Raw genomic sequence first — 55,481 nt, forward strand, 5'->3', positions numbered from 1 at the left:
TTCTGCGCAAATTCGTAGCTGGCAAAGCTCAGCTGCTGGGACGGTTGCGGGCGGTGCTTCATGGCGTTCTATGCATGCAGGATTCGGGCCTAATTGATCAGCGTTTCCCTAGATTGCGCCCCTCCCTCAGGCCTTTACTCTCGCCTAGAGCCGTGCCTGCCGAGCACAGCTTGGTGTCGTGCTCGGTTTTCCCATCGTTCGGTTCTGTCTAGTCGAGCGACTCGTTCGGCTTGCCCAGCCACCGCAGCTTTGCGTGCTCCACATCGACGCGGCGACAACTGAACAGGCGTCGGCCAAAGCGCTCGACCGTCAGGGTGGCGCGCACCTCGATTTCGTGCCCCCAGTAAACACGGTCTTCATCCTGGTCGACCGTTACGAGGCCCTCGAAGTCCAAGCTCAGGTCGTCGCCGTCGTACTCGTCTAGTGCGTCCCACCACGGCAGTTCGACATCTGTGCGCGGGAAGGTACCATTAGTCATCGCCACTTGGGAGTTGACCAAATCTTCATCGACGATCACCCGCTCGAAGTGGTCCTGGACATCCATCAGCCAGGCTTCGTGATCATCGTAGAGTTCAGCATCCGGAAAGCGCGCCTGCAGAGCAGTAGTCAGCGCCTGCGCAAACGCGCCGCCGTCGTGTCCGAGCTCAGATGCTCGTGCCCGCAACCGCTCCGGGTCTAAGACGATGTCGGCCGCTTTCGGTAGCCCGGCGTCGTCTCCGGACGCCTGGTAGGATGCGAGATTGTTGTGACCGAGCGCCGCAGCGACAAGCTGCTGGGCGTGGCCAGTGGAGAGTGAGATGCCCTGAGCCGATACCGCTTGACGAACAGCAAAGGCAATGGCGGATAGGTGTGCCATGACGTGTACTCCGAGTATTGCGCGGGGTCTCGAGCGATTCCGACCCTGCGCATGCGAAGCCGCACGATTGGTCACTGGGATTGCAAGGGGAACAGAGGCCTTGTTTGAGCCGCTCGAAGCTCTGGCGGGCGCCGTAATAGCAGTGTAGCAGGCTTGGCGGCAGGTGTGTGAACGCCCCCAGCAGCGCGACCCTGGGGGATTTTCGCCGCCTCTCACGACGTGAGGTGCCCGTCGGATTTCGCATTTCAACCGGCCGCGCCCGATGCGGCGAACTCGGGGTGATTCCGCAGCAGCTTGGACCGGCCTCGAGGCTTGGATTCGGAGTTACCCGGAGCAACGGTCTGCTTCCTGACAGAAGCCTGTGGTGGCCCGCTCCGGGCCGGATGCCGAACCTCGATGCAGCACAGAAGTACGCGCGCGTGTCCCTCAAAAGCCTACGACAGCGTCAGCGCGGCCCCGAACCGACATCGCCGCCAAATTCACCTTGGCGCGTTTGGATTTGATACGTTACGGCAACGTCGCTAGACTCTCTCCGGTTAAGGCGCTGTATCCCAAAGTGCGAGAGTCCCGCTTTTAAATGTGTGACATATGAGACGACTTGTTCAGATTATCGTCACTGCTGCGTTTGTCTTTTCAACCGCGGCATACCCTGGCGCTTTGACAATTCGCGTGGAACGACCGGATTGGCTCAGAGTGCTAATGAATAATAGTTCCTGGTACGTAGTGCTCGATGGTGAAATTGATGCAGACGATCCTGCACGAGTTGCTGCGGCATTGAGCAAGACGGGTGCGGACGGCGCGGATGTCTATATCAACTCGCCGGGCGGTAATCTGTTGGCGGGGATGGATATAGGTCGGATAATTCGCGAAGCGGGTGCAAATACGCACATCGGTGGTCTCATGCAGGTGCCGTCGATTTCAATTCCTAGCATGCCAAGATGGAAAAGCGTGCCCGGTGTGTGTTATAGCGCCTGCGCTCTTGCGTTTCTCGGAGGTGTCTATCGATACGCCAGCAGTGATTCTGAATATGGTGTCCACCGATTTTCGCGCCGTTCCGGATCAAATCAAAACGATTTGGATGCCGCGCAGATCATGTCGGCCGCAATCGGTACCTTCATTCGTGACATGGAAGTTGATCCTGGCCTGTTTGATCTCATGGTTCAAGAAGGAAAGGACAAGATTCGGATTCTCAGCAAAGTGGAGTTGACGGGACTTAACGTGGTTAATAACGGCCGAAAAAAACCGGTATGGTCAATCGAAGTCATGGAGGGAGCTCAATATCTGCGTGGCGTGCAAGACACCGTTTATGGTCAGGGAAAAGCCATTTTTCTCTGCTATGCCAATCGAATTCTTTTTCAGTCGCACTATCAGGCCGGCGCGGAAATGGCCAGTAGCATCGCCAGTGGCGGATGGTTTCACTCGCTGCTTGCCGATGGTAAGACTCTTCCCTTGCCTGAGCCTGCACGGATTAGCGCTACCGGAAACGAAATTTATACTGTGTTCTCTCTAACGTCTGAGCAGTCATTAGCGATCGCTTCTAGTTCATCCGTGGGGCACGCCATGCAACGCGCACGCGACGCTCCCGTATTTGTCGGCTATAAAATCGACATCCCAGATTCATCGTCCGGAAAGGTTCACACGTTCATCCGGAATTGCCTGCGACGTTAGCCGGCCTGAGTGACCGCTTCAAAGAATGCACCTCCGAACACTGACCCCGAGCTAGGTCTGCTGTACCTTGAAACCGACCGTTGGCGGCTGGTTTTTTTAGGCACGGATGACCGGAAGTGGCCGTTCCCGCGCATAGACGACCAGCCGGACTTCCTGACAGCAAACGGCAGGATCAGACACATCATGGACATTGGCCACCAGATGCCGACGTGACGGTCGGAACACCTTCACAAGCCGAAGTCCTCTCGAAAACGATCGATCTGGTGCATCCGCTCGTGCAGGAGCGTCACGATGCCGATGTCGCCGTTCGAGAGCCTGCGCCAATAGACGAGGTGCCGCTCATACCGAAAAAAGTAACCCTCGATGCCGAACTCGGCCGGGATGGGCCTCGATGGCGTCTCGCGGGTCTCGATACCCTCGAACGCCTCGAACAAGCCGGTGATGTAGCGGTCGGCCTGTTGCTCACCCCAGCGATCCCGCGTGTAGCGATAGATGTCGTCGAGCCGATAGGAAGCCGCTTCTTGAACGCGGACACGGGCCTTGGCCATGCCCTCAGGTCCGGTTGCGCGCGATCACGTCGGCTGCCGTCAACGGCTTGTACGATGATTCTGGGGCCGCATACGCATGGGCCAACTCGGCCTTGAGCCTGTCAAAGGCTTCCTTCTCCGCGCGTTCCTTGTCGCGGCGGATCAGGTCCCGGATGTACTCGCTGACGTTCTCGTAGGCGCCATGCTCACCCACGTTCGCGGCGACGAACTCGCTGAGGGTTCCGCTGAGGCGGACCGTCATGGTCGTGGTCGTCGCTCGGGTCATGGCACAGTCCTTTCGCAGTTGGCTGCATTCAATATAAACAAAAATGAATACAGCAGCAAACCACCCCAGGGCCAGACGATCACGTTGAGCGGGCCGGTCTCGTCCTCCAGCGTGACGAAGATCGTGCCCTTGGCGGTCTGCGGCCGCTGGCGCACGGTGACCAGGCCGCAGGCCGACGCGCGCCGGCCATGGGGCAGGCCCTGCAACTGCCCGGGGGGCTGAAGGCGGTGGACACCGCGCCGCAGCAAAGTGATAACGCAACTGCTCGTGACCGTTGGCACACCGGCATCGCCTCAGCAAAGGCGTGCGCGCAGTCTGCTCTCTCCATGAGGAAACCCTGGTGGAACACCTTGTGGGGGGTTCAGAGGTCTTAACAGATGGCGTGTATGATTGCTTGGGACGGGGGCCATTTAGCGGCGTCCTACTGGAGTAAGCGATGAACCATCTACTGAACATCCTTGCTGGTGTCGGGCAGGTGATCAATGCTCTCGGCTCAGCACCTCAGTACCGCTATCCGCAAGTCGGAGACCGGCGCATGGACGCAAAAAACATAGCAGGCGGTTTTGTCACCGTCGGGCGCGATCTGAAGAAGAAGGCCGACAAGGAATTGACTCGGCACAGCCATGGCAAGATCGACCACAGCGCAGCTTCGCAATAAGGAACAGCACATCACGCTATCCGAGCAGGAAACGGACTCACCGATCCTGCCGATAGCCCAGATCGAGCGTCTGAAGGAGGTGCATCCTGAGCGCGTTGACTGGGTATTCGAAGAAACCTCCAAGGAAGGCAATTTCCGTCGGTCCGAGGTGAAGCGCGTAAACACCATGGTGTTCGTCGAGCGCATCCTGGGCATGATTGCAGGACTTGTCATCGGCACCGGTGCGCTTTACGCCTGCTATAGCTTGGCCATGGCCGGTCACGATGCTGTCGCCGGCATTGTCGGAGGCACTACGGTTGTCGGTCTTGTCTCTGCTTTCGTCATTGGAGTCAAGCGCAGGAGCTCCACCAAGTAGGCACCACAGCTCACCATCAGCCGCAGCCCGCTCAGCGCGGGCTTTTTTGCGCCCTTTTGCCTGCCCTTCCCGCCGTGCTCAATGAAAATCCCGGCTGTGCAAGCCGATCTGGGCCAGCCGCCCCAGCAGCGGTGTGAGGTCGCTCAGGCGCTCGGCCAGCAGGTGGCGCACGCCGCTGGCGTCGCTCTGCCACAGCCCGCGCACGGCCAGCAGGCGCGCATGCAAGAGCACCTCGCGCTGGCGCTCCTGCACCCGGGGCCAGACGATCACGTTGAGCGGGCCGGTCTCGTCCTCCAGCGTGACGAAGACCGTGCCCTTGGCGGTCTGCGGCCGCTGGCGCACGGTGACCAGGCCGCAGGCCGAGGCACGCCGGCCATGGGGCAGGTCCTGCAGCTGCCCGGCGCTGAGCAGCCCCATGCGCGACAGGCGCGGGCGCAGCAGGGCCAGCGGGTGGCGGCGCAGCGTCAGCTGCATGGCGGCGTAGTCGAACAGGATCTCCTCGCCCTCGGGCGCGGCCTGCAGGGCCAGCGGCGCCTCCTGCACCGGCGCCTCGCGCAGCAGGGCCGGCGCGCGCCGCAGCGCGGCGGCGTCCCAGACCTGCTGGCGCCGGTGACCCGATAGCGAGTGCAGCGCATCGGCCGCGGCCAGGGCCTTGAGCGCCTGGCTGCCGAGGCCGGCGCGCAGCGCCAGGTCTTCGGTGTCCGCGAACGCGGCCTGGGCCCGCGCCTGCGCGATCCGCCTTGCGTCGGCCTCGGCCAGGCCGCCGACCAGGCGCAGGCCCAGGCGCACGGCGGGCCGCGCCGCACTGCGCACCTCACTGACGGCCGCCCCTTCCGCCAGCGTGCAGTCCCAGTCGCTGTGCGAAACGTCGGCCGGCAGCACCGTGACGCCATGGCGCCGCGCGTCCTGGATCAGCTGCGCGGGCGGGTAGAAACCCATGGGCTGCGAGTCGAGCAGGGCCGCGAGGAAGCACTCGGGCTCGTGGCACTTGAGCCAGCTGCTGGCATAGGCCAGCAGGGCGAAGCTGTAGGCATGGCTTTCGGGAAAGCCGTATTCGCCGAAGCCCAGGATCTGCTGGAAGATGGCCTCGGCGAACTCGCGGCGGTAGCCGTTCTTGAGCATGCCGTCGATCAGGGGGCCGCGGAACTTGTCCACCCCGCCCTTGCGCTTCCAGGCCGCCATGGCGCGGCGCAGGGCGTCGGCCTCCGAGGCCGTGAAGCCGGCCGCGAGCATGGAGATCTGCATCACCTGCTCCTGGAAGATGGGCACGCCCAGGGTGCGCGCCAGCGCCGGCTCGAGGGCGGGCTTTTCGTAGACGATGGGCCGGCCTTGGCGCACGCGCTCGCGCGCCTTGAGGTAGGGGTGGACCATGCCGCCCTGGATGGGTCCGGGCCGCACGATGGCGACCTCGACCACCAGGTCGTAGAAGCGGCGCGGCCTGAGGCGCGGCAGCATGGACATCTGGGCCCGGCTCTCGATCTGGAACACGCCCACGGTGTCGGCGCGGCAGATCATCTCGTAGGTCCGAGGGTCGCCCTGCGGAATGTCGTGCAGGCCCCAGGCGCCGCCGCGCAGGGCGTTGCGCAGGTCCAGGCAGCGCCGCAGGGCGCTGAGCATGCCCAGGGCCAGCACGTCGACCTTCATCAGGCCCAGCGCCTCGAGGTCGTCCTTGTCCCACTGGATGACCGAACGCTCCTTCATGCTCGCGTTCTCCACCGGCACCAGGCGGGTGAGCCGGGTCTGGGTCAGCACGAAGCCGCCCACATGCTGGCTCAGGTGGCGCGGAAAGCCGATCAGCTCGCACGCCAGTTCCAGCCACAGCCGGGCCCGGTGATCCTCGAGCGCCACGCCGGCCTGCTGGGCCAGCGCGTGCAGGCGGTGTGCGCCCAGGTCCTCGTCGAACCAGGCATGGTCCTTGGCGAAGGCATCGACCAGCGCCTCGGCCACGCCCAGCGCCTTGCCCACGTCGCGGATCGCGCTGCGCGTGCGGTAGCCGATGACCACGGCGGCGATGGCGGCGCGCTCGCGGCCGTACTTGCCGTAGATGTACTGGATGACCTCCTCGCGCCGCTCGTGCTCGAAGTCGACGTCGATGTCGGGCGGCTCGTTCCTGCGCTCCTTGCTGATGAAGCGCTCGAGCAGCGGCTCGGAGTCCATGGGGTCCATGGCGGTGATGCCCAGGCAATAGCAGACCACCGAGTTGGCCGCCGAGCCGCGGCCCTGGCAGAGGATGCGCCGGCTGCGCGCGAAGCGCACGATGTCGTGCACCGTGAGGAAGAACATCTCGTAGCGGCATTCGGCGATCAGCGCCAGCTCTTTCTCGAGCAGCGCCTGCACCTTGTCGGGCACGCCTTCGGGGTAGCGCTCGCGCGCCCCGGCCAGCGTCAGCTGGCGCAGGCCCTGGGCGGGCGTGAGGCCCGGTGGCACGGTCTCGAGCGGGTAGTCGTAGCGGATCTGCGAGAGATCGAACTCGCAGCGCCGCACCACCTCCAGCGTGCGGGCCAGCAGCTCGGGCGGGTAGGCCTGGGCCAGGCGCCGGCGCGAGCGCAGATGCCGCTCGGCGCTGGCCTGCAGCGCCTGGCCGCAGTCCTGGACCGGCCGGCCCAGGCGCACGGCCGTGATCACATCCTGCAGCGGCTTGCGCGAGCGCTGATGCATGTGCACGCCGCCGGCCGCGACCAGGGACACGCCGGCCAGCCGGCCCGCCTGGCGCAGCGCGGCCAGCCACAGCTCGTCGCCCTGGCGGTGCAGCAGCTCGACGGCGAGCCAGAGCGAATCGCCCCAGAGGGCCCTGGCCCAGCGCAGCCGCCGCAGCAGCGCCTGCAGCTCAGGCACCTCGCCGTCCGCGTGCCGGGGGACCAAGAGGACCTCGCAGCCCGCGAGCAGGCTGAAATCGCTGTGCTCCCAGCCCACGCGGTACTCGCCCTTGGGCGCCGTCCTGCGCGCGGCAGTGATGAACTCGCACAGACCGCCCCAGCCCCGCAGGTCGCGCGCGATCACGACCAGGCAGGCCTCGCCGAGGTCGAACATGCTGCCGTACAGCAGCCGAAAAGGCCGCGGCAGATCCTTGAGCGCCGACCAGGCCCGCACCGCGCCGGCCACCGAGCATTCGTCGGTCAGGGCCAGGGCGGTGTAGCCGAGCTCGCAGGCGCGCGCCACCAGCTCCCGCGGATGCGAGGCGCCGCGCTGGAAGCTGAAGTTGCTCAGGCAGTACAGCTCGGCATAGCGGGGCAGCGCGTCCTCAGCCATAGAGCCCCTGCAGGTACCAGCGGACCTGTGGGACCTCCCGTGCCTGGGCCAGCGGCCGCTCGCGGTAGATCCAGACCAGGCCGGCGGCTTCGCTGCGGGCCAGGAAATAGTCGCGCAGCGCCGGCCCGCCCTCCTCCCACCAGGCGGTTTCCACGCGGTGGGGGCGCGCGAGCCGCAGCAGGGGATGGCCGCCGTGCTGCGGCACGCCGTCGCGCAGCGCCAGCGGCAGGGGCCGGGGCAGCAGCCAGGGCGGGTAGAGCGCGTCGGCGGCCAGCGGCACGGGCGTGCCGCCCGGCTTGGGGCCTGGCTGCTGCGCCGGCACCCAGCACTGCATGCGCTCGGGCCGGTGGTCGGACCGGGCCAGCGGCAGCACCACCTGGTGCGCGCCCAGCCGCGCGCTGAGCCGCTCCACCAGCTGGTGCAGGGGCTCGCCCTGGAAGCGGTCCTCGGGCAGCAGGCTGGCGCTGGCGCCGGCCCAGGGCGCGGTCTCGAGCGAGCGCAGGCGCAGCTGGTTGGCCGGGGCCGAGAGGGTGGCGCGCGCCAGGTGCTCGCCCAGCAGGCGGCGCAGGTGCGCAAGGTCCTGCGTGGGCCGGGCCGTGCGCAGGGCCAGCCGCTCGTGCGGGGGCAGGTCCGCACCGTCCAGGCGCCTCAGGTCCAGCGTCCATTCGAGCTCGAGCGCGAGCACGCCGCGCTGGCGTGCCTGCAGCCAGGCCTGCAGCTGCGCCAGCAGGCGCTGGGCGGCCCACATCAGCTCGGGCGCGCTGGCCGCCAGCGCGGGCAGCTCGAGCCCGGCGTCGAAATGCTCGGGCAGGGTGAGCCAGGCATGGGTCTCGGGCCGCTCGCCGTAGGCGGCGTCGAGCGCCTCGAGCAGCGCGGCGCCGAAGCGCCTGGCCACGCCGCCGCGCGGCAAGGCGCGCAGCTGCCCCCAGCGGCGGCAGCCGGCGCGGGCCAGCGTGTCCAGGTGCGGCAGGGCCGCGCTCAGCGTGTCCAGCGGCAGCAGGTCGGGCTGGGGCGGCGCGACCTCGCCGCGGCGCAGCAGCCGCAGCCGGGCCAGGGCCAGCCGCGAAGTGGCGCCCTGCGCATGCTCGGGGCGGGCCTCGAAGGGATGGGCCTCGAGCAGTTCGCGCAGCAGCCGCCGGCGGCCGCCCCACAGCCGCTCGGAGGCCGAGACCTCGAGCAGCAGGGCCTCGTCCAGCCAGGCCACGCGCGGCGTGAAGCGCAGGGCCCACCAGCCCCAGGCGCTGCGCTCAGGCTCGGGCGGCGACAGGGCGACCCAGTCCATGGCCGGCCTCCTCCCCCGCGGCTTCGCGCAGGCGCCAGGCGGCCAGCAGCGCCGCCACGCGCGGCGCCTGGGCCGGCAGCCGCACCGGCGCCTCGAGCGGCGGACCGCGCCGCTTGAGGATGTGCACCTCGAGGCTGTCCCAGCCCTCGAGCCACAGGCGCAGCGGCGCCGGCGAGGCCTCGTGCCGCGCCTGGGCGCCGCGCAGCACGAACAGCAGCCGGCCCTGCTGCTGCGCGGCCAGCTGCAGGCGCCGCAGCTCGGCGCTGCGGGCCTGGGGCAGCCAGGCCAGCACAGCCGACACCTCGGCGCAGCGCAGGGCCTGCTCGGCCGCCCAGAGCCGGGCCGCGGGCGGCTCGCTGCGCACCCAGAGCAGGCGCTCGCCCGGCAGGCCCTGGGCGCGCAGGCTGGGGCCGAAGGGCTCGCAGGGCGGGCCGACCAGCACCGCCGGGCCGGCCTGCTCGCGCAGCTGCCGCGCCAGCCCCGGCAGCAGCAGCTGCCAGACAGGGGCCTGGGGCTGCGGCTGCAGCAGCTCGACCATGGCGCCCAGCGGCCAGCCGCCGCCGGGCAGCTGGGCGTCGAGCGCGGCATGGCCGCTGGGCAGGACGGCGCCCCCGGCCCCGGCCAGCGCCTCGCCGCGCCAGACATGGGGCAGCACCACGGGGGGCTGCGCCTGGCGCAAGCGCGGGGACATGGCGGGCATGGGGCACTCCGAACAACTGTTTATTTATCCAGTCATTCTAGAGCTTTCCCTCCTTTTGGAAAGCCCGGCGCCGAGACTTTTCAGCCGGCGCCGCGCTCCAGCGTCAGGCTGTAGCTGAAGCGGTCGGCGCGGTAGGCGCTTTTCTCCAGGTGCACGGCATCGCCCGCGCGGCTGTAGACCGTGCGCTCCATGAGCACCAGAGCGGCCCCGGGCGCCACGCCCAGGCGCGCGTGGCGCTCGGCGTCGGCATTGGTCGCGCCCAGGGTCACGTCGGCCTTGCCGACGGCCACGCCGAGGTCATGCTCGTAGATGTCGAGCACGTCGCGGTGCGCGAGATCGGCCTTGGAGAGGCGGTCGCCGTAGGCGCGCGGCATCCAGGAGCGGCTCAGCACCAGGGGCTCGCGGTTCAGGTAGCGCAGGGTCTGCAGCTCGGTCACCAGTTCGCCCGGCGCGAGCTGGAAGGCGCGCGCGACCTCTTGCGGTGCAGGCACATGGCCGAGCGAGAGGATCTGCGTGTGGATGGTGCGCCCCGCACCACCGAGGGACTCGGCCAGGCCACGCAGCCGGGTCAGGTCCAGGGCCACGGCGGGCTGGGCGACGAAGCTGCCCTTGCCGTGCGCCTTGACCAGCAGGCCCTCCTTCTGCAGGTCGTTCAACGCCTGACGCACCGTGATGCGGCTGACGCCATGGGCCTGGGTCAGCTCGCTCTCCGAGGGCAGGCGCTCGCCGGGCCGCAACCGCCCCTCCAGGATCTGGGCCTTGAGCCGCTCGCGCAGCACGGCGTAGAGCGGCAAGACCCCCGGCGCCTCGGCGGGCGGCGTTTCGGACGGTTTCCTCGTTTTTGGCATGAAACTCGCTTGTTTGATTTAACTTGTTATAACAAGTAGACTGTACCGTGACGACGAAAGTCGCGCGGTGTTTGTTACCTCACCCATCGCCAAGGAGCGAAGCATGTTCAAACCCTTTTCGCTGATCCTCTCCCTGCTGGCCGCAGTCGCCCTCTCGGGGGCCGGCGCCAGTATCGCGCAAGGCGCCTACCCCAGCGGCCCGGTCACGGTGATCGTGCCCTTCGCCCCCGGCGGCAGCGTGGACGTGGCGGCACGCATCGTCACCCAGCGGCTGGCCGAGCGCCTCAAGCAACCGGTGGTGGTGGAGAACGTGCCGGGCGCGGCCGGCACCATAGGCACGCAGCGCGCGATCCGCGCCAAGCCCGATGGCCAGACCCTGCTGTTCGCCGTGGCCAGCCCGATCACCGTGGCGCCGCAGGTCACGCCCGGCACGGTCAAGTACGACGCGCTCAAGGAACTCGTGCCGATCGCGCCGGTCGGCGTCGCCCCCTTCGTGCTGATCGGCAGCCCGGCGCTCGCGGCCAACACCACCAGCGAGCTGGTCAAGCTGGCGCGCAGCCAGCCCGGCAAGCTCAACTACGGCACCGACGGCGTGGGCACCTCCATGCACGTGAGCATGGAGCTGGTCAAGCAGAGCGCCGGCATCGACGTGACCCACGTGCCCTACAAGGCCGGTCCCCAGGTGCTGACCGAGCTGGCCGGCAAGCAGATCGACCTGGCCGTGCTGCCGGTCTCGCTGGCCCAGGCCTTCGTCAAGGACGGGCGCGTCAAGGCCTACGGCGTGACCTCCAAGGCCCGCTGGCCCTCGCTGCCCGGCGTGCCCAGCCTGTCCGAGTCGGCCGAGTTCAAGGACATGGACATCGAGTCCTGGTTCGGCCTGCTGGCACCCGCGTCGCTGGACCCGGCCATCCGCGACCGCCTGGCGCGCGAGATCGCCGCGATCACGGCCGAGCCCGAGGTCATCAAGAAGATGGACGACGCCGGCCTCAAGCCGTTGCAGATGGGCCCGGCCCAGTTCGCCGCCTACCTGGCGCGCGAGAAACAGGTGTTCGGCCGCGTGATCGCGTCGGCCGGCATCAAGGTCGAGTGAAGCGCCGGCCCGGGGTCCGCAGACCATGAGCAGCCTGGCAATCCTGCTGGTGGCGCTGGCGGGCCTGGCCCTGGGCGCGACCAGCATAGGCGGCATCGTGGTCGTGCCGGCGCTGACCGTGGCCGACCAGGTCCCGGTGCCCGAAGCCATCGCGGCGGCCAACCTGGGCTTTCTGCTGCCGGCCGTCGCCGCCTTCGTCGCCTGCCGCACCAGCCCGGACATGGCGCGGCTGCGCCTGGCCCCGCTGGGCCTGGGCGCGATCGCCGGCGCCGGCCTGGGCGCGCTCACGCTGGACGCCCTGCCGACCACCGCCGTGCGCCTGGTGGTGGCGGCGCTGGCCGTGCTGTCGGGCCTGCTGGCGCTGCTGCGGCCCCATGCCGCCGCCAGCGCCGAGGCGGCCCGGCGGCTCGAGCGGCCCGCGGTCCAACTCGCGCTGGGCCTGGCCGTGGGCTGCGGCTCGGCCTGGTCGGGCACGGGCGGGCCGGTGCTGCTGACCCCGCTGCTGCTGGTGCTGCACGCGCCCACGGCGAGCGCGATCGCCATGGCGCAGTACATCCAGCTGCCGATCGCGGGCGCGGCCACGGCCGCCAACCTGGCCTCGGGCCAGCTGCATTGGCGCCTGGGCCTGCTGGTCGGCGCCGTCCTGACCGCGGGCTGGCTGCTCGGCTGGCTGGGCGCCAGGCGCCTGCCTCTGGCCGTGGTCCGGCGCCTGCTCGCAGCCAGCCTAATCGGCGTGGGCCTGTGGTACGGCTGGCAAACCCTCAAAGCCTGAACGGAGCGATGACATGAACCAGGAACTTTGGCGCCAGCCGCTTTCCGCCCCCGAGCTGCTGCTCGCGCCGCGCTGGACCCTGCTGCCCGAGGGGCCGCAGGCCGGCTGGGCGGTGCACGTGGCCGGCGGCCGCTTCGCGGCCGTGGGGCCGGCCGAGGAACTGGCGCGCAGCCTGCCCCACCTGCAGGCGTTCGACCTGCCCCAGACCCTGCTGATGCCGGGCTTCGTCGACGCCCACCACCACCTGACCCAGTCCTTCGGCAAGGCCCTGGCCTTCGGCGAGCCGTCCGAGATCTTCAAGCGCATCTGGGTGCCGCTCGAGTCCAGCCTGGACGAGCGGGCGCTCCATGTCGCGGCCAAGCTGGCGGCGCTGGAGGCGCTGCGCGGCGGCTTCACCACGGTCTGCGACGCGGGCACGCGCGCCCAGAGCGGCCTGGAGGCGATCGCGCGCGCGACCGAGGAGGCCGGCCTGCGCTGCGTGCTGGGCCTGAGCTGCAACGACCTGGGCAGCGATCAGCCGCCCGAGGCCATCCTGGCGCGGGCCGAGCGCTTCCTGAGCGCCTGGCCGGCCGACGGCCTGGTCCACCCCTCGCTCGCGATACCGATCGCCGAGGCCGCGAGCGACCCCATGCTGCGCGAGGTTTCCCAGCTCGCGGCGCGGCACGGCGCGGTGTTCCAGATCCATGTCAACGAGCACCTGGCCTCGGTCGAGCGCTCGCTGGTGGCGCGCGGCCTGCGCCCGCTGGAGCACCTGGACCGGGCCGGTGCGCTGGGGCCCCAGACCCTGGTGGCCCATGCCACGCTGCTCGCGCCGCACGAGCTGAACCTGCTGCGCGAGTCGGGCACGGCCGTGAGCTACAACCCCGTGGCCAGCGCCTGGAAGGGCAACGCGGTGGCAGATGCAACGCTGATGGCCGCCCTGGGCATACGCTTCGGCCTGGGCACGGACGGCACGCGCAGCGACGGCTTCCGCCTGATGGACGCGGCCGAGACGGCGCAGCGCCTGACCAGCGGCCTGGCCAACGGCGACTCGTCCTGCGGCGGCGGCTGGCTGTGGCTGGACCGCGCCACGCGCGGCGGCGCCGACGCGGCGGGCCTGGGCCGGGTGACCGGCGCGATCGCGCCGGGGCTGGCGGCCGACTTCCTGCTGGTGGACCTGGACGTGCCGGAGATGCGGCCGTCCTGGGACCTCAGCTGGGAGCTGGTGCGCCTGGCGGCGCGCGACCAGATCATTTCGGTGCACGTGGCCGGAAGGCTGCGCCTGTGGCGCGGCTGGCCGGTGGACTGGGACGGGCGCGCCCTGCTGGCCGAGGTCGACGCGATCGCGGCCGCGTCGGTGGCCAAGGCGCCGATCCAGAAGATCCACCCGAGCTCGCGCGCGCACCGCACGGCCATGCTGGCGCGCGGCTGGGAGCCCGGCCCGCGCCAGCCCTGACGGATCAGAGCAACGTCACGCCGGTCTTGGACTGGACGAACTCGCGCGTCACGCCGGGCGCGAGCTCGACGAGCTTGAGGCCCTCGGGCGTCACGTCCATCACGCCGAGGTCGGTGATGATGCGGTCGACCACGCCCACACCGGTCAGCGGCAGGGTGCACTGGGGCAGGATCTTGAGGTCCTCGGTGCCGTCCTTCTTCTTCGCCACATGCTCCATCAGCACGATCACGCGCTTGACGCCGGCCACCAGGTCCATGGCGCCGCCCATGCCCTTGACCATCTTGCCCGGGATCATCCAGTTGGCCAGGTCGCCCTTCTCGCTGACCTGCATGGCGCCCAGGATGGACAGGTTGATCTTGCCGCCACGGATCATGGCGAAGGACTGGTCGCTGCCGAAGATGGACGAGCCCTTGATGGTGGTCACGGTCTGCTTGCCGGCGTTGATCAGGTCGGCGTCGACCTGGTCCTCGGTCGGGAACGGGCCTATGCCCAGCATGCCGTTCTCGGACTGCAGCCAGACTTCCTTGTCGTCCGGCACGAAGTTGGCCACCAGCGTCGGGATGCCGATGCCCAGGTTCACGTAGAAACCGTCCTGCAGTTCCTGGGCCGCGCGCGCGGCCATCTGGTCTTGGGTCCAGGGCATGTCAGCCTCCTTTTTTCTCGGTGATGGTGCGTTTCTCGATGCGCTTTTCCGGCGTCGGGTTGTGCACGATGCGGTGCACGTAGATGCCCGGCAGGTGGATGTCGTCGGGCGCCAGCTCGCCGGTGGCGACCACGCGCTCGACCTCGACGATGCAGATCTTGCCGGCGGTGGCCGCGGCCGGGTTGAAGTTGCGCGCCGTCAGGTTGAAGCGCAGGTTGCCCGAGCGGTCGGCCACGTCGGCCTTGATCAGGGCCACGTCGGGCACCAGGGAGCGCTCCATGACATAGGTCTCGCCGTCGAACTCGCGCAGCTCCTTGCCCTCGGCGACCAGGGTGCCGACGCCGGTCTTGGTGAAGAAGGCCGGGATGCCCGCGCCGCCGGCGCGCAGCTTCTCGGCCAGCGTGCCCTGGGGCGTGAACTCGAGCTCGAGCTCGCCCGCCAGGTACTGGCGCTCGAATTCCTTGTTCTCGCCCACGTAGGACGAGATCATCTTGCGGATCTGGCGCGTCTCCAGCAGCTTGCCGAGGCCGAAGCCGTCGACACCGGCGTTGTTGGAAATCACGCTCAGGTTCTTCACGCCGGAATCGCGCAGCGCGTCGATCAGCGCCTCGGGAATGCCGCACAGGCCGAAGCCGCCTACAGCCAGCAGCTGGCCATCGGCGACGACGCCCCTGAGCGCCTCGGCGGCGGAGGGAAAGAGCTTGTTCACGGAAGTCTCCTCAAATTCGGAGCATCAACGATACTACGTAATTACATAGGTAGTATTTCGTAATGGAGACCCCTAGCCGCCCCGGCATGCCCGTGCCCGACATCGACTACCGCCTGGCCTTCGAGCTCGCGCCGATCGGCCTGGTGCTGTCGAGCAACCGCACCATGGTGGACTGCAACCAGCGCCTGTGCGAGATGTTCGGCGCCGCGCGCGAGCAACTGGTCGGCCAGAGCTTCCAGCTGCTCTACCCCAGCGCCGACGAGTACGAGCGCACCGGCGCGCGCATCGAGCCCATCCTCAACGCCCGCGGCGTCTACGCCGACGACCGCGTGATGAAGCGCGTCGGCGGGCGTTTCCAAGGGGAGACCTTCTGGTGCCACGTGACTGGCCGCGCGCTCAACCGCGAGACGCCGCACGAGGCCGGCATCTGGACCTTCGAGGACCTGAGCGCGCGCCGTCCGGTCAAGGCCGAGCTGACGGCGCGCGAGCGCGAGGTGGCGGCCCACCTGATGGGCGGCCTGACCTCCAAGGAAATCGGCCGCGCCCTGGCCATCAGCCACCGCACGGTGGAGATCCATCGCGCACGCCTGATGCGCAAGTACCGGGCCAGCACCACGGCCGACCTGGTGCACAAGCTCATGGCCGGCTAAGTCCGGCGCTCCCGCGCTGCACGAAAGCGGTTTTTCGGGGATCATGCGGGCTTCCCCCACTTCGCACCCGCCCCACCATGACCCTCTCCATGTACCAGGCCAGCGTGCCCGTCTTCGTGCGCCAGCTGCACAACCTGTCGGCCATTCTCGACAAGGCCATCGCCCACGCCGACGCCACCGGCCTGGACCCGGCCGAACTCGTCGCGGCGCGCCTGGCGCCCGACATGCTGCCCTTTTCCAACCAGGTCCAGATCGCCAGCGACAACGCCAAGGGCTGCGCGGCCCGGCTCGCCGGCGTCGAGCCGCCGCGCTGGGAGGACAAGGAGCAGACGCTGCCCGAGCTGCAGGACCGCATCGCCAGGACGCTGGACTTCCTGCAGGGCTTTGAGCCCGGGCAGATCGACGGCTGCGAGGCCAGGGAGATCACGCTCAAGCTGCGCGACAGGGAGCTGAAATTCAGCGGCCAGAGCTACCTGCTGGGCTTCGCCCTGCCCAATTTCTTCTTCCACGTGGTCACGGCCTACGACCTGCTGCGCCACAAGGGCGTGCCGCTGGGCAAGCGGGACTACCTGGGCGGCTGAGACCCTCAGTCGAGCAGCGCCAGCACCGGCGCGCCCCGCTCGCGCACCGGGTCGGCGCGCCCGCCCAGGACCGCCGGGCCGGGGTCGCCCTCGAGCCCGGCCTCGGCCGCCTGGCCGGCATCGAGCTTGAACGTACGCGTCGCCTGGACCAGGCGATCGGCCTGCTCGCTGAGGCTGCCGGAAGCAGCCGCGCTCTCCTCCACCAGCGCGGCGTTGTGCTGGGTCACCTGGTCGATCTGGCGGACGGCCGCGTTGACCGCGCCGATGTCGCGCGTCTGCTCGCTGGCTGCGGCGCTGATCTGGCCGAGCAGCTCCGCCACCTGGCGCACCTGCAGCACGAGGTCGTTCATGGTCAGGCCCGCGTCGCTGACCAGGCTGGAGCCGGTACTGACCTTCTCCCCGCTGGCATGGATCAGCTCTCTGATCTCCCCGGCCGCCTGCGCCGAGCGTTGCGCCAGGCCGCGCACCTCGCTGGCCACCACGGCGAAGCCGCGCCCCTGCTCGCCGGCGCGCGCGGCCTCCACCGCCGCGTTGAGCGCCAGGATATTGGTCTGGAAGGCGATGCCGTCGATCACGCCGATGATGTCGCGGATTCGCGCGGCGCTGTCCGCGATCTCGGACATGGTGGCCACCACCTGGCCCATCACCGTGCCCCCTTGCGCCGCGACCGCGCTGGCCGAGCTGGCGAGCGCCGCCGCCTGGCCGGCGGCACCGGCGCTGTGCTCGACCGCGTCGGCCAGCTGCGCCATGGCGGCCGCCGTCTGCTGCAGGCTGGAGGCCTGCTGCTCGGTGCGCTGGCTCAGGTCGGCGCTGCCGGTGGCGATCTGGCCGGAGCCGATGGCGATGCTGTGGGCGCTGCTGCGCACGGTGCCGACCACGCCGACCAGGCTTTCGTTCATGGCCTTGAGCGCGTCCAGCAATTGCCCGGTCTCGTCGCTGCCGGACACCTCGATACGCGAACTCAGGTCGCCCGCCGCCACCGTACGCGCCACCTGCACGGCCTGGTGAATCGGACGCGTGATCGATCGGGCGATCAGCCAGCACAGCCAGGCCCCGAGGCAGAAGCAGGCCAGCGAGATGCCCACCAGCAGGCCGGAGGTGCGGCGGTACTGCGCCGAAATCGGCTCGGCGATGGAGCGCACGGCCTGCACGGCGCGCTGGCTGATCTCGCTGCTGCCCGTCTCCATCTCGTGCACCGACTGCTTGTGCGCCTCGAACGCCTTGTTGGCGTCCTCCGCCGTTCCGAGCAGGCCGTTGTCTATCATGCCCACGGTCTTCTCGAAACCGCCGGCGTATTGGCGCAGGCCCTCGTCGATCCGGTCCAGGGCAAGCCGGTCCGCCTCGCCCAGCGCGAGTTGCCGCGTGGACGCGATGGACGCCTGGAGGCTGGACAGGTTCTCCCGCCACTTCTGCCGGTACGAGGCGAAGCGGTCGGGGGCATCGAGGTTGATGAAGCTGTCCTTCTCGTAGCGGCGCGCCGTCAGGATGTGGATGCGGATCTCGTCCGCCTTCTGCGCCAGCAGCATGTCCGAATCGATCGCCGTCGTCGCGGCACGGTAGACGCTGTGCAGGCCGTGCAGGCCTATGCCCATGGCCAGGGCCAGCAGCAACAGCACCACGCCAAAGCCCAGCCCCAGCCGCATGCCGATCGATGTGGCGCGAAGAAAATGCCGAAGAGAGTTCAAGCCTGCCTGCCTTCCAATGTCGGGCGCCCGCGGCTGCGGGCATGCGATGCACCGGGTGGCCCTGCCGCCCGTGGTCCAAGGCCTCGAATGATGCGGTGAGCGGCTGCGACGGATATCGGGATAAGCGGACCATTTCCAGCCCAGTTCACGCCGCTGTCACAGAAGAGGGACGGACGGCCGCCATCCCGTCCTGCAAAATGAGCCTTAGGGATTCCGAACCGCCAGGAGACGTCCATGAACCGCTACCCTGCCCCCGCCATTGCCGACCTGCCCGAGGACCTGCGCGCCAGGATCCTTGAGGTGCAGGAAAAAGCCGGCTTCGTGCCCAATGTGTTCCTGGCGCTGGCGCGCCGTCCGGCCGAATGGCGCGCCTTCTTCGCCTACCACGACGCGCTGATGCTCAAGGAGGAAGGCTCCTTGACCAAGGGCGAGCGCGAGATGATCGTCACCGCCACCAGCGCCGCCAACCGCTGCCTGTACTGCGTGGTCGCGCACGGCGCGCTGCTGCGCATCTACGAGAAGAAGCCCCTGGTCGCCGACCAGGTGGCGGTGAACTGGCGCAAGGCCGACATCACGCCGCGCCAGCGCGCCATGCTGGACTTCGCGATGAAGGTCTGCCAGCAGGCCGACGAGATCGAGGACGGCGACTTCACGGCCCTGCACGCCCACGGCTTTTCCGACGAGGACATCTGGGACATCGCCGCCATCACCGCCTTCTTCGGCCTGTCCAACCGCATGGCCTCGTTCAGCAACATGATGCCGAATCCCGAGTTCTACCTGCTGGGGCGCGTGCCCAGGCAGAAGTAGGCGCCGGACGCCCTCCCAGCGCTCAGGCCATCGAGGACAGGAACTGCCTGAGCTCGGGCGTCTGCGGCGCGCCGAACAGCTGCTCGGGCGGGCCCATCTCGTGCACCCGGCCCTGGTGCATGAAGATCACGCGGTCGCTGACCTTGCGCGCGAAGCCCATCTCGTGCGTGACCATGAGCAGCGTCATGCCCTCCTCGGCCAGGCGCTCGACCACGCGCAGCACCTCGCCGACCAGCTCGGGGTCGAGGGCGCTGGTGATCTCGTCGCACAGCAGCACGGCCGGCTCCATGGCCAGGGCGCGCGCAATCGCCACGCGCTGCTGCTGGCCGCCCGAGAGCTGGTCGGCGTAGGCCTCGAACTTCTCGGCCAGGCCCACGCGCTCGAGCAGCTGGCGCGCCTGGTCCTCGGCCTGGCGCGCGTCGCTTCCCTTGACGAGCTTGGGCGCGAGCATGATGTTCTGCCCCACCGTGAGGTGCGGGAACAGGTTGAAGCTCTGGAAGATCATGCCCACGCGCTGGCGCAGCGCGCGCATGGCCTTGGGGTCGTCGTGGCGCAGTGCCTGGCCGTCGACGGTGAGCGCGCCGGACTGGAAGGTCTCGAGCCCGTTGATGCAGCGCAGCAGCGTGCTCTTGCCCGAGCCGCTCTTGCCGATGATGGCAATCACCTCGCCCGGTTCGACCGCCAGCGTGATGCCCTTGAGCACCTCGTTGCTGCCGAAGCTCTTGCGCAGTTCATGGATGTCGACGAGTGCCATGGAGGGTTCTTTCTTGTTTCAAGCGCGCGCGTGGAGGCGGCGCTCCAGGGATTTGGCGTACAGGCTGATCGGAAAGCACAGCGCGAAGTACATCAAGGCCACGCAGCTGTAGACCACGAAGGGACGGAAGGTGGCGTTGGTGATCATGGTGCCGGCCTTGGTCAGCTCGATGAAGCCGATCACCGAGGCCAGCGCCGTGCCCTTGACCACCTGGACCAGAAATCCCACGGTGGGCGCGACGGCGATGCGCGCGGCCTGGGGCAGCACCACATGGCGCAGCTGCTCGCCGAAGCTCAGGGCCAGGCTTTGCGCGGCCTCCCACTGGCCGCGCGGGATGGCATTCACGCAGCCGCGCCAGATCTCGGTCAGAAAGGCGCTGGTGTAGAGCGTCAGGGCCAGGGTCGCGGCCACCCAGGCCGAGGTGGGCACGCCGAACAGCGCCAGGCCGAAATAGGCCAGGAACAGCTGCATCAGCAGCGGCGTGCCCTGGAACAGCTGCACGTAGCCGCCCACCAACCGGTCCGCGCCGCGGGCGCCCGACAGGCGCAGCACCAGCAACAGCCCCCCAACCAGGCCGCCGCCGACGAAGGCGATCAGCGACAGGGCGACGGTCCAGCGCGCCGCCAGCAGCAGGTTGCGCAGGATGTCCCAAAGGGAAAAGTCGACCATGGCTAGGCCTCCTGCCGGGCCGCCCCAAGGGAGGCCTGGCCCCCTAGCGGGGCAGCGAACGGATGTGAGCGTGGGGGCATATTATTTCCCGAACAGGAACTTCGGTCCGAACCAGTTGAGCAGCCGGCGCAGCGCGACGGACAGCCCCAGGTACAGCAGCGTGGCGACGATGAAGGCCTCGAAGGCGCGGAAATTGCGGCTCTGGATCAGGTTGGCCGCGTAGCTGAGCTCCTCGGTGGCGATCTGGCCGCAGACCGCCGAGCCCAGCATGACGATCACGATCTGGCTCACCAGCGCCGGCCAGACCCGCTTGAGCGCCGGCGGCAACACCACGCGCATGAAGGTCTGCGCGCGGCTCAGCGCCAGGCTCATCGCGGCCTCGATCTGCCCGCGCGGCGTAGCGACGATGCCGGCGCGCACGATTTCGGCTGCATAGGCCCCGAGGTTCATCACCATGGCGATGACCGAGGCCGCTTCGGGCGTGAGCTTGAGGCCGGCCGCCGGCAGCCCGAAGAACACGAAGAACAGCTGCACGATGAAGGGCGTGTTGCGGATCAGCTCCACATAGGCACCGACCACCCAGCGCGCCCCCGCCGGGCCATGCACGCGCAACCAGGCGCAGGCCACGCCCAGCGCCACGCCGACCAGGGTGGCGACCGCGGTCAGCGCCAGCGTCCAGGCCACGCCCTTGGCCAGCAGCGGCCACTGGCCGAGGACGGCGGCAAAGTCGAGCTCGATGGCCATGGGCTTACTGCGGCAGGTCGCCGGCGCCGCGGCCCAGCCACTTCATCGCCATGCGGTCGAGGTCGCCCGCCTTCTTGGCGCCGGCGATGATCTCGTTGACCTTCAGGCGCAGCTTGTCCTCGCCCTTGGCCACGCCGATGAAGTTCGGGCTGTCCTTGAGCAGCAGCTTGTATTCGGTGCCGAGCTGCGGGTTCCTGGCCATCATGTTGCCGGCCACCGAGGCGCCGGTCGCGATCAGCTGCACCTGGCCCGAGACGAAGGCCGAGACCGTGGCGTTGTTGTCCTCGAAGCGCTTGATGTCGGCGCCGGCCGGCGCGAGCTTGCTGAGCTCCTGGTCCTCGATCGCGCCGCGCGTCACGCCCACGCTCTTGCCGGCCAGGTCGGCGAAGCCCTTGACGTTCAGGCTCTTGGCCGCGAACACGGCCTGGAAGAACGGCGAGTAGGCGGCCGTGAAGTCGATCACCTTCTCGCGCTCGGGGTTCTTGCCTAGCGTGGAGATCACGAGGTCGGCCTTCTTGGTCTGCAGGTAGGCGATGCGGTTGGCGCTGGTCACCGGCGCCAGCTCCACCGCCACGCCGAGCTTGGCACCGATGTAGTTGGCCATGTCGATGTCCAGGCCCTGCGGCTTGAGATCGGTGCCGACGAAGCCGTAGGGCGGGAAGTCGGTCGGGATCGCGATGACGATTTTCTTGGCCTTGAGGATGTCGTCGAGCGCGGTCTGGGCCTGGGCACCGCCGGCGGCGAGCAGGGCCGCGGCGGCCAGGCCGAGGACGAAGTGACGCTTGGAGAACAGGTTCATAGCAGGGCTCCTAGGTAAGTGGAAGGGGGTTCATGGCCGGGGCCCGGGTCATCCCCGGCCTGGCCACGGCGACCGCTCTTGCGCGATCTTGTATGCAAGTCTTGTGCCGCACCGCCGCCGCGAGACGGTCCGGACACCGGCGCCAGCGCGTCGCGCAACCGCGCCAGCGGGTCGCTGCGCGACTGCAGCTTGAGTGCCGACTGCACCGCGCCGATGTGGCGGTCCATGAGTTCCTCGGCTTGGGCGAAGTCTCCCCGCTCCAGCGCAGCCACGATCTGCACATGCTCGTCGCAGGACTGCGTGGCTTCGTGCGAGGACTGGTAGCGCATCGCGATCAGCGTAGTACGCGCCGTGAAATCGCGCAATGTGTCGGCCAGCAGCCCGTTGCCCAGGCATTCGGCCAGGCAGACGTGGAAGTCGCCGAGCAGGTAGCTGCGCAGCCCCACGTCGCCGCCCTTGAGCGCGGCCTTCTCGCGCCCCAGGTGGACCTTGAGCCGTTTGACGGCGGCCTTGTCCACCGTGCCGGCGCGGCGGATCAGGCCGGTCTCGATCACGCGCCGGGCCTCGAAGGCCTCGCGCGCCTCGTCCTGCGAGGGCTCGACCACGTACCAGCCCCGGCGCGCGCTCACCGTGACGATGCCGCGCGCGGCCAGCCGCATCAGGCCCTCGCGCACCAGGGTGCGGCTGCAGTCGAACAGCATGGCCAGAGGCTGCTCGCCCAGCCGCGTCCCCGGCGCGAGCTTTTGCGCGAGAACGGCTTCCAGGATGCGCTGGCTGATCTCGGTGGCAGTGGTCATGGCCGCAAACCATGCAATTTGCATGCCTCTTGTATGCAAGACTTGAGCGCCACGATGGTGCCTCAACGACCTGCATTCGGGCGCAAGGCACCACGGTGGTGAGCCGGGTGCGCTCGACGACGGACGCCGGCCGGCCGGCCCGCGCCCAGCCTTGGTCGAGGACGGCCCGGGGGCCGGCGCCGCGCGGCGTCCGCCGGCGGCGTGGCCGCTCAGTGCCCGCCCCTTCAAGGTCTTGCTCTCTTTTCTGCGCGGTGCGTGAAAAACCCGTTTCGCAGGCGCTGCGCCTCGCGCCGCGGCAGGCGGCGCCCGGCGGGGGCTCATACCGTGGCGGTCGGCATTCGCCGACTCCGCTGCGATGCTCGCACCGGGGTCGCGCCGCATAACTCGCTGCGCGATCTGCGATCGCTCCGTTCAGACAAATGCGGCGAGTCAGATCACGATGCGCGCTGCGCGCGCCCGACCCCGGCGTTGCGCTTCTCGCCGCCACAGAAATCGCCCCCACCGGGCACCGCCTGCCGCGGCAAAGCGACGACGCAGCGCTCGCAGCCGTTGGCACGCCAACATCGTCTCTGCAAAGGCGTGCGCGGGCAGGTTGCAGCGCGCCTGCGAGGCGCCGAGGAGCGCAGGGCGCGTGGCCGCGCGCGCAGCGCGCTTCGTGAACTGATTCGTCGCAGTTGTTTGAGCGGAGTGAGCGCAGCGAACGCAGCGAGTTCTGCGACGGGCCACGCGACCGAGCACCGCAGGGGAGTCGCCGTGCAACGGCGACCGCATCGCTTGAAGCGCTGCGGCCTGCCCGCGCGCGCCTTTGCCGCGCGGTGCCACGACAGCTGCCTACGCCCGCGTCACAAGCGAACTCCTGACTGAAACACCTTGAAAGGGGTGCCGCTCAGTGCCCGTGGTGGGCCAGGGTGCTGACCAGGGTGACCAGTCCCATGCCGACCAGCAGCCAGACGATCTGCGCCAGGGTTTCGCGCGCAGACAGCCTCTTTTGCAGCTGGGGGATCAGGTCGGCCAGCGCCACGTAGATGAAGCTGCTGCTGGCCACGGCCAGGAAGTAGGGCAGGTAGTCGTGCAGCCGGTCCACCAGCACGTAGCCGACCAGGCCGCCCAGGGCCGTGATGGCCCCGGCCAGCGAGACCTTGAGCACGGCGGCCCGGCGCGTGCCGCTGCCCCGGCGCAGCACGATCAGGTCGCCCATGTGGTGCGGCACCTCGTGTGCCAGCACCGCCAGCGCCGCCAGCGCCCCCAGCCGCAGGTCGGCAACGAAGGCCGAGGCGATCAGGATGCCGTCGCCGAAGCAGTGCACGCTGTCGCCGGCCAGCACGGCCCAGCTGCCCGAGAGCCGATCCTGGCCATGGGCGTGCGCGGCGTGGCTGTGCTCGTGCGGGTGGTCATGGTGCGCGTGACCACGGTGCGCGGCATGGGTGCGGTGCGGCGCATGCGCGTCGCTGTCCCCATGCGGCTCGTGGTGGTGCTCGTGGCCATGGTGCCAGAGCTCGGCCTTGTCGAGCAGGAAGAAGAACACCAGACCCAGCAGCAGCACCAGGAACAGGTCGTGCGCCTCGACCCCGCTCTCGAAGGCCTCGGGCAGCAGGTTCAGCAGGGCCGTGGCCAGCAGCGCGCCGGCCGCCAGGCTCAGCATGTGCTGGGTGTAGCGCGACAGCACGCCGAAGCTCAGGGCTGCGGCCAGCCACACGCTGCCGATGCCGGCGGCAAGGGTGCCCATCAGGATCGGGATCAAGGTCATGGCTGCGTCGTCAATGTGGTGGCAGGGGCGGGCCCCGAAGAAAAAACGAAACCGCCCTCGCGGGCGGCTCACGGTGGCGGGGCGGCTTGCGGCCCGCCCCCAGCATCGACCCTTATCTTAGCAATTGTGTCAAGCCTGCCCGGTGGCCGGTATCGCGACCAAGCTGTGCGCGCCGGCATTGCGTCCGGCCGCCAAACTGCTACGCTTGACCGAAAAGTATTCACCCCAACCGGAGACCGGCATGCGCGCTGCCCTGTCGCTGCTTTCCCGCCGCTGGCAAGCGCTGGCGCTGCTGCTGCTCGCCGGCTGTGCGGCGCGCCCGCTGCCGCCCCAGCCCGCCGCTGCGCCGCCGGCGCCGCTGGCCCAGCCCAGCCCAGCGCCGAAGGCGCCGAGCTCGGTGCGCTTTGGCGACGGCCTGCTCGACCAGTTCGAGCTGCAGGTGCAGGGCGGGCACTGCCTGCTGCGCTGGCGCGGCGAATTCCCCGCCGACGCCGTGCCGGCCCTGGGCCAGGCCCTGAGCGAGCTGGAGCAGCACCGCTGCACGCGCAAGACCCTGGCACTGGACCTGCGCGGCGGCGACATCGGCCCCGCCACCACGCTGGGCGCGATGCTCCGGAACCGCCAGTTCGACACCGAGCTGCTGCCCGGCAGCCGCTGCCAGACGCCCTGCGCCCTGGTCTTCGCGGCCGGCCGCCAGCGCCTGATGCCCGAGGACGGGCATCAGGCCCAGCTGCTGCTGTCGCAGGTGCGGCGCGACCAGGACTTCGGCCAGGCCGTCTGCGAGACCGAGCTCAACCGCGGCCAGCAGCTCACGCTCACGCGCTACCTGCGCGCCATGCTGCCGCCGGCGACAGCGGCCGTGGTGTATCAGAAGATCAGCCGGGCCACCTGCCGACGCCACGACATCCTCGACGCGTCCGAGGCCCTGGCGACCGGCCTGGCCACGGGCATGCTGCCCGCCAGCCTGCGCTGAGCCTGAAACGCTCAGTGCGCCTGCTCCCAGTTCGGCCCCACGCCGACCTCGGCCACGAGCGGCACTTTCAGCTGGGCCACCCCGGCCATCAGGCGCGGGATCTCGGTCTTGAGCCAGTCCACCTCTGACACCGGCAGCTCGAACACCAGTTCGTCGTGCACCTGCATGACCATCTTGGTCGCGCGCCGCTCGGCGTCCAGCACCTGCTGGACCCTGACCATGGCCTTCTTGATCAGGTCGGCCGCCGTGCCCTGCATGGGCGCGTTGATCGCGGAGCGCTCGGCGCCGCTGCGGCGCGGACCGTTGGGCGAATTGATCTCGGGCAGGTACAGGCGCCGGCCGAACACGGTCTCCACGTAGCCGCGCGCCTTGGCGCTCTGGCGCGTCTCGTCCATGTAGCGCTTGACACCGGGGTAGCGCTGGAAATAGCGGTCGATGTAGGCCGCCGCGGCCTTGGTCTCTATGCCCAGGTTCCTGGCCAGGCCGAAGCTGCTCATGCCGTAGATCAGGCCGAAGTTGATCACCTTGGCATAGCGGCGCTGCTCGCTGCTGACCTGCTCGGGCGCGAGGCCGAACACCTCGGCCGCGGTGGCGCGGTGCACGTCCTGGCCCTCGTGGAAGGCGCGCAGCAGGTTCTCGTCGTCGCTCAGGTGGGCCATGATGCGCAGCTCGATCTGGCTGTAGTCGGCGCTCGCGATCAGGCAGCCCGGCGGCGCCACGAAGGCCTCGCGGATGCGCCGGCCCTCGGGCGTGCGCACCGGGATGTTCTGCAGGTTGGGATCGTTGCTGGCCAGGCGCCCGGTCACGGCCACGGCCTGGGCGTAATGCGTGTGCACGCGACCGGTACGCGGCAGCGCCATCTGCGCCAGCTTGTCGGTGTAGGTGCTCTTGAGCTTGGACAGGCCGCGGTGCTCGAGGATGCGCGCGGGCAGCGGGTAGTCCTCGGCCAGCTTCTCGAGCACCTCCTCGTCGGTGCTGGGCGCGCCGGTGGCGGTCTTCTTGACCACCGGCAGGCCCAGCTTGCCGAAGAAGATCTCGCCGATCTGCTTGGGCGAGCCGAGGTTGAAGGGCTGGCCCGCCAGCGCATGCGCCTCCTGCTCGAGCTGCAGGATGCGCTGCCCGAGCTCGTGGCTCTGGCTGGACAGCACGGCGGCGTCGATCAGCACGCCGTTGCGCTCGATGCGGTAGAGCGCCTCGCTGCTCGCGATCTCGAGCGCGTAGATGGCGCGCAGCCTGTCGTCCGCCTGAAGGCGCGGCCACAGCGCGCGGTGCACTTCCAGGCACTGCTCGGAGTCCTCGCAGGAATATTCGGCAGCGCGCGCCACGTCGACCTGTGAGAACGGGATCTGGTGCGCGCCCTTGCCGCACAGGTCCTCGTAGCTGATGCCGCCGCGCCCCAGGTGGCGCTCGGCCAGGCTGGCCAGGCCATGCGGCTTGTGCACCTCGAGCACATAGCTTTGCAGCATGGTGTCGTGCGCGTAGCCGGCCACTTCGATGCCGTGGTTGGCGAACACATGGCGGTCGTACTTGATGTGCTGGCCCAGCTTGGGCCGGGCCGGGTCCTCGAGCCAGGGCTTGAGCCTGGCCAGCACCTCGGCCAAGGGCAGCTGCTCGGGCGCGTCGGGGCCGGCGTGGCGCAGCGGGATGTAGGCCGCCTCGCCGGGCTGCACGCTGAAGCTGATGCCCACGATCTCGGCGCGCATCTCGTCCAGCGAGGTGGTCTCGGTGTCCAGCGCCACGAGCTCGGCTGCCTGCAGGCGGTCCAGCCAGCGCTCGAAGGCCGGCCAGCCCAGGATGGTCTCGTAGTGCCTGGGCGCCACCTGCGACGCCGCCGCCGGCGGCTCGGCGAACAGGTCTTGTGTGCCGCCGGGCGCGGTGCCTGGCTTGGGCACCGGCGCTTCGCCACCGCCCAAGGTCTTGACCAGGCCCTTGAAGCCGTATTTCTCGCTGAAGACTCTCAGCGCCTCGGTGTCCTGGCTGCCGATGGCCATCGCATCCAGCGCCGGCAGGCCAGGGATGTATTCGGCCAGCTCGCAATCGGTCTTGATGGTCAGCAGCTGGCGTCCCTTGGGCAGCCAGTCCAGCGCCTGGCGCAGGTTCTCCCCGGCCACGCCCTTGATCTTGTCGGCATTCGCCACCACGCCTTCGAGCGAGCCATATTCCTGCAGCCATTTCGCCGCCGTCTTGGGGCCGACCTTCTGGACGCCGGGCACGTTGTCGACGGCGTCGCCGACCAGGGTCTGGTAGTCGATCATCAGCCGGGGCGGCACGCCGAACTCGGCCTCCACGCCGGCCATGTCGCGCTTGCGGTCGTTCATGGTGTCGATCACGGTCACATGCTCGTTGACCAGTTGGCTCAGGTCCTTGTCGCCGCTGGAGATGACGGTGACCACGCCCTGCTGCGTGGCCGTGACGGCCAAGGTGCCTATCACGTCGTCGGCTTCCACGCCGGGCACGTCGAGCACCTTCCAGCCGAGCAGCCTGACCACTTCGTGGATGGGCTCGATCTGGCTGCGCAGCTCATCGGGCATGGGCGAGCGATTGGCCTTGTACTCGGGGTACAGCTCGTCCCGGAAGGTCGGCCCCTTGGCGTCGAAGATGCAGGCGGCATAGTCGGCCCGGACGTCCTTGCGCAGCTTCTGCATCATGTTGATCATGCCGCGGATCGCGCCGGTGGCGGGGCTGGCCGGGTCGCCGGGCACGGCGCGCAGGTCGGGCATGGCGTGGAAGGCGCGGTAGAGGTAGCTGGAGCCATCCACCAGCAGCAGGGTCTTTTTGTCGCTCATGGCGGGATTGTGCACGGGTGCAAGGGCGTGGCACTCTACAATTTGGGGATGCGCTTTGCCCCTCTCTACCTCCTGCTGGCCCTCGGCGCCGCCGTGGCCCAGCCGCAGCCGGCCGCTGCGCCGCGCGAGGCCGCCACGCCGACCGACGGCCGTGCCAACCAACGCATCCAGCGCATCCACATCGAGGATGGCGGCAGCGCCATCGACGAATTGCGCCATGGCGGCCAGACGCAGCGCATCCGCGTGCAGCCCAAGGCCGACGTGCCGGCCTACGAGGTCCTGCCCGAAGGCGGCGCCCAGGGCCGCACGCCCAGTCGCGACGGCGTGCCGGGACCGGCCGGCAGCAGGGTCTGGAACGTTCTGAACTTCTGACATGGCTGTTTTTACCGAAGTCTCTTTCGACGAGGCGCGCGCTCTGCTGCGCGCCCTCGACCTGGGTGAGCTGACCGAGCTGCGCGGCATCGAGGGCGGCATAGAGAACACCAACTACTTCGTGACCACCGACCGGGGCCCCTACGTGCTGACCGTGTTCGAGCGCCTCACGTTCGAGCAGCTGCCGTTCTACCTGCACCTGATGAAGCACCTGGCGCAGCACGGCATCCCGGTGCCGGACCCCGCCGCCAACCGCGACGGCGACCTGCTGCACAAGCTCAAGGGCAAGCCCGCCGCGGTGGTCGACCGCCTGCCCGGCAAGAGCGAGCTCAGCCCCACGGCCGCGCATTGTGCCGCCGTGGGCGCGATGCTCGCGCGCATGCACCTGGCCGGGCGCGACTTCAAGCGCCAGCAGCCCAACCTGCGCGGCCTGGCCTGGTGGAACGAGACCGTGCCCGTGGTCCTGCCCTACCTGGACCCCGGCCAGGCGGCGCTGATCCGCAGCGAGCTCGCCTACCAGAACCATGTCGCCGCCTCCCCGGCCCATGCCGCGCTGCCGCGCGGGCCGGTGCACGCCGACCTGTTCCGCGACAACGTGATGTTCGAGGGCGAGCGCGCGCACCCCCGGCTGTCGGGCTTCTTCGACTTCTATTTCGCCGGCATCGACAGCTGGCTGTTCGACCTGGCCGTGTGCCTCAACGACTGGGCCATCGATCTGGCCAGCGGCGCGCACGACGCCGCGCTCGCGCGCGCCATGCTGGACGCCTATGCCGCCGAGCGCCCGCTGACGGCCGCCGAACGCCAGCTGCTGCCGGCCATGTTGCGCGCCGGCGCCCTGCGCTTCTGGATCTCGCGTCTGTGGGACTACCACCTGCCGCGCGAAGCCGCCATGCTCAAGGCCCATGACCCGGGGCATTTCGAGCGCGTGCTGCGCGAGCGGGTGGCCCACCCCGTGCTGCCATGAAGCTCAACATCGTTCCCGCACGCACCGGCCTGGTCTGGGTCAAGCTCGGCATCCAGACCTTCTTCCGCCAGCCGCTGGCGATCTCCGGCCTGTTCCTCATGTTCATGGCCCTGATCTCGGTGGCTTCGGTGGTGCCGCTGGTCGGCGGCGCCCTGGCGCTGGCCCTGCTGCCGGCCGCCACGCTGGGCCTGATGGCGGCGACGCAGGAGGCCAGCCGCGGCAAGTTCCCCATGCCGACCATCCTGGTCAGCGCCTTCCGCGCCGGCCAGCAGCGCCTGCGCGCCATGCTGGTGCTGGGCGCGCTGTATGCCGCGGGCTTCCTGGGCGTGATGGGCATCTCGGCGCTGTTCGACGGCGGCCAGTTCGCCCGCACCTACCTGGTGGGCGGCCCCATCACGCGCGAGCTGGTGGAGCAGCCGGGCTTCCAGGCAGCGATGTGGGTGGCCACCCTGCTCTACATCCCGCTGTCGCTGCTGTTCTGGCACGCCCCGGCCCTGGTCCACTGGCATGGCGTGCCGCCGGTCAAGAGCCTGTTCTTCAGCTTCGTGGCCTGCATGCGCAACTTCGGCGCGTTCACGGTCTACGTGGCGGCCTGGATCGCGGTGTTCGTGCTCGGCGCCGTGATCGTGCTGCTGCTGGCGGGACTGCTCGGCGGCTCGGCCTTCGCGTCGGCCGCCATGGTGCCGGCCGCCCTGCTGCTGGCGGCCATGTTCTTCACCTCGATCTACTTCACGGTGCGCGACTGCTTCATCGAGAACGGCGAGGAACCGGCGCCCTGACGCAGCCCCTCAGATCGGCGTGAGCTTGGCCACCGACAGGGCCAGCCACTTCACCCCGTGGCGCGGGAAGTTGACCTGGGCGCGCGCGTCGTCGCCCGCGCCTTCGATGGCCAGCACCTTGCCCTCGCCGAACTTGGTGTGGAACACCTGCATGCCGGCCTTGAGGCCGTGCGCGGGCGCGGCCTTGCGCTCGGGCACGGGCGGGCTCTTGAAGCTCTCGGCCGGCGCCGAAAAGCCGCTGCGGCCCCAGGCCGGGCGCGCGCTGGCGGGGCCTGCGCCCCCCAGGCCGCTGGCAAAGCCCGGCTGGCGCGGCGTGATCCACTTGAGCGCGTTCTCGGGCAGCTCGTCGAAGAAGCGGCTGCGGACGTTGTAGCGCGTCTGGCCGTGCAGCAGGCGGGTCTGCGCGTGGCTGAGGTACAGGCGCTTGCGCGCGCGCGTGATCGCCACGTACATCAGGCGGCGCTCCTCCTGCAGGCCTTCGTAGTCGCTCATCGCGTTCTCGTGCGGGAACAGGCCCTCCTCCAGGCCGGTGATGAACACGGCGTCGAACTCCAGGCCCTTGGCCGCATGCACGGTCATCAGCTGCACCGCGTCCTGGCCGGCCTGGGCCTGGTTGTCGCCCGATTCGAGCGCGGCATGGGTCAGGAAGGCGGCCAGCGGACTCAGGGTCTCGCCGGTCTCGGCGTCGGGCGCCGGCGGCTCGGCCAGCGGCCGGTCCGGATCCAGCCCCTGGCTCACCGGCGACTGCGACAGCTCGTCCACCGGCAGCGCCACCGCGTCGCGGCCGAAGCCCTCCTGCGTGACGAAGCTCTCGGCCGCGTTGACCAGTTCCTCCAGGTTCTCGATGCGGTCCGCGCCTTCCTTCTCGGTGCGGTAATGCTCGAGCAGGCCGCTGTGGTCCAGCACCAGCTCGATGATCTCGCGCAGCGTCAGGCCCTGGGTCTGCTCGCGCAGCACGTCTATCCTGGCGACGAAGGCACCCAGGTTGGCGCCGGCCTTGCCGGGCACGGCGCTCACGCCGTCGTGCAGCGAGATACCCTTTCCACCCTGGGCCGCGCGCGCCGCGTCCTGCAGCTGCTCCAGGCTGCGCGCGCCTATGCCGCGCGGCGGGAAGTTGACCACGCGCAGGAAGCTGGTGTCGTCGTGCGGGTTCTCCAGCAGGCGCAGGTAGGCCAGGGCGTGCTTGATCTCGGCGCGCTCGAAGAAGCGCAGGCCGCCGTAGACGCGGTAGGGCACGCCGGCGTTGAACAGCGCGGTCTCCAGCACCCGGCTCTGGGCGTTGCTGCGGTAGAGCACGGCGATCTCGCGGCGCTCCAGGCCGTCGCCCTTGACCAGCTGGCGCATCTCGTCGACCAGCCACTGCGCCTCGTCGAAGTCCCTCGCGGCCTCGTAGACGCGCACCGGCTCGCCCGGGCCCTGGGTGGTGCGCAGGTTCTTGCCCAGGCGCGCAGTGTTGTGCGCGATCAGCGCGTTGGCCGAGTCGAGGATGTTGCTGTAGCTGCGGTAGTTCTGCTCGAGCTTGATCTGGTGCTGCACGCCGAATTCGCGCACGAAGTCGGCCATGTTGCCCACGCGCGCGCCGCGGAAGGCGTAGATGCTCTGGTCGTCGTCGCCCACGGCCAGCACGGCCGACTGCGGGCCGGCGATCTGCTTGAGCCAGGCGTACTGCAGGCGGTTGGTGTCCTGGAACTCGTCGACCAGGATATGGCGAAAGCGCCGCTGGTAATGCTCGCGCACCGGGTCGTTGCCCTGCAGCAGCTCGTAGCTGCGCAGCATCAGCTCGCCGAAGTCCACCACCCCCTCGCGCTGGCACTGCTCCTCGTAGAGCTGGTAGAGCTCGACCTTCTTGCGCGTGTCCTCGTCGCGCGTCTCGACGTCGCGCGGGCGATGGCCCTCCTCCTTGCAGCCGGCGATGAACCACTGCAGCTGCTTGGGCGGAAAGCGCTCCTCGTCCACGCTGAACTGCTTGCACAGGCGCTTGATGGCCGAGAGCTGGTCCTGCGTGTCCAGGATCTGGAAGGCCTGGGGCAGGCCGGCCAGCTTGTGGTGGGCGCGCAGGAAGCGGTTGCACAGGCCGTGGAAAGTGCCTATCCACATGCCGCGCACGTTCAGCGGCAGCATGGCCGACAGGCGCGTGAGCATCTCCTTGGCGGCCTTGTTGGTGAAGGTCACGGCCAGGATGCCGCCCGGCGTGGCCTGGCCGGTCTGCAGCAGCCAGGCGATGCGCGTGGTCAGCACGCGCGTCTTGCCCGAGCCGGCACCGGCCAGGACCAGGGCGTGCTCGGCCGGCAGGGTGACGGCCTGGCGTTGCTCGGCGTTGAGGTGTTGCAGCAGCGGGGAATCCGGGTCGACTTCTGGGAACATAGGGGGATTGTAGGAACCCGCGGAGGCTGGCCATGCCCTTGTTGCCCTTCTTGTCGTCTTTATTGCTGCTGTTCTGCGCCACGCTGGCCCCTTTGCCGGCCCTGGCCCAGGCGGCCTGCGCCAGCGACGGCCAGCGCCCGCCGCGGGCCCTGCTGGAGCGCTTCGTGAGCGCCGACTGCGCGGATTGCTGGCGCGCGCCCGGCACGCCGCGGCCGCGCGCGCGCATCCTGGCGCTGGACTGGATCGTGCCGGGCGCAGGCGGCGAGGACGCCCCGCTGGCGGCCGCCGCCAGCCGCGACGCGCTCGAGCGGCTGCAGGCCCTGGGCCGCAGCGCGCCGCGCGGGACGCTGGCCCTTGAAGGGCCGGTGCGGCCGCCGGCGCGGCCGGCCCTGCTGCGCGTGGCGCACGGCCTGCCGCTGGGCGGCTACCTCGGCGCGGCGATCGACTACCGGCCCGCGCCCGGTCCGGCCGAGCCCGTCACGCTGTGGCTGGCCCTGGTGGAGAACCTGCCCGCCGGCAGCGAGGGCTCGCCGGTGGCGCGGCGCCTGGTGCGCAACCTGCTGCGCCTGGACTGGTCGGGTGAGGCCGACGCCGCCGGGGCAGCGCGCTTTCACGAGACGCGGCCGCTGGGCATTCCCGAGGGCGCACGCGCCGAGCGCCTGGGCGTGGTCGGCTGGGCCGAACATACGGATGGCCGTATCAGGGCCATAGCCCAATCCGTATGCGCCGCCGCACGCCCCGGGTCGTAGAATCGGTCACCGGGCCCAAGTTTCTTGCGCCCGGTTTTTTGTGGCCAGCGCCGCGCGCGCTCCCCGCATTGGCCGGCCCAAGCCAAGCGCTCATTCGTTCCGCAACGATTCTCAAAGGAGCTTGGTTCAGATGGAAATCTTCGACTACGACAACATCCTGCTGCTGCCGCGCAAGTGCCGCGTGGACAGCCGCGCCGAATGCGACGCCGGCGTGACGCTGGGCGGGCGGCGCTTTCGCATCCCGGTGGTGCCGGCCAACATGAAGACCGTGGTCGACGAGGCCCTGTGCGCCTGGCTGGCCCAGAACGGCTACTTCTACGTGATGCACCGCTTCGACCTGGACAACCTGGCCTTCGTGCGCGAGATGCGCGCGCGCGGCGCCTACGCCTCGATCTCGCTGGGCGTGAAGGCGGCCGACTACGCCACCGTGGACCAGCTCGCGGCCGAGGGCCTGGCGCCCGACTACGTCACCATCGACATCGCCCATGGCCATGCCGACAGCGTGCAGCGCATGATCCGCCACCTCAAGGACCAGCTGCCCCAGAGCTTCGTGATCGCCGGCAACGTGGGCACGCCCGAGGCCGTGATCGACCTGGAGAACTGGGGCGCCGACGCGACCAAGGTCGGCATAGGCCCGGGCAAGGTCTGCATCACGCGCATGAAGACCGGCTTCGGCACCGGCGGCTGGCAGCTGTCCGCACTCAAATGGTGCGCACGCGTGGCCACCAAACCCATCATCGCCGACGGGGGCATACGCGAGCATGGCGACATCGCCAAGTCGATCCGCTTCGGCGCCACCCTGGTCATGGTCGGCGCGCTGCTGGCCGGCCACGAGGAGAGCCCCGGCCAGACCGTGGAGGTCGATGGCCAGCGCTACAAGGAGTACTACGGCTCGGCCAGCGACTTCAACAAGGGCGAGTACCGCCATGTCGAAGGCAAGCGCATCCTCGAGCCCGTCAAGGGCCGGCTGGCCGACACCCTGGTCGAGATGGAGCAGGACCTGCAGAGCTCGATCAGCTACGCCGGCGGCCGCCAGCTGATGGACATCCGCAAGGTCAACTACGTGATCCTGGGCGGCGACAACGCGGGCGAGCATCTGCTGATGTGAGCGCCGCCCGGCGACGGGCGATCAGGCCGTCACCGGCAGCAGGAACTCCTGGCTGATGCGGCTGCCCAGCCCGTTCACGCGGTCCAGGAACTGCGTGAGGAAGGCGTGCAGGCCGGTGGACAGGATCTCGTCGATGCGGCTGAACTGCAGGTCGGCGCGCAGCTTGCCCGCGTGGCGCAGGGCCTCGCTGCAGGGGTCGCCGGCGACCAGGCGCAGGTTGGCCACCACCTCGTTCAGGCTGGCGAGCAGCGAACGCGGCATGTCCGGGCGCAGGATCAGCAGCTCGGCCACGCGCTCGGGCCGGATCACGTCGCGATAGACCTTGCGGTAGACCTCGAAGCCGCTGACGCTGCGCAGGATGGCGCTCCAGTGGTAGAAGTCGTACTCCTGGTCCTTGCCGTTGGCCGTGCCGTAGAAGTCGCTCTCCACCGCGTGGAACTTCACGTCGACCAGGCGTGCCGTGTTGTCGGCGCGCTCGAGGAAGGTGCCCAGGCGCATGAAGTGCAGGGACTCGTCCATCAGCATGGTGCCCACGGTGACGCCGCGCGAGAGGTGCGAGCGGAACTTCACCCACTCGAAGAACTCGCCGGGGTCGCGCTCGAACTCGCCGCTCTTGAACATGCGGCCCAGCTCCAGCCAGGTCTGGTTCTGCGTTTCCCAGACCTCGGTGGTCAGCGTGCCGCGCACGGCGCGAGCGTTCTCGCGCGCGGCGCGCAGGCAGGACACGATGGACGAAGGGTTGTCCTCGTCCTTGACCATGAAGCCCATCACCTTCTCGGCCGTGACGTCGCCGTACAGCGCCTGGTAGGAAGGCAGCAGCTCGCTGATCGACAGCAGACCCTGCCAGCCCAGCTGGGCCACGGCCGCCGACTGCGGCAGCAGCGAGGTCTCGTAGTTCACGTTGAGCATGCGGGCGGTGTTTTCGGCCCGCTCCGTGTAGCGGTTCATCCAGTACAGATGGTCGGCAGTGCGGCTCAGCATCTCGTCCCCCTCACACTTCGAGAATCCAGGTGTCCTTGGTGCCGCCGCCCTGCGACGAGTTGACCACCAGCGAGCCGTCCTTCAGGGCCACGCGCGTGAGGCCGCCCGGCACCATCTGCACCTCCTTGCCCGACAGCACGAAGGGCCGCAGGTCGATGTGGCGCGGCGCGACGCCGGCCTCGACGAAGGTCGGGCAGCTCGACAGGCTCAGCGTGGGCTGGGCGATGTAGCCCGAAGGGTTGGCGCGCACGGCCTGGCCGAAGGCCTCGATCTCGGCCTGGGTGGCGGCCGGGCCCACCAGCATGCCGTAGCCGCCGGCGCCGTGCACCTCCTTGACCACCAGGTCCTTGAGGTTGGCCAGCACGTACTTGAGGTCCTCGGGGTCGCGGCACATCCAGGTCGGCACGTTGCTCAGGATGGGCTTCTCACCGAGGTAGAACTCGATCATCTTGGGCACATAGGGATAGATCGACTTGTCGTCGGCCACGCCCGTGCCCACGGCATTGCAGATCACCACATGGCCCTTGCGGTAGGCCTCCATGAGCCCGGCGCAGCCCAGGGTGGAGCCGGGCCGGAACACCTGCGGGTCCAGGAAGTCGTCGTCCACCCGGCGGTAGATCACGTCCACCTGCTTGGGGCCGCGCGTGGTGCGCATGTAGACGAAGTCGTCCTTGACGAACAGGTCCTGGCCCTCGACCAGTTCCACGCCCATCTGCTGCGCCAGGAAGGCATGCTCGAAGTAGGCGCTGTTGTACATGCCGGGCGTGAGCACCACCACCGTGGGCTCGGCCGTGATGGCGGGGCTGGACGCGCGCAGGGTCTCCAGTAGCAGGTCGGGGTAATGCGCGACCGGCGCCACGCGGTGCGCGCTGAACAGCTCGGGGAACAGGCGCATCATCATCTTGCGGTCCTCCAGCATGTAGGAGACGCCGCTGGGCACGCGCAGGTTGTCCTCGAGCACGTAGTACTCGCCCTCGCCGCGCGCGTTGGGGGCGCGCACGATGTCGATGCCGCTGATGTGAGAATAAATCTGGTTGGGCACGTCCACGCCCATCATCTGCGGACGGAACTGCGCGTTGTGCATGACCTGGTCGGCGGGGATCACGCCCGCGCGCAGGATCTCCTGCTCGTGGTAGACGTCGTGGATGAAGCGGTTCAGCGCCGTCACGCGCTGCACCAGGCCCTGCTCCATCCCGGCCCACTCATGGGCCGGGATGATGCGCGGGATCAAGTCGAAGGGGATCAGCCGCTCGGTGCCCGCGCCATCTTCATCCTTGGCGCCATAGACGGCAAAGGTGATGCCCACGCGGCGGAAGATCATCTCCGCCTCTTCGCGGCGCGCCCTCATCACGTCGGCGCTCTGGCGCGACAACCACTGGGCGTAAGTCCTGTAGTGCTCGCGGACCTCCGACCCCAGTGACTGAACCTGCGATTGCGACTGTGACTGCGACTGCGTCTGACTCTGCGCCGCGCCCTGCCCCTGGCTTTGCGACTGGCTCTGCCCGGCGGGGGCCAGCGTGGTGTACATCTCGTCGAATTTCTGCATGCCGCTTTCTCCTGCCGTCAGGGTAGCAAGTTCTGGGCCCGCGCGCGATAGTTCATCAGTCGGGCAGACGGTGATGCCAGTATCGCGCAGCCTGCTCGCGCTCGCAGCGCACCAGGCCGGGGGCGCTGCTGGACCAGCGCGCCGCACCGCAGCCAGCGGACTGGATGACGCGGATGTTTCGCTCGCTGTAACGCCCCATCACTGGCGCGGCCGGATGGCCGAAGCGATTGCGGTAGCCCGCCTGCACCAGGGCCAGCCGAGGCTGGACCGCGTCCAGAAACGCCGGCGTCGACGAGGTCTTGCTGCCATGGTGGGGCACCAGCAGCAGGTCGGCGCGCAGCGGCGCGGCAGCCGCCACCAGCCGGGCTTCCTGGGCCGCCTCGATGTCGCCCGGCAGCAGCGCGGCGTGACGGCCGTTGTCAATGCGCAGCACGCAGCTCAAGGCGTTGGATTTCTGCGTCAGGCCCTCGTCGCCCGGCTGGGGATGCAGCAGCTCGAAACGCACGCCGTCCCAGTCCCAGCGCTGGCCCGCCTCGCAGCGCGAGGCTGGTCGCAAGGCCTGCAGTTCATGGTCCGCCGCCAGCGATCCGGTCAGTGCCGCCTGCGGCTGCATGGCCAGCACGGCGCGCGCACCGCCGGTGTGGTCGGTATCGCGGTGGCTCAGCATCAGCGTGTCGACACGCTCGCCCAGCGCCCGCAGCAAGGGCACCAGCACGCGGTGGCCCGCGTCGCTTTCGGCAGAGAAACGCGGCCCGGCGTCGTAGACCAGCGTGTGGCTGGCGGTGCGCACGATGACGGCATTGCCCTGGCCGACGTCGGCGGCCAGCAGTTCGAACTGGCCCGCCGCGGGACGCGGCGCCTGCCACAGCAGCGCCGGCAGCAGCAGAGGCAGGCCCAGCACGCGCAGCCGCCAGGGTAGGCGCATGGCCAGCAGGGCCCCGCCCGCGACGCCCGCCGCGCCGGCCCACAGCGCCGGCGCAGGCGTGGACAGCGTCGCGAACGGCAGGCCGGCCAGCCACTGCAGGCCGGCCGCCAGCGGGCGCAGCGCCGCGGCCGCCATGTCCCACAGGGGCGGCACCAGCACACCGCACAGCGCCAGCGGCGTGAGCACCCAGGTCACCCAGGGAATGGCGATCAGGTTGGCCAGCAGGCCGACCAGAGAGACTTGGCCGAACAGCAGCAGCGACAGCGGCGTGAGCGCCAGGCTCACCACCCATTGCTCGCGCAGCAGGGTCGCCGCCGCGGCGGCCGCGCGCGCGGACAGGCTGCCCGCCTCGGACCAGGGGCGATCGAGATCCGCGGCCTCGTCCCCGCGGGCCTCGACGCGGGCCGCGAACAGCACGCCCACGGCGACGAAGCTGAGCCAGAAGCCGGCCTGCAGCAGGGCCCAGGGATCGATGGCCACCACCACCGCGCAGGCCAGCAGCCAGACCAGCGGCCAGGGCCATTGCCGCGCCGTCAGGCGCAGCGCGCTCACGGCGAGCAGCATCCACACGGTGCGCTGGGCCGGCACGCCCCAGCCGCTGAACAGCGCATAGGCCGTGGCCAGGGCCACGCCGCCGAGCAGTGCCGCCTGCGGCGCGGGCAGCCACAGGCAGCAGCGCCAGCCCCAGCGCGCGGTGCGCCGCCACAGCGCGCCCACCCCCGCCATCGCCACCCAGGCGAACAGCGTGATGTGCAGGCCCGAGATGCTCATCAGGTGGGCCACGCCGGTGGCGCGGAACATGTCCCAGTCGGCCCGGTCTATCGCCCCCTGGTCGCCGGTCACCAGCGCCGCCAGCACGCCCGCGCGGCGCAGCGCTGCATCCGGCGCCTCGTCCGAGCCGGCGGACCCGAGGCGCGCGAAGATGGCGTCGCGCACCGTCTGGCGCGCCCGCTCCAGCGGATGGCGCCAGGTCTCGCCCAGGCGCTGCGGCGGCGGGTCCTTGGGCCCGGCGCGCACGTAGCCGCTGGCCTGCAGGCCCTGCTCCCAGAGCCAGAGCTCGTAGTCGAAACCATGGGGGTTGAGGTTGCCGTGCGGCGCCTTCAGGCGCAGGCGCAGCTGCCAGCGCTCGCCGGCGCGCAGCTCGGCCGGCTGGCGCTCTGGCGAGGCCGCGCCGTCCGACACGCCGCCCCACCAGCCCAGGTAGAGCTGGGGCGGCAGGCTCACGGGCGCCTGGTCCAGGCGGGCCGACTCGACCTCGAAGCGAAAACGCAGGCCGCCTTCGTTGCGCTGCGGCATGGCGGCCACCACGCCGCTCACGTCGAGGTCGCGCCCCTCCAGCGCCGGATCCAGCTGGCGCTGCGCGATGGCGCCGGCACGCAGCCCGGTCAGGGCGAAGCCCATGGCCAGGGCCGCGCACAGCAGCCAGCCTAGGCCCCGCGCGCGCAGGCCGCTCGAGCCGGCCAGCAGCAGTGCCGGTAAGAGCCCAACGGCGTAGGCCCAGGCGGGCCAGAGCGCGGGCTGCTGCAACTGCAGCGCCGTGCCCATCACAAAGCCGGCCAGCGCCGGCCCCAAGCCGCCGGCGCGCGCGCCCTCCGCTGTGCTGTGCGTTTCCTGCATGAATGGATGCCGAACCGGCCTGAAGACTTGTGCGTCGGCTGGCTCGGGTCTTGCTAGTATGCCTGTGCGGCTGCCTTCCGCACAGCCGCCCAAGGAAAGCGAGACGCGCATGTCCATTCACGTCGCCCTGAGCCACGTCACCCACTACCAGTACGACCGCCCGGTCGGCCTCGGCCCGCAGGTCGTACGCCTGCGCCCGGCGCCGCATTGCCGCAGCGAGGTCATCTCCTATTCGCTGCGCATAGCGCCCGGCACGCATTTCATCAACTGGCAGCAGGACCCGTTCGCCAACTACCAGGCCCGCCTGGTCTTTCCGGACAAGACCACCGAGTTCAAGGTCACCGTCGACCTGGTGGTCGAGATGGCGGTCTACAACCCGTTCGACTTCTTCCTGGAGCCCGAGGCCGAGCACTTTCCGTTCAGCTACAGCGCCGCAACCAAGCAGGAGCTCGGCCCCTACCTCGCCACCGAGCCGCTCACGCCCCGGGTCAAGGCCTATCTCGACAAGGTCGACCGCAGCAAGATGCGCACGATCGATTTCCTGGTCAAGCTGAACCAGCAGCTGCATGGCGACATCCGCTACCTGATCCGCATGGAACCCGGCGTGCAGACGCCCGAGGAAACGCTGGCCAAGGCCAGTGGCTCCTGCCGCGACTCGGGCTGGCTGCTGGTGCAGCTGCTGCGCCATTGCGGCCTGGCGGCGCGCTTCGTCTCGGGCTACCTGATCCAGCTCACGCCGGACGTCAAGGCGCTCGACGGCCCCAGCGGCACCGAGGTCGACTTCACCGACCTGCACGCCTGGTGCGAGGTCTACCTGCCCGGCGCGGGCTGGGTCGGCCTGGACCCGACCTCGGGCCTGCTCGCGGGCGAAGGCCATGTTCCGCTGGCCTGCACGCCGCAGCCATCGAGCGCCGCCCCGGTGGAGGGCGCGGTCGATGAATGCGAGGTGACGTTCAGCCACCACATGCAGGTCACGCGCATCCACGAGTCGCCGCGCGTGACCAAGCCCTACACCGAGGCCCAGTGGGAGCAGGTCATGCAGCTGGGCGAGGCGGTGGACCGGCGGCTGCAGGCCGGCGACGTGCGCCTGACCATGGGCGGCGAGCCCACCTTCGTCTCGACCTCGGACCGCGACGCGGCCGAATGGAACACCGACGCGCTCGGGCCCACCAAGCGCGGCTACGCCACCGAGCTGGTGCAGCGGCTGCGCGAGGAATACGGCCAGGGCGGCTTCCTGCACTTCGGCCAGGGCAAGTGGTATCCCGGCGAGCAGCTGCCGCGCTGGGCGCTGTCGATCTACTGGCGCGCCGACGGCCAGCCGCTGTGGCACAACCCGGCCCTGTTCGCCGACGAGCGCGAGCCGGCGGCCTACACCAGCGAGGACGCGCAGCGCTTCACCCAGGCGCTGGCGCGCAGGCTGGGCCTGTCCGACGCCCACATCGAGCCCGGCTACGAGGACGCCTGGTACTACCTGTGGCGCGAGCGCCGCCTGCCCGTCAACGTGGACCCGTTCGATTCCAAGCTGGACGACGAGATGGAGCGCCAGCGCCTGCGCCGCGTGTTCGGCCAGAAGCTCGACGCGGTGGTCGGCTACGTGCTGCCCCTGCAGGCCAATCCGCAGGACGGTTCCGACCCGGCCCTGGCGGGCACGGCCTGGTCCACCGGCCCCTGGTTCTTCCGCGACGGGCGCATGTACCTGATGCCCGGCGACTCGCCCATGGGCTACCGGCTGCCGCTCGACTCCCTGCCCTGGGTCAGCCAGGCCGACTACCCCTACCTGGTCGAGCAGGACCCCTACGCGCCGCGCGCGCCCCTGCCCCAGGCGGCCGAGCTGCGCGCCCAGTACGCCCCGCTGACGCCGGGCGGCGGTTTCGCCGAGGGCGGCACCGTGGCCGTGCAGGGCCAGGGCCACGCGCCGGGCGCAGGCCCGCGCGGCGCCCAGCGCGCCAACCTGCTGGGCCAGGCCCAGCCCTCGCACGCCAGCGCCGCCGCCGCCCATCTGCCGCAGCGCGGCGAGTCGGCGCCGGGGGTCACGCGCACCGCCCTGTGCGTGGAGGCGCGCGACCCCATGCGCGCCAGCGGCCCCAAGGCCGAGCGCGAGCATGGCGGCAAGAGCGGCATGCTCTACGTCTTCATGCCGCCGCTGGCGCGCCTGGAGGACTACCTGGACCTGCTGGCCGCGATCGAGGCCACGGCCGAGGGGCTGGGCCTGAAGATCGTGCTCGAGGGCTACCCGCCGCCGCGCGACCCGCGCCTGAAACTGCTGCAGGTCACGCCCGACCCCGGCGTCATCGAGGTCAACATCCACCCCGCCCACAGCTGGCAGGAGCTGGTGCAGCACACCGAGTTCCTCTACGATGCGGCGTTCCAGAGCCGGCTGTCGGCCGAGAAGTTCATGACCGACGGCCGCCACACCGGCACCGGCGGCGGCAACCATTTCGTGCTCGGCGGCGCCACGCCGGCCGACAGCCCCTTCCTGCGCCGGCCCGAGCTGCTGGCCAGCCTGATCCTCTACTGGCACAACCACCCTTCGCTGAGCTACCTGTTCAGCGGCCTGTTCATCGGCCCCACCAGCCAGGCGCCGCGCGTGGACGAGGCGCGCAACGACCAGCTCTACGAGCTGGAGATCGCGCTGCGCGAGATCCACGCGAGCAGGGCAAAACACAAGGACCACATGCCGCCGTGGCTGGTCGACCGCACCTTGCGGAACATCCTGGTCGACGTCACCGGCAACACCCACCGCAGCGAGTTCTGCATCGACAAGCTCTACTCGCCCGACTCGGCCACCGGCCGCCTGGGCCTGCTGGAGCTGCGCGCCTTCGAGATGCCGCCGCACGCGCGCATGAGCATCGTGCAGCAGCTCTTGCTGCGCGCCCTGGTGGCCCGCTTCTGGGACCAGCCCTACCTGGCCCCCGTCACGCGCTGGGGCACCGAGCTGCACAACCGCTTCCTGCTGCCCAGCTTCGTGCAGATGGACTTCGCCGACGTGCTGGCCGAGCTGCGCCAGGCCGGCTTCGACTTCGACCAAGCCTGGTTCGCGCCCCACTTCGAGTTCCGCTTCCCGCGGGTCGGCCAGCTGCAGAGCATGGGCATGTCGCTCACGCTGCGCAACGCGCTCGAGCCCTGGCATGTGATGGGCGAGGAAGGCGCCAGCGGCGCCACGGTGCGCTACGTGGACTCGTCGCTCGAGCGCATCGAGCTGCGCGTCACCGGCCTGAACCCCAGCCGCCACGCCATCACCTGCAACGGCCGCGCCCTGCCCCTGCAACCCACCGGCACCACGGGCGAGTATGTGGCCGGCGTGCGCTACAAGGCCTGGAACCCGCCCTCCTCGCTGCACCCCTCGATAGGCGTGCACGCGCCGCTGGCCTTCGACATCGTCGACACCTGGATGAAGCGCTCCCTGGGCGGCTGCCAGTACCACGTGACCCACCCGGGCGGCCTCAGCTACGACAGCTTCCCGGTCAACGCCTACGAGGCCGAGAGCCGGCGCCTGTCCCGCTTCTTCGAGATGGGCCACACGCCGGGCGCGATCGACGTGCCGCCGGCCACCAGCGAGCTACCGGGCAGCCGCGAGTTCCCGTTCACGCTGGATCTCAGGCACTGACGCGGGTGGCGGCACCGATGTAACAATACCGTCACTTTGGACGCCACCGACCCCGACCTCTTCGACGACAACCAGCCGCCCGAACCCGCCCGGCTGGCGGGCGAGCTGGCGCCCTGCGCGGCCGCCGGACATTACGACGAGCTGCGCGGCGGCGTGACGACGCCACCACGCCCGGCCGGCGACGCCGCCGAGGGCGCCAAGGCCGTAGACCCCACGCAACTCACCCCGGCCTGGACTGCGTTCTTCGAGCACCTGGGCGTCGACGGCTTCGCCGACCTGAACCGCCGCACCGCCAGCCTGGCGCACCAGATCCGCGACAACGGCGTGAGCTACAACGTCTACGCGGACGCCAGCGGCCCGCAGCGGCCCTGGGCGCTCGACCTGTTTCCCCTGATCGTCTCGCCCGAGAGCTGGCGCCAGATCGAAGCCGGCGTGCTGCAGCGCGTGCGCGTGCTCGACCGCGTGATGGCTGACGTCTACGGCCCGCAGGAATTGCTGCGCGCCGGCCTGCTGCCGCCGGCCCTGGTGCAGGGCCACCCCGGCTATCTGCGCGCCATGCACGGCGTGCAACCGGTCGGCGGCACCCACCTGCAGATCGCCGCCTTCGACCTCGCGCGCGGCCCCGACGGCCGCTGGTGGGTGCTGTCTCAGCGCACCCAGGCGCCTTCGGGCCTGGGCTACCTGCTGGAGAACCGGCTGTCGATCTCGCGCCTGTTTCCGCAGGCCTTCGAGGCCATGCACGTGCAGCGCGTTGCCGGCACCTACCGCGCCCTGATCGACGGCCTCAAGCGCATGAGTCCGGCCGGGGCCGACACCCACATCGCCCTGCTCACCCCCGGCCCCTACAACGAGACCTATTTCGAGCACGCCTACCTGGCGCGCTACCTGGGCCTGACCCTGGTGCAGGGCAGCGACCTCACGGTGCGCGACCAGCGCCTGTACCTCAAGACCCTGCAGGGGCTGGAGCCCGTGCACGGCCTGCTCAAGCGCGTGGACGACGCCTGGCTCGACCCGCTGGAGCTGCGCCCCGACTCCACACTGGGCGTGCCCGGCCTGCTGCAGGCCATGCGCGCCGGCCAGCTGCTGGTGGCCAACGCGCCGGGCTCGGCCTTCCTCGAGTCGCCCGCGCTGCTGGGCTTCCTGCCCGCCCTGGCCGAGCACCTGCTGGGCGAGACCCTGCAGCTGCCGGCCCTGCCCACCTGGTGGTGCGGCGAGCGCGCCGCCATGGAGGCCGTGCTGCCGCGCCTGGCCGAATGCGTGATCAAGCCCACCTACCCGGGCTGGGACAGCCACAACAGCTTCGATGCGGTGCTCGGCAGCCAGCTGTCGCGGCGCAAGCTCGACGAATGGTCGGGCCGCATCCTGCGCCAGGGTGACGAGCACACGGTGCAGGATGCGCTGGCGCTGTCGCAGATGCCGACCTGGAAGGCCGACCCGCTGCAGCCCGGCATCGCGCCGCGCTCGGTCATCCTGCGCGTGTTCGCCCTGTCCGACGGACCGCAGTCCTGGCGCGTGCTGCCCGGCGGCCTGGCGCGCCTGGTGAGCGCCAGCGCCGGTGTCGCCTCGATGCAGCGCGGCGGCAGCAGTGCCGACACCTGGGTGCAGATCGACGTGGACAAGGGCGAGCAGGTGGACCGCACCACCCTGCTGCAGCCCCATCTCTCGCCGGCCTCGGTGGTCCAGCGCCGCCGCCTGGTGACCAGCCGCGCCGCGGAAAACCTGTTCTGGCTGGGCCGCTACAGCGAGCGCGCGGAAAACAGCCTGCGCCTGGCGCGCCTGACGCTCGAATGCCTGAACGGCGAGGACCAGTCCTCCCAGCCGCTGCTGAGCTGGCTCAGCCGCATGGCCGAGGCCAGCAGCCTGGTGCCGCCGGGCGTGCCCTCGCCGCAACAGGCGCGCCGGGTGTTCGAGCGCTCGCTGGTGGCCGGGCTGTGCGACACCGAGGACACCGCCAGCGTGGGCTTCAACCTGCGCGCCGTCAAGGGCTCCGCCTCGGCAGTGCGCGAGCGCCTGTCGCAGGAGCAGTGGAACCTGATCGTGCGGGCCGAGCGCGAATTCTTCGAGCGCAGCGCCGAATACGCGGGCGACGGTGAATACGCCAGCGTCGAGGCCCTGCGCGTGCTCGAGTCCACCAGCGGCTACCTGGCCGCCATGACCGGCGCGCAGACCGACCGCATGACGCGCGACGACGGCTGGCGCCTGCTGTCGATCGGGCGCCAGATCGAGCGCCTGGGCTTCCTGGCCGCGGCGCTGGGCCGCGGCTTCGAGACCGGCGCGGTGCAGGACGAGGGCGGCTTCGAGGCCATGGTGGCCCTGTTCGACAGCACCATCACCTTTCACGCCCAGTACCAGCAAAGCCGCGACGTGGCGGCGCTGCTGGAACTGCTGGTGCTCAACCGCGACAACCCGCGCTCGCTCGGCTGGGTGGTGCAGACGCTGCGCGGGCGGCTCGCCAAGCTCGCGGCCCACACCCGTGGCGCGATCGACGAGCTGGCGCAACAGGTGCCCGATCCCGAGCAGTGGCACCTGGAGACACTGTGCGACGCGGAGGCTGCCTTCCCGGCCCTGGGCGAACTGCTCGAGCGCTGCGCCAGCATCGCCTGGCGGATCTCGGACGAGATCAGCCTGCGCTACTTCACCCACACGGGCGAGGCCAACCAGAGCCTGGGCGCCTGACATGCAGCTGCGCATCACCCACGAGACCCGCTACGCCTACGCGCCCGCCGTCGAGACGGCCCAGCACGTGGCCTGCCTGCAGCCCTGCGACACCGCCTGCCAGACCGTGCTGAGCCACAGCCTGGCGGTGCTGCCCGCGCCGGCCCAGCGCAGCCAGGCGCGCGACGTGTACGGCAACCACCGGGCCTTCTTCTCGCTGCAGGCGCCCCACGAGACCCTCAGCGTGACCGCGGTGAGCGAGGTGCGCACCCGCCCCCGCGCGCCGGTGGCCAGCCGCCTGGCCTGGGAAGCCGTGCGCGAGCACCTGCGCTACCGCGTCGGCAGCCCCTACGACCCGGCCTGCGAATTCGTCTTTCCCTCCCCCCATGTGCCGCGGCACCCGGCCTTCGCGGACTACGCACGGCCGAGCTTCGCAGCGGGCCGCCCGCTGCGCGAGGCGGCGCAGGAGCTGATGGCGCGCATCCATCTCGACTTCAGCTACGTGGCGGAAAGCACCGAGGTCCACACGCCGGCCCTGGAGGCCCTGGCCCAGCGCCGCGGTGTCTGCCAGGACTTCGCCCACATCATGATCGCGGGCCTGCGCGCCATGGGCCTGGCCGCGCGCTACGTGAGCGGCTACCTGCTGACGCAGCCGCCGCCCGGCCAGCCGCGCCTGGTGGGCAGCGACGCCTCGCACGCCTGGGTATCGGTCTACCTGCCGGACTTGCCCGGCGCCGACCAGGGCCAGGGCTGGTGGGACCTGGACCCCACCAACCACCGCGACGGCTGGGCCAGCCCCGGCGAGGACTACGTGACCCTGGCCACCGGCCGCGACTATTCGGACATCTCACCGATGCGCGGCGTGATCCATGGCGGGGCGCGGCATACACTCTCGGTCGGCGTGACGGTCGAGCCCGTCGGCGAAGCCGCCGCGGCACAGGCCGCGCCATCGATTCCCAAGGAAAACCCATGAACGTTTACGACAAGCTGAAAGAACTGGACATCACCCTGCCGCCGGTGGCCGTGCCCGCCGCCGCCTACGTGCCCTTCGTGCAGACCGGCAAACTGGTGTTCCTCTCCGGCCACATCGCCAAGAAGGACGGCAAGCCCTGGGTCGGCCAGTTCGGCAAGACCATGAGCACCGCCGAGGGCCAGGCCGCCGCGCGCGCCGTCGCCATCGACCTGCTGGGCACGCTGCACGCGGCCGTGGGCGACCTGAACAAGATCAAGCGCATCGTCAAGCTGATGAGCCTGGTGAACTCGACCGGCGAGTTCACCGAGCAGCACCTGGTCACCAACGGCTGCAGCGAGCTGCTGGGCCAGGTGTTCGGCCCGCAGGCCGGCGCGCATGCGCGCAGCGCCTTCGGCGTGGCCCAGATCCCCATGGGCGCCTGCGTCGAGATCGAGCTGATCGCCGAGCTCGGCTGAAACCGTGGCCGAGGCCGCCGCGCCGGCAGTGACCGTGCATCATCTGCGCCAGGCCCTGCTGTGGCCGGTGCGGCTGATGCCCTTGCGCGACACCCAGCGCCCCCAGCTGCGGCCCTGGGACCTGCTGCGCGAGGCGGGCGAGGCCTCGCCCTGGCGCGAACGGGTCGACGAATACACCGGCGACCGCGAGCAGTTCCACGAGCGCCACTACAACGAGTTCGTCAGCTTCCTGCCCTATGTGCAGCGCTTTCTCTACGGCGAGGGGCGCGCGCACGGCAAGGCCCAGGGCGGCGGCGAGTCGCCGATGCGGGTGTTCCGCCGGCACGACATCGCGGCGCTGCGCACGGTGGCGCGGCCAGGCGACGCGCCGATCACGCTGTCGGTGGTGCACATCGACCTGTATTTCTTCTTCGACGTGGACGTGGTGCTGCTCAACGTCGAGGTCTGCGCCGACGACCTGCCGCTGCCTGTGGCCCAGGAGCAGCTGTACCGCTTCGGCCGCGCCTACCCGGGCGGCTGGGACGAGGATGGCGCGGCCCAGAACTGCCTGGCCAGCGTGGAGTGGCTGGACGCACGGGGCAATGTGCTGGCCCGCTCGGACGCCCAGCAGCGCGAGGCCTTTCTTTCGCATGTCTGCGAGCACCGCGCCCCGCGCATCGCCGCGCACTGGGCCTACCTGATGCAGCCCCTGGTGAGCGACCATTCGGGCGAGCCCGGCCAGCTGCGCTACCGCCAGATCGAGTACTACCGCATGCCCTTGATGGCCTACCTGGCCGTCGACGATCCGCGGCGCCTGACGCGCCAGGACTTCATCCGCCTCGGGCTGGTGACGGCACCGGGCGGCCCGGACAACGCCCTGCCCTACAGCGAGCAGCACCTGGCCGACTTCGAGCAGCGCTGCTGCTACGACCGTTTCTGGGTCGACGCCGGCACCGCCCCCCGCACGCGCTACCTCTGCAGCGGCCACGCGCTGGTCGTGGTGGGCGATGCGCGGTCTTCCTTCTTCCGCTGCCGCGACCGCGGCGTGCTCGCGCAGTTCAAGCACCAGCATTTCCTGCTGTTCCTGATCGCGCATTTCCAGAAGGCGGCGCTGCTGATGTTCTCCGACCAGCTGGTGGAGGCGCTCAAGCGCTTGGACATCCACGACCCCGACAGCGTCAAGCGCTTCAAGCGCGCCATCCGCGCCAGCTTCGAGCGCTTCCTGCGCTTCACGCACCGCTACTGGTTCCACGAGATTTCCGAGCAGGCCCAGGTGCGCGCCCTGTCGCACATGTGCGCCAGCCATCTGGGCCTGGACCCGCTGTACGACGAGGTCAAGCAGCGCATCGCCGACATGAACAGCTACCTGGAAACCGACAGCCTGCGCCGCCAGGCCAACACCGTGGTGCGGCTGACCGTGGTCACACTGTTCGGCCTGATCGGCACCGTCACCACCGGCTTCCTGGGCATGAACCTGCTGGCCGAGGCCGATGCGCCCCTGTCGCGCAAGCTGCTGTGGTTCGGCGTGGTGGCCGTGCTCACCACCATCCTCACCTTCTACACCATGGTCAAGTCCAAGCGCCTGTCGGACTTCATCGACGCGATGTCCGACGAACGGCTCACGCTGCGCCAGCGGCTGGGCGTGCTGGCGCGGGTGTGGAAGCCGGGTTCGGACTGATACCGGTTCGCGATCAGAAGTACAAGAAGTCCCTGCCTGCGCCGAGCGAGGCGGGGAGGGCGGGCGAACGGCTCCGTTCATGTCCCCCGACGAGGGCGTCACGCCCTCGTCTCCTCCTTGACTTCACTGCGCCGTTCACCCGCCCTCCCCTTCGGGTCCACCACCGGTCCCGCGCCACTGCTTCGCGCACCACGACGCCGGCTGGAGCGCTGCGGCGCGGTGTCGTGTGCAGTGAAGTCAAGGAGGAGGCGACGGCCATAGGCCGGCGCCGGGGGACATGAACGGAACACGGCACCGCGTCGCAGCGCGAAGAGGCTATCTCTTGAATGCAAAACCGTATGACGGGTTCGGACTGACCCTGGCGGTGTCAGCGCAGGGCCATGCGCTCGGCCATGATCCGCGTGGCCATCTCGGCGGCCAGGCCGTCGGCCTCCACCACGTCGACGCGAAACGGCAGCTCGCTGGCCTCGAAACCGTCGCTCAGGGCGGCGCGCTGCGCCCATGTCAGCCGCCCGGGACGGGTGATCAGCAGGTCGAGGTCCGAAAACGGCCGCGCCCGTCCTGTCGTCCGCGAGCCGAACAGCCAGACCTCGGCGCCCGGAATCACGCGGTCCAGCACCTCACGGACGATGGCGCGCTGGCCCTCGGTCAGTGCGGGCTGCCGGGACTCAGGGCGCAAGGCTCTTCTCCAGCGCCGCCAGCACGAGCGCGGCATCCCTGGCAAAGCGGATGGCACCCTCGGCCACTTCCTGCGCCCTGGCCTCGTCGTAGGCATGGCTGGTGGCGTTGCGCATCTCGCGCCAGCCGCGCCACGCCAGGGGGTCCGCCACGAGCCCCGCATCGGCGGCCCTGCGCAGCAGGTCGTTGAACGAAAGGTCTGCCATTAGGGCCTGTGAACGCTATTTCCAGGGGCGCGAACGGGCTGAATCGGGTGCCAATCGAGGCGCACGGCGCAGCCCGCACTGACGTGCGGGCAAGCCGGGCAACGACGAGTGGCGCCCGATTCAACCCGTTCCCTTCGGGTTGTGGTCAAAAAGGCCATGCGCCGCGTTGCGAAACATCGCCGGGGCCCGACCCCGGCTGCGTTTCGCGCCTTGCGCATGGCCTTTTTGATCCGCAACGCGCTCCCTGGAAATAGCGTTAACAGGCCCTAGATCGGCAGCCTCCGCACGCTCGATCAGCACGCGGCGCAACAGGCGCACCGCGAGCTCATAGGTGAACTCGAACGACTGGATCACGGCCGAACGCAGATGCGGCTTCAGCGCCGAGCCCTCCGCCTGCGCCTGCCAGAACTGCAAGGCCTCCTGAAGCAGGGCCAGCGCCTTGCGCAGCGGGGACAGGTCGATGGTCTTGGGACTCATGCCAGCATTGTCGCCAAGCGGCCAGATGCCGTCAAAACGACGCAGGGCCGGAGCTGGTTTCGGAAGGCTTGGGGGGCTCCACGAATCCCGGCGGTTCACGCCTGCCAATTCATTCTCGCGTTCGAAAATAAGGATGGATCGAAGTCTGAGATGGCCATATTAACGCCAGCGGTAAGCGGCGCCAGAGTGATTCCATGTCGGCACGCGCCGCCGCAGAGCCGACTGAAGATGCCGGACACGACTGCAGGTGTTTACCAACAGGCTACCCTATCGGTCAGTTTTTTGTCTTTGTGGTGGAGTCCATATATGAGATGTTAAACACATCGTTCACATGAACTTTCTGCGTTTAAAAACCCGCACATCTTCGGGTCGCAAAAGAAACCACTCCCCATTCGTCCGCCGGTCAGCGAAGCGAGCGTGCCAGTAGGCTTCGATACCTGATGGATCATCGGTACGAATGGCATGAACGACCTCGGGCTTTTCGGGCAATTCCAGGGCAATTTCTCGATGCCTTCTTGGCACCGCGAACGTCTTCCCGATCTTGAAATGCTTATCAAGCCTTAACATGTAGACGTAACCATCGCCTTGCTGTGCCACTTCACCGGCCAGCTCGGATTCAACGCTCGAGAATTTTACTTCGGGTAGTAAATCCAAAATGTCCGCATAGGCACTCCGTTTTTTTCCGAATTCACGGAGACGTCCGATCTTGGCGCTCTTGGTTCCCAACCGGTCAAACACGCCATGGTTCGGAAATTCCTTATCATTCACCCTGCGCATTTTTATTTCAGCCGCCGTAGGAAATCGGCCGCACGAGCGAGTAAGGTTGGCTAAGCACTCAAGCAGAAATTCTTCGGCGTGCGCCTCCTGCATTTTTCCCGGCGCAAAGCCTGCCTCGGAAACTGCTTCACCCCAACTGAGCCAAAATTTTCCGAGCCAGACTCCTTCTGTGATTCCGGTCAACTTCTCAAAGCGCGTCCGTCCAACGGCAACGCCACCGTTGGCCTCAGCGAGGCGACGGATCTCGGAAAGGATGGCGTTGCGATCCATGGCTAATGGGGCCCAAGAACAGGACGCCGCACAGCGGCGGGACGCCTTTGAGCGTCCACGTTGACTGACCTGTTAACTCTTCTTCGCACTCTTGTACACCTTAAGGGCTCGAAGGACACCAAGTGATTCACTTAGCTTTTCGAGCGAGACCGAGGCAGCCGCAGACTCCTTTACGTAGGCCTCCGCATTGCCCTTAATTTCGCTGAGCGCGTCACGCAATTCAACCAATTCTTCAAGGAACTGCAAATCAACTTCAGCCGAGACGAACTCGTGCCCGCAGCTCAGGCATTCTCGCCCTCGCTGGAAGAACTGTATGTCGTCATGCTTGATGTAGTACTTGCGCTGACCGTAGTCACTCGGGTTGTACGTCACTTGTGCGGCTGGCACGGCTTTGCACGTCGTAACCTCCTTGCACGAGGGACAGTACATGTCAGTGCCGCCTTTAGTCACGCGCATGTGCTCTCCTGAGGGTTAACGGCGCGAATAACCGGCGCGCTTAGCGTGTCCGGTTGATTTCTATGTCAGATCTCTACCAAGGCTCCAACAAATTAAGCAATGCAACTCTTAATTGGTCAAAACTAAAATTCAATAGCAAACGAAACATCTTTTGATTTATCTCTAAACACCTCAAGAGCAAACGGCATTGCCCAGGAGTATAAATCATGAATTGTATAATCTTTACCGGCAATGGCGCCCCCTGTAATAAGAGATTCCTCAATATTTTTCGCCATAACAAACACCAGATCTTCTAGTGTATCAGGGGCTGTTTTACCTATATCTCGAAGTAGCTTGCTCATATACCTCTCCTCTCAATTTCCAACGTTTGGAAAATGGGGGCACCCATTTTTTCATGCAGCCAACGACGCGGCAGATCATCCATCCACCCGGGCCGGACCAGTAGCAGGAAGGAAACTCAGTCTAAGTCGTCATCTTAAAGCTCCAGACCATCCCAAGTAGGCAGCGACGAACAAAAAGGTGGCCATCCACCAGAGGCCTCTTTTTTCAGAATCCTTCTCGGCAGCTGCCGCGCTTAAGAAGGAAACAAATACACCAATGATTAGAATCAACTCCATCATCCGCGCACTCCTGGTTTTAGCCGAGCGCGTGTATTCGCTTGACTCCGGCCGGCTAATGGGTGTCCCCATTTTTTCTGAAGAATCAACCTTACACTCTAACGAACAGCGTTTATCGGTCGCGAGACGACGTATGAACTAAGCATGGGACCTCCCTTTGCGGCCGATAAACCTTGTTGAACCGAGCCACGCGTGGCGACGGCGTGTTCTTGATGGGCAGTGTAAGTTTCATCCGCCGCCACGGGCAATGCAGGAGACCTGTCGCCCGGCCTATTGTGTGACCGCTGCAACACTTGCGCCAGTCAAACGGGCCGCAAGCGCCGCACACGGTGCGCCTGTGCAGAGCCCATGCGGCCAGGAACGGGGGCTGGGCCCAGCCAATCACTCCACCCGCACGATGCTGCTGGGCTTGAAGCCCAGGTCCGCCTGCTTGCCCTTGCGCCCCCGCGCCGCGCGTGCGTTGTTCAGGCTGCGGATCTCCAGCGTCTCCTCGCGCGGCTTGCCACCGCGGCCTATGCCTTCGATCTTCACGCTGCGCGTGTAGGCGGCGGCGCCGGCCAGTTGGTCCTTGGCCTCGAGGTCGATCAGCATGAGGCCGCGGCCGCCGTTGGCCATGGGCTTGAGCTCGCCGATCTCGAAGGTCAGGATGCGGCCGCCGGCCGAGGCGCAGGCCACATGGGTGGCCGGGACATGCAGCGCGGAAGGCGCCGCGCCCGCCGGCGGCGGCACGTTGGCCGGCGAGGGCCGGCACACGGTGTCGCCCGCGTTGCAGCTGATGAAGGCCTTGCCGCCCTTTTGGCGCGAGAGCATGTTCTCGACCGTGGCCAGGAAGCCGTAGCCGGCCGAGGTGGAAAGCAGCAGCCAGGCATTGTGCGGGCCGGCGAAGTAATGCGCCAGCTGGGTGCCCGATTCGAGCTCGATCAGCGTGGTCACGGGCTGGCCGTCGCCGCGCGCGCCGGGCAGGCTGGCCACCGGCACCGAGTAGACGCGGCCGTTGCTGCCGAACACCAGCAGCTGGTCCACGGTGCGGCACTCGAAGGTACCGTACAGTCCGTCGCCGGCCTTGAAGGCGAAGCTCGCGGCCTCGTGGCCATGGCCCTGGCGCGCGCGCACCCAGCCCTTTTGCGACACCACCACGGTGACCGGCTCGTCGACCACCTTGACCTCGGCCACGGCCTTCTTCTCGGCCTGGATCAGGGTGCGGCGCGCGTCGGCGAACTGCTTGGCGTCCTGCTCGATCTCCTTGACCATGAGGCGGCGCAGCGCTGCCGGGCTGCCCAGGATCTCCTGGAGCCGGCCCTGCTCCTCGCGCAGCTCCTTGAGCTCCTGCTCGATCTTGATCGCCTCCAGGCGCGCCAGCTGGCGCAGGCGGATCTCGAGGATGTCCTCGGCCTGGCGCTCCGACAGGTTGAAGCGGGCCATCAGCGCGGCCTTGGGCTCGTCGCTCTGGCGGATGATGGCGATCACCTCGTCGATGTTGAGCAGCACCAGCTGCCGGCCCTCGAGGATGTGGATGCGGTCCAGCACCTTTTGCAGCCGGTGCTGAGAGCGCCTTGTGATCGTGGTCTGGCGGAAGGCGATCCACTCGGTCAGCATCTGGCGCAGCGACTTCTGCACCGGCCGGCCATCCAGGCCGACCATGGTCAGGTTGATCGGCGCCGAGGTCTCCAGGCTGGTGTGGGCCAAGAGCGCGGTGATCAGCTCCTGCTGTTCGATGCGGCTGGTCTTGGGCTCGAACACCAGGCGCACCGCCGCGTCCTTGCTCGATTCGTCGCGCACCAGGTCGAGCACGGACAGCACGCTGGCCTTGAGCTGGGTCTGCTCCTGGCTCAGCGCCTTCTTGCCGGCCTTGACCTTGGGGTTGGTCAGCTCCTCGATCTCCTCGAGCACCTTCTGCGAGCTCACGCCGGGCGGCAGCTCGGTGACGACCAGCTGCCACTGGCCGCGCGCCAGGTCCTCGATCTTCCAGCGCGCGCGCAGCTTGAGCGAGCCGCGGCCGCCGCGGTAGGCCTCGGCGATGTCGGCCGCCGGGCTGATGATCTGGCCGCCGCCCGGGTAGTCGGGGCCGGGGATCAGGGCGAACAGCTCCTCGTCGGACAGCTGCGGGGTCTTGATCAGCGCCACGCAGGCGTCGGCGATCTCGCGCAGGTTGTGGCTGGGGATCTCGGTGGCCAGGCCCACGGCGATGCCGCTGGCGCCATTGAGCAGCGCGAACGGCAGTCGCGCCGGCAGCTGGCGCGGCTCTTCGGTCGAGCCGTCGTAGTTGGGCACGAAGTCCACCGTGCCCTCGTCGATCTCGTCGAGCAGCAGGCTGGTGATCCTGGCCAGGCGCGCCTCGGTGTAGCGCATGGCGGCCGCGCCGTCGCCGTCGCGGCTGCCGAAGTTGCCCTGGCCGTCGATCAGCGGGTAGCGCTGGGCGAAGTCCTGGGCCATGCGCACCAGCGCGTCGTAGGCGGCCTGGTCGCCATGCGGGTGGAAGCGGCCCAGCACGTCGCCGACCACGCGCGCGCTCTTGACCGGCTTGGCGCCGCTGCTGCCCGAATAGCCCAGGCCCATGCGCGACATCGAATACAGGATGCGCCGCTGCACCGGCTTCTGGCCGTCGCAGACATCGGGCAGGGCCCGGCCCTTGACCACGCTGAGCGCGTATTCGAGGTAGGCCTGCTGGGCGTAAGTAGCAAGGCTGAGGGCGTCGTCGCCGGCCGGGTCGGCCGTGAGATCGAGGGTCGGTAGGTCCATCGTGAAAAGTCTGGTTCAGCTATGAAAGTAACAGGTAAGCAGCACCCACCCGCAACAGCAGGCGGTAGTGCGTCCAGCTCAATTCGTGGCGCAGTGCGTCACATTTCGGAAACGCTTGATAAAACAGACGCATGTAGCGCAGGTTGGAGGCATCGAAGCCCTTGCCGAACTCCTGCGACAAGGCCTGCCCCAGCTGCGGCAGCAAGCGCTTGCCATGCGCCGCCCTGGCCCGGCCGCCCTGCTCGAACTCCACGATATGCCGGCCGGACTGTTGGTCACGATCAAACATCGACTTCCACCGCATCGCCGTGCAGTTCCATCAACTCGCGGCGCGCCGCGGCCTCGCCCTTGCCCATGAGCTTGGTGATCAGGCCTTCAGTCTGCGCGAAGTCGAAACTGCCCAGCTGCACCGGCAGCAGGCGGCGCGTGTCGGGGTTCA

At 69.0% G+C, this 55,481-nt stretch carries 52 protein-coding genes (1 of these 52 running past the window's edge); 20 read left to right on the plus strand and 32 right to left on the minus strand.

All coding sequences use genetic code 11. From position 1 onward, the window contains the following. Positions 1–208: 208 nt before the first annotated feature. The gene (locus FFS10_RS13570; protein WP_137895005.1) at positions 209–856 is read right to left on the minus strand and encodes a hypothetical protein; all 648 of its coding nucleotides are present in this window, start codon (positions 854–856) and stop codon (positions 209–211) included. 699 nt (positions 857–1,555) lie between these two features. On the opposite strand from FFS10_RS13570, the gene FFS10_RS13575 reads away from it, so the two are divergent. Further along, on the plus strand, positions 1,556–2,524 hold the full coding sequence (locus FFS10_RS13575; RefSeq protein ID WP_249931288.1) for a COG3904 family protein: 969 nt from the start codon (positions 1,556–1,558) through the stop codon (positions 2,522–2,524). Between the two features lie 227 nt (positions 2,525–2,751). On the opposite strand, the gene FFS10_RS13580 is transcribed toward FFS10_RS13575, so the two are convergent. The 3 genes from FFS10_RS13580 to FFS10_RS13590 are packed head-to-tail and all read right to left on the minus strand — an operon-like array spanning position 2,752 to position 3,618. Then, positions 2,752–3,072 carry a type II toxin-antitoxin system RelE/ParE family toxin gene (locus FFS10_RS13580; protein ID WP_137895006.1) on the minus strand — a complete coding sequence of 107 codons (321 nt, stop codon included), beginning with the start codon at positions 3,070–3,072 and terminating at the stop codon, positions 2,752–2,754. A 4-nt stretch (positions 3,073–3,076) separates the two neighbouring features. Then, positions 3,077–3,337: a ribbon-helix-helix domain-containing protein gene (locus tag FFS10_RS13585; protein ID WP_137895007.1), complete on the minus strand. Its 261-nt coding sequence runs from the start codon at positions 3,335–3,337 to the stop codon at positions 3,077–3,079. Continuing rightward, positions 3,334–3,618 (minus strand): hypothetical protein, encoded by a 285-nt coding sequence (locus FFS10_RS13590; protein WP_137895008.1) that lies wholly within the window; start codon positions 3,616–3,618, stop codon positions 3,334–3,336. Before FFS10_RS13590 ends, FFS10_RS13585 begins: the two co-directional genes overlap by 4 nt. A gap of 155 nt (positions 3,619–3,773) precedes the next feature. On the opposite strand from FFS10_RS13590, the gene FFS10_RS13595 reads away from it, so the two are divergent. Next, the gene (locus FFS10_RS13595) at positions 3,774–3,995 is read left to right on the plus strand and encodes a hypothetical protein (RefSeq protein ID WP_137895009.1); all 222 of its coding nucleotides are present in this window, start codon (positions 3,774–3,776) and stop codon (positions 3,993–3,995) included. After that, positions 3,961–4,350 (plus strand): hypothetical protein, encoded by a 390-nt coding sequence (locus FFS10_RS13600; protein ID WP_137895010.1) that lies wholly within the window; start codon positions 3,961–3,963, stop codon positions 4,348–4,350. The genes FFS10_RS13595 and FFS10_RS13600 overlap by 35 nt, the downstream gene beginning before the upstream one ends. Before the next feature lie 78 nt (positions 4,351–4,428). Here FFS10_RS13600 and FFS10_RS13605 read toward each other — a convergent pair whose 3' ends face one another. The 4 genes from FFS10_RS13605 to FFS10_RS13620 form a co-directional block, all read right to left on the minus strand. Next, positions 4,429–7,599, minus strand: a complete 3,171-nt coding sequence (locus FFS10_RS13605) for an error-prone DNA polymerase (RefSeq protein ID WP_137895011.1) — start codon at positions 7,597–7,599, stop codon at positions 4,429–4,431. Then, complete coding sequence (locus FFS10_RS13610; RefSeq protein WP_212744132.1) at positions 7,592–8,881, minus strand: DNA polymerase Y subunit UmuC family protein; 1,290 nt, start codon at positions 8,879–8,881, stop codon at positions 7,592–7,594. The genes FFS10_RS13605 and FFS10_RS13610 overlap by 8 nt, the downstream gene beginning before the upstream one ends. Beyond that, positions 8,847–9,572 carry a translesion DNA synthesis-associated protein ImuA gene (gene imuA / locus FFS10_RS13615; protein WP_137895054.1) on the minus strand — a complete coding sequence of 242 codons (726 nt, stop codon included), beginning with the start codon at positions 9,570–9,572 and terminating at the stop codon, positions 8,847–8,849. Before imuA ends, FFS10_RS13610 begins: the two co-directional genes overlap by 35 nt. Before the next feature lie 89 nt (positions 9,573–9,661). Beyond that, entirely contained in the window at positions 9,662–10,429 is a 768-nt protein-coding gene (locus FFS10_RS13620) for a GntR family transcriptional regulator (RefSeq protein WP_137895012.1), read from the minus strand. A gap of 103 nt (positions 10,430–10,532) precedes the next feature. On the opposite strand from FFS10_RS13620, the gene FFS10_RS13625 reads away from it, so the two are divergent. Genes FFS10_RS13625 through FFS10_RS13635 form a run of 3 tightly spaced genes read left to right on the plus strand, consistent with a single transcriptional unit; the run spans position 10,533 to position 13,726 of the window. Further along, positions 10,533–11,519: a Bug family tripartite tricarboxylate transporter substrate binding protein gene (locus FFS10_RS13625; protein ID WP_137895013.1), complete on the plus strand. Its 987-nt coding sequence runs from the start codon at positions 10,533–10,535 to the stop codon at positions 11,517–11,519. A 25-nt stretch (positions 11,520–11,544) separates the two neighbouring features. Further along, positions 11,545–12,291, plus strand: a complete 747-nt coding sequence (locus tag FFS10_RS13630) for a sulfite exporter TauE/SafE family protein (protein ID WP_137895014.1) — start codon at positions 11,545–11,547, stop codon at positions 12,289–12,291. Positions 12,292–12,304: 13 nt separating this feature from the next. Then, complete coding sequence (locus FFS10_RS13635; RefSeq protein ID WP_137895015.1) at positions 12,305–13,726, plus strand: amidohydrolase family protein; 1,422 nt, start codon at positions 12,305–12,307, stop codon at positions 13,724–13,726. Between the two features lie 4 nt (positions 13,727–13,730). Here FFS10_RS13635 and FFS10_RS13640 read toward each other — a convergent pair whose 3' ends face one another. Together FFS10_RS13640 and FFS10_RS13645 are read right to left on the minus strand one after the other, a co-directional pair. Beyond that, the gene (locus tag FFS10_RS13640) at positions 13,731–14,369 is read right to left on the minus strand and encodes a CoA transferase subunit B (protein WP_137895016.1); all 639 of its coding nucleotides are present in this window, start codon (positions 14,367–14,369) and stop codon (positions 13,731–13,733) included. Between the two features lies 1 nt (position 14,370). After that, positions 14,371–15,078 carry a CoA transferase subunit A gene (locus FFS10_RS13645; RefSeq protein WP_137895017.1) on the minus strand — a complete coding sequence of 236 codons (708 nt, stop codon included), beginning with the start codon at positions 15,076–15,078 and terminating at the stop codon, positions 14,371–14,373. An 86-nt stretch (positions 15,079–15,164) separates the two neighbouring features. Between FFS10_RS13645 and FFS10_RS13650 the strand changes: the two genes are divergently transcribed. Both FFS10_RS13650 and FFS10_RS13655 read left to right on the plus strand, forming a co-directional pair. Further along, entirely contained in the window at positions 15,165–15,728 is a 564-nt protein-coding gene (locus FFS10_RS13650) for a PAS and helix-turn-helix domain-containing protein (protein ID WP_137895055.1), read from the plus strand. 77 nt (positions 15,729–15,805) lie between these two features. Then, entirely contained in the window at positions 15,806–16,309 is a 504-nt protein-coding gene (locus tag FFS10_RS13655) for a DUF1993 domain-containing protein (protein ID WP_137895018.1), read from the plus strand. Positions 16,310–16,314: 5 nt separating this feature from the next. Here the strand turns inward: FFS10_RS13655 and FFS10_RS13660 are convergent, their stop codons facing one another. Next, the gene (locus FFS10_RS13660) at positions 16,315–17,952 is read right to left on the minus strand and encodes a methyl-accepting chemotaxis protein (RefSeq protein WP_249931290.1); all 1,638 of its coding nucleotides are present in this window, start codon (positions 17,950–17,952) and stop codon (positions 16,315–16,317) included. A 276-nt stretch (positions 17,953–18,228) separates the two neighbouring features. Between FFS10_RS13660 and FFS10_RS13665 the strand changes: the two genes are divergently transcribed. After that, positions 18,229–18,801: a peroxidase-related enzyme gene (locus FFS10_RS13665; RefSeq protein WP_137895019.1), complete on the plus strand. Its 573-nt coding sequence runs from the start codon at positions 18,229–18,231 to the stop codon at positions 18,799–18,801. A gap of 22 nt (positions 18,802–18,823) precedes the next feature. Here the strand turns inward: FFS10_RS13665 and FFS10_RS13670 are convergent, their stop codons facing one another. From FFS10_RS13670 to FFS10_RS13695, 6 genes are all read right to left on the minus strand, one after another. After that, on the minus strand, positions 18,824–19,555 hold the full coding sequence (locus tag FFS10_RS13670; RefSeq protein WP_137895020.1) for an amino acid ABC transporter ATP-binding protein: 732 nt from the start codon (positions 19,553–19,555) through the stop codon (positions 18,824–18,826). An 18-nt stretch (positions 19,556–19,573) separates the two neighbouring features. Continuing rightward, a complete protein-coding gene (locus tag FFS10_RS13675) occupies positions 19,574–20,224 on the minus strand; it encodes an amino acid ABC transporter permease (protein WP_137895021.1) in 651 nt (216 codons plus the stop codon). Positions 20,225–20,305: 81 nt separating this feature from the next. Further along, positions 20,306–20,968, minus strand: coding sequence for an amino acid ABC transporter permease (locus tag FFS10_RS13680; protein WP_137895022.1), 663 nt, complete (start codon positions 20,966–20,968; stop codon positions 20,306–20,308). Between the two features lie 4 nt (positions 20,969–20,972). Further along, complete coding sequence (locus FFS10_RS13685) at positions 20,973–21,767, minus strand: transporter substrate-binding domain-containing protein (RefSeq protein ID WP_137895023.1); 795 nt, start codon at positions 21,765–21,767, stop codon at positions 20,973–20,975. After that, on the minus strand, positions 21,764–22,564 hold the full coding sequence (locus FFS10_RS13690) for a GntR family transcriptional regulator (RefSeq protein WP_137895024.1): 801 nt from the start codon (positions 22,562–22,564) through the stop codon (positions 21,764–21,766). The genes FFS10_RS13685 and FFS10_RS13690 overlap by 4 nt, the downstream gene beginning before the upstream one ends. Positions 22,565–23,450: 886 nt before the next feature. Next, entirely contained in the window at positions 23,451–24,311 is an 861-nt protein-coding gene (locus FFS10_RS13695; protein ID WP_137895025.1) for a ZIP family metal transporter, read from the minus strand. Positions 24,312–24,552: 241 nt separating this feature from the next. On the opposite strand from FFS10_RS13695, the gene FFS10_RS13700 reads away from it, so the two are divergent. Further along, positions 24,553–25,284 carry a hypothetical protein gene (locus FFS10_RS13700; RefSeq protein WP_137895026.1) on the plus strand — a complete coding sequence of 244 codons (732 nt, stop codon included), beginning with the start codon at positions 24,553–24,555 and terminating at the stop codon, positions 25,282–25,284. An 11-nt stretch (positions 25,285–25,295) separates the two neighbouring features. Here FFS10_RS13700 and polA read toward each other — a convergent pair whose 3' ends face one another. Beyond that, positions 25,296–28,070 (minus strand): DNA polymerase I, encoded by a 2,775-nt coding sequence (gene polA / locus FFS10_RS13705; protein WP_137895027.1) that lies wholly within the window; start codon positions 28,068–28,070, stop codon positions 25,296–25,298. A gap of 48 nt (positions 28,071–28,118) precedes the next feature. Between polA and FFS10_RS13710 the strand changes: the two genes are divergently transcribed. Genes FFS10_RS13710 through FFS10_RS13720 form a run of 3 tightly spaced genes read left to right on the plus strand, consistent with a single transcriptional unit; the run spans position 28,119 to position 30,185 of the window. Next, complete coding sequence (locus tag FFS10_RS13710) at positions 28,119–28,442, plus strand: hypothetical protein (protein WP_137895028.1); 324 nt, start codon at positions 28,119–28,121, stop codon at positions 28,440–28,442. Position 28,443: 1 nt separating this feature from the next. After that, positions 28,444–29,406: a homoserine kinase gene (locus FFS10_RS13715; protein WP_137895029.1), complete on the plus strand. Its 963-nt coding sequence runs from the start codon at positions 28,444–28,446 to the stop codon at positions 29,404–29,406. Next, the gene (locus FFS10_RS13720) at positions 29,403–30,185 is read left to right on the plus strand and encodes a BPSS1780 family membrane protein (protein ID WP_137895030.1); all 783 of its coding nucleotides are present in this window, start codon (positions 29,403–29,405) and stop codon (positions 30,183–30,185) included. Before FFS10_RS13715 ends, FFS10_RS13720 begins: the two co-directional genes overlap by 4 nt. A 9-nt stretch (positions 30,186–30,194) precedes the next feature. Here the strand turns inward: FFS10_RS13720 and FFS10_RS13725 are convergent, their stop codons facing one another. Beyond that, positions 30,195–32,549, minus strand: a complete 2,355-nt coding sequence (locus FFS10_RS13725; protein ID WP_137895031.1) for a UvrD-helicase domain-containing protein — start codon at positions 32,547–32,549, stop codon at positions 30,195–30,197. 32 nt (positions 32,550–32,581) lie between these two features. Between FFS10_RS13725 and FFS10_RS13730 the strand changes: the two genes are divergently transcribed. Both FFS10_RS13730 and FFS10_RS13735 read left to right on the plus strand, forming a co-directional pair. Continuing rightward, entirely contained in the window at positions 32,582–33,298 is a 717-nt protein-coding gene (locus tag FFS10_RS13730; protein WP_249931291.1) for a hypothetical protein, read from the plus strand. Between the two features lie 130 nt (positions 33,299–33,428). Then, the gene (locus FFS10_RS13735) at positions 33,429–34,406 is read left to right on the plus strand and encodes a GMP reductase (protein ID WP_137895032.1); all 978 of its coding nucleotides are present in this window, start codon (positions 33,429–33,431) and stop codon (positions 34,404–34,406) included. A gap of 21 nt (positions 34,407–34,427) precedes the next feature. On the opposite strand, the gene FFS10_RS13740 is transcribed toward FFS10_RS13735, so the two are convergent. The 3 genes from FFS10_RS13740 to FFS10_RS13750 are packed head-to-tail and all read right to left on the minus strand — an operon-like array spanning position 34,428 to position 39,475. Next, positions 34,428–35,387, minus strand: a complete 960-nt coding sequence (locus FFS10_RS13740; RefSeq protein WP_137895033.1) for an alpha-E domain-containing protein — start codon at positions 35,385–35,387, stop codon at positions 34,428–34,430. 10 nt (positions 35,388–35,397) lie between these two features. Next, positions 35,398–36,933 (minus strand): circularly permuted type 2 ATP-grasp protein, encoded by a 1,536-nt coding sequence (locus tag FFS10_RS13745; protein ID WP_249931292.1) that lies wholly within the window; start codon positions 36,931–36,933, stop codon positions 35,398–35,400. A 55-nt stretch (positions 36,934–36,988) separates the two neighbouring features. Next, positions 36,989–39,475 carry a DNA internalization-related competence protein ComEC/Rec2 gene (locus FFS10_RS13750; RefSeq protein ID WP_137895034.1) on the minus strand — a complete coding sequence of 829 codons (2,487 nt, stop codon included), beginning with the start codon at positions 39,473–39,475 and terminating at the stop codon, positions 36,989–36,991. A 109-nt stretch (positions 39,476–39,584) separates the two neighbouring features. On the opposite strand from FFS10_RS13750, the gene FFS10_RS13755 reads away from it, so the two are divergent. From FFS10_RS13755 to FFS10_RS13775, 5 genes are all read left to right on the plus strand, one after another. After that, entirely contained in the window at positions 39,585–43,082 is a 3,498-nt protein-coding gene (locus FFS10_RS13755) for a transglutaminase family protein (protein WP_137895035.1), read from the plus strand. A 36-nt stretch (positions 43,083–43,118) separates the two neighbouring features. After that, positions 43,119–45,758 carry a circularly permuted type 2 ATP-grasp protein gene (locus FFS10_RS13760; RefSeq protein ID WP_137895036.1) on the plus strand — a complete coding sequence of 880 codons (2,640 nt, stop codon included), beginning with the start codon at positions 43,119–43,121 and terminating at the stop codon, positions 45,756–45,758. A 1-nt stretch (position 45,759) separates the two neighbouring features. Then, complete coding sequence (locus tag FFS10_RS13765) at positions 45,760–46,710, plus strand: transglutaminase family protein (RefSeq protein ID WP_137895037.1); 951 nt, start codon at positions 45,760–45,762, stop codon at positions 46,708–46,710. Next, the gene (locus FFS10_RS13770) at positions 46,707–47,165 is read left to right on the plus strand and encodes a RidA family protein (protein WP_137895038.1); all 459 of its coding nucleotides are present in this window, start codon (positions 46,707–46,709) and stop codon (positions 47,163–47,165) included. Before FFS10_RS13765 ends, FFS10_RS13770 begins: the two co-directional genes overlap by 4 nt. A gap of 76 nt (positions 47,166–47,241) precedes the next feature. After that, positions 47,242–48,822, plus strand: a complete 1,581-nt coding sequence (locus FFS10_RS13775) for a magnesium transporter CorA family protein (RefSeq protein ID WP_249931295.1) — start codon at positions 47,242–47,244, stop codon at positions 48,820–48,822. 367 nt (positions 48,823–49,189) lie between these two features. On the opposite strand, the gene FFS10_RS13780 is transcribed toward FFS10_RS13775, so the two are convergent. From FFS10_RS13780 to FFS10_RS13820, 10 genes are all read right to left on the minus strand, one after another. Beyond that, complete coding sequence (locus tag FFS10_RS13780; protein WP_212744133.1) at positions 49,190–49,501, minus strand: nucleotidyltransferase family protein; 312 nt, start codon at positions 49,499–49,501, stop codon at positions 49,190–49,192. After that, on the minus strand, positions 49,491–49,706 hold the full coding sequence (locus FFS10_RS13785; protein WP_137895041.1) for a nucleotidyltransferase substrate binding protein: 216 nt from the start codon (positions 49,704–49,706) through the stop codon (positions 49,491–49,493). Before FFS10_RS13785 ends, FFS10_RS13780 begins: the two co-directional genes overlap by 11 nt. Positions 49,707–49,826: 120 nt before the next feature. Next, positions 49,827–50,183: a nucleotidyltransferase substrate binding protein gene (locus FFS10_RS13790; protein WP_137895042.1), complete on the minus strand. Its 357-nt coding sequence runs from the start codon at positions 50,181–50,183 to the stop codon at positions 49,827–49,829. Positions 50,184–50,510: 327 nt separating this feature from the next. Beyond that, complete coding sequence (locus FFS10_RS13795) at positions 50,511–51,230, minus strand: GIY-YIG nuclease family protein (protein WP_137895043.1); 720 nt, start codon at positions 51,228–51,230, stop codon at positions 50,511–50,513. A 72-nt stretch (positions 51,231–51,302) separates the two neighbouring features. Beyond that, positions 51,303–51,686, minus strand: a complete 384-nt coding sequence (locus tag FFS10_RS13800) for a hypothetical protein (protein ID WP_137895044.1) — start codon at positions 51,684–51,686, stop codon at positions 51,303–51,305. 122 nt (positions 51,687–51,808) lie between these two features. Next, complete coding sequence (locus tag FFS10_RS13805) at positions 51,809–52,027, minus strand: hypothetical protein (protein ID WP_137895045.1); 219 nt, start codon at positions 52,025–52,027, stop codon at positions 51,809–51,811. Between the two features lie 129 nt (positions 52,028–52,156). Then, positions 52,157–52,306 carry a hypothetical protein gene (locus tag FFS10_RS22995; RefSeq protein WP_171016162.1) on the minus strand — a complete coding sequence of 50 codons (150 nt, stop codon included), beginning with the start codon at positions 52,304–52,306 and terminating at the stop codon, positions 52,157–52,159. Positions 52,307–52,684: 378 nt separating this feature from the next. Continuing rightward, positions 52,685–55,042 (minus strand): DNA topoisomerase IV subunit A, encoded by a 2,358-nt coding sequence (gene parC, locus FFS10_RS13810; protein WP_137895046.1) that lies wholly within the window; start codon positions 55,040–55,042, stop codon positions 52,685–52,687. 19 nt (positions 55,043–55,061) lie between these two features. Continuing rightward, positions 55,062–55,331 (minus strand): DUF1016 N-terminal domain-containing protein, encoded by a 270-nt coding sequence (locus tag FFS10_RS13815; protein WP_249931293.1) that lies wholly within the window; start codon positions 55,329–55,331, stop codon positions 55,062–55,064. After that, positions 55,324–55,481, minus strand: the final stretch of a protein-coding gene (locus FFS10_RS13820) for a DNA topoisomerase IV subunit B (protein WP_137895048.1). 1,822 nt of this gene lie beyond the right edge of the window; 158 of the gene's 1,980 nt are visible here — the last part of the coding sequence; its start codon lies off the right edge, out of view; the stop codon is at positions 55,324–55,326. The genes FFS10_RS13815 and FFS10_RS13820 overlap by 8 nt, the downstream gene beginning before the upstream one ends.

This window comes from Ramlibacter sp. 2FC, assembly GCF_005503345.1.
Classification (GTDB): Bacteria; Pseudomonadota; Gammaproteobacteria; order Burkholderiales; family Burkholderiaceae_C; genus SCMQ01.

Bases quoted from the DNA above. Each gene is read 5' to 3' on its own strand.
- FFS10_RS13725 (WP_137895031.1), bottom strand. From the start codon at position 32,549: ATGTTCCCAGAAGTCGACCCGGATTCCCCGCTGCTGCAACACCTCAAC.
- FFS10_RS13660 (WP_249931290.1), bottom strand. From the start codon at position 17,952: ATGCGGCTGGGGCTGGGCTTTGGCGTGGTGCTGTTGCTGCTGGCCCTG.
- FFS10_RS13640 (WP_137895016.1), bottom strand. From the start codon at position 14,369: ATGCCCTGGACCCAAGACCAGATGGCCGCGCGCGCGGCCCAGGAACTG.
- FFS10_RS22995 (WP_171016162.1), bottom strand. From the start codon at position 52,306: ATGATGGAGTTGATTCTAATCATTGGTGTATTTGTTTCCTTCTTAAGC.
- FFS10_RS13665 (WP_137895019.1), top strand. From the start codon at position 18,229: ATGAACCGCTACCCTGCCCCCGCCATTGCCGACCTGCCCGAGGACCTG.
- FFS10_RS13630 (WP_137895014.1), top strand. From the start codon at position 11,545: ATGAGCAGCCTGGCAATCCTGCTGGTGGCGCTGGCGGGCCTGGCCCTG.
- FFS10_RS13795 (WP_137895043.1), bottom strand. From the start codon at position 51,230: ATGGATCGCAACGCCATCCTTTCCGAGATCCGTCGCCTCGCTGAGGCC.
- polA (WP_137895027.1), bottom strand. From the start codon at position 28,070: ATGAGCGACAAAAAGACCCTGCTGCTGGTGGATGGCTCCAGCTACCTC.
- FFS10_RS13655 (WP_137895018.1), top strand. From the start codon at position 15,806: ATGACCCTCTCCATGTACCAGGCCAGCGTGCCCGTCTTCGTGCGCCAG.
- FFS10_RS13735 (WP_137895032.1), top strand. From the start codon at position 33,429: ATGGAAATCTTCGACTACGACAACATCCTGCTGCTGCCGCGCAAGTGC.
- FFS10_RS13680 (WP_137895022.1), bottom strand. From the start codon at position 20,968: ATGGCCATCGAGCTCGACTTTGCCGCCGTCCTCGGCCAGTGGCCGCTG.
- FFS10_RS13635 (WP_137895015.1), top strand. From the start codon at position 12,305: ATGAACCAGGAACTTTGGCGCCAGCCGCTTTCCGCCCCCGAGCTGCTG.
- FFS10_RS13650 (WP_137895055.1), top strand. From the start codon at position 15,165: ATGCCCGTGCCCGACATCGACTACCGCCTGGCCTTCGAGCTCGCGCCG.
- FFS10_RS13575 (WP_249931288.1), top strand. From the start codon at position 1,556: ATGAATAATAGTTCCTGGTACGTAGTGCTCGATGGTGAAATTGATGCA.
- FFS10_RS13800 (WP_137895044.1), bottom strand. From the start codon at position 51,686: ATGCGCGTGACTAAAGGCGGCACTGACATGTACTGTCCCTCGTGCAAG.
- FFS10_RS13595 (WP_137895009.1), top strand. From the start codon at position 3,774: ATGAACCATCTACTGAACATCCTTGCTGGTGTCGGGCAGGTGATCAAT.
- FFS10_RS13740 (WP_137895033.1), bottom strand. From the start codon at position 35,387: ATGCTGAGCCGCACTGCCGACCATCTGTACTGGATGAACCGCTACACG.
- FFS10_RS13585 (WP_137895007.1), bottom strand. From the start codon at position 3,337: ATGACCCGAGCGACGACCACGACCATGACGGTCCGCCTCAGCGGAACC.
- FFS10_RS13700 (WP_137895026.1), top strand. From the start codon at position 24,553: ATGCGCGCTGCCCTGTCGCTGCTTTCCCGCCGCTGGCAAGCGCTGGCG.
- FFS10_RS13720 (WP_137895030.1), top strand. From the start codon at position 29,403: ATGAAGCTCAACATCGTTCCCGCACGCACCGGCCTGGTCTGGGTCAAG.
- FFS10_RS13805 (WP_137895045.1), bottom strand. From the start codon at position 52,027: ATGAGCAAGCTACTTCGAGATATAGGTAAAACAGCCCCTGATACACTA.
- FFS10_RS13710 (WP_137895028.1), top strand. From the start codon at position 28,119: ATGCGCTTTGCCCCTCTCTACCTCCTGCTGGCCCTCGGCGCCGCCGTG.
- FFS10_RS13620 (WP_137895012.1), bottom strand. From the start codon at position 10,429: ATGCCAAAAACGAGGAAACCGTCCGAAACGCCGCCCGCCGAGGCGCCG.
- FFS10_RS13815 (WP_249931293.1), bottom strand. From the start codon at position 55,331: ATGTTTGATCGTGACCAACAGTCCGGCCGGCATATCGTGGAGTTCGAG.
- FFS10_RS13610 (WP_212744132.1), bottom strand. From the start codon at position 8,881: ATGGACTGGGTCGCCCTGTCGCCGCCCGAGCCTGAGCGCAGCGCCTGG.
- FFS10_RS13600 (WP_137895010.1), top strand. From the start codon at position 3,961: ATGGCAAGATCGACCACAGCGCAGCTTCGCAATAAGGAACAGCACATC.
- FFS10_RS13755 (WP_137895035.1), top strand. From the start codon at position 39,585: ATGTCCATTCACGTCGCCCTGAGCCACGTCACCCACTACCAGTACGAC.
- FFS10_RS13730 (WP_249931291.1), top strand. From the start codon at position 32,582: ATGCCCTTGTTGCCCTTCTTGTCGTCTTTATTGCTGCTGTTCTGCGCC.
- FFS10_RS13690 (WP_137895024.1), bottom strand. From the start codon at position 22,564: ATGACCACTGCCACCGAGATCAGCCAGCGCATCCTGGAAGCCGTTCTC.
- imuA (WP_137895054.1), bottom strand. From the start codon at position 9,572: ATGTCCCCGCGCTTGCGCCAGGCGCAGCCCCCCGTGGTGCTGCCCCAT.
- FFS10_RS13715 (WP_137895029.1), top strand. From the start codon at position 28,444: ATGGCTGTTTTTACCGAAGTCTCTTTCGACGAGGCGCGCGCTCTGCTG.
- FFS10_RS13790 (WP_137895042.1), bottom strand. From the start codon at position 50,183: ATGAGTCCCAAGACCATCGACCTGTCCCCGCTGCGCAAGGCGCTGGCC.
- FFS10_RS13785 (WP_137895041.1), bottom strand. From the start codon at position 49,706: ATGGCAGACCTTTCGTTCAACGACCTGCTGCGCAGGGCCGCCGATGCG.
- FFS10_RS13670 (WP_137895020.1), bottom strand. From the start codon at position 19,555: ATGGCACTCGTCGACATCCATGAACTGCGCAAGAGCTTCGGCAGCAAC.
- FFS10_RS13695 (WP_137895025.1), bottom strand. From the start codon at position 24,311: ATGACCTTGATCCCGATCCTGATGGGCACCCTTGCCGCCGGCATCGGC.
- FFS10_RS13745 (WP_249931292.1), bottom strand. From the start codon at position 36,933: ATGCAGAAATTCGACGAGATGTACACCACGCTGGCCCCCGCCGGGCAG.
- FFS10_RS13580 (WP_137895006.1), bottom strand. From the start codon at position 3,072: ATGGCCAAGGCCCGTGTCCGCGTTCAAGAAGCGGCTTCCTATCGGCTC.
- FFS10_RS13775 (WP_249931295.1), top strand. From the start codon at position 47,242: ATGCCCTTGCGCGACACCCAGCGCCCCCAGCTGCGGCCCTGGGACCTG.
- FFS10_RS13750 (WP_137895034.1), bottom strand. From the start codon at position 39,475: ATGCAGGAAACGCACAGCACAGCGGAGGGCGCGCGCGCCGGCGGCTTG.
- FFS10_RS13675 (WP_137895021.1), bottom strand. From the start codon at position 20,224: ATGGTCGACTTTTCCCTTTGGGACATCCTGCGCAACCTGCTGCTGGCG.
- FFS10_RS13625 (WP_137895013.1), top strand. From the start codon at position 10,533: ATGTTCAAACCCTTTTCGCTGATCCTCTCCCTGCTGGCCGCAGTCGCC.
- FFS10_RS13570 (WP_137895005.1), bottom strand. From the start codon at position 856: ATGGCACACCTATCCGCCATTGCCTTTGCTGTTCGTCAAGCGGTATCG.
- FFS10_RS13770 (WP_137895038.1), top strand. From the start codon at position 46,707: ATGAACGTTTACGACAAGCTGAAAGAACTGGACATCACCCTGCCGCCG.
- FFS10_RS13605 (WP_137895011.1), bottom strand. From the start codon at position 7,599: ATGGCTGAGGACGCGCTGCCCCGCTATGCCGAGCTGTACTGCCTGAGC.
- FFS10_RS13765 (WP_137895037.1), top strand. From the start codon at position 45,760: ATGCAGCTGCGCATCACCCACGAGACCCGCTACGCCTACGCGCCCGCC.
- parC (WP_137895046.1), bottom strand. From the start codon at position 55,042: ATGGACCTACCGACCCTCGATCTCACGGCCGACCCGGCCGGCGACGAC.
- FFS10_RS13685 (WP_137895023.1), bottom strand. From the start codon at position 21,767: ATGAACCTGTTCTCCAAGCGTCACTTCGTCCTCGGCCTGGCCGCCGCG.